The sequence below is a fragment of the Methylobacter sp. sgz302048 genome, assembly GCF_052162025.1.
In the GTDB taxonomy this organism is placed as follows: domain Bacteria; phylum Pseudomonadota; class Gammaproteobacteria; order Methylococcales; family Methylomonadaceae; genus Methylobacter.
This window is the reverse complement of sequence record NZ_CP197401.1, coordinates 2449256-2506926: the sequence shown is the minus strand read 5'-3', so window position 1 is coordinate 2506926 and position 57671 is coordinate 2449256. Positions and strand designations below refer to the sequence as shown.

47 protein-coding genes and 3 pseudogenes (1 of these 50 cut by a window edge) are annotated in these 57671 nt (G+C 50.0%); 27 read left to right on the top strand and 23 right to left on the bottom strand.

Annotated features, from left to right (window positions below):
- The first annotated feature begins 528 nt into the window (after nt 1–528).
- The 7 genes and pseudogenes from ACTNE6_RS11405 to xrtE all read left to right on the top strand — a co-directional run bounded on the left by ACTNE6_RS11405 (nt 529) and on the right by xrtE (nt 7916).
- Nucleotides 529–1158 (top strand): PKD domain-containing protein, encoded by a 630-nt coding sequence (locus ACTNE6_RS11405; protein WP_442496781.1) that lies wholly within the window; start codon nt 529–531, stop codon nt 1156–1158.
- A 4-nt stretch (nt 1159–1162) separates the two neighbouring features.
- A pseudogene (locus tag ACTNE6_RS11400) lies at nt 1163–1592 on the top strand (IS701 family transposase); the annotation flags it as partial.
- An 834-nt stretch (nt 1593–2426) separates the two neighbouring features.
- Nucleotides 2427–3710 (top strand): nucleotide sugar dehydrogenase, encoded by a 1284-nt coding sequence (locus tag ACTNE6_RS11395; protein WP_442496780.1) that lies wholly within the window; start codon nt 2427–2429, stop codon nt 3708–3710.
- A 15-nt stretch (nt 3711–3725) separates the two neighbouring features.
- A pseudogene (locus ACTNE6_RS11390) lies at nt 3726–4288 on the top strand (hypothetical protein); the annotation flags it as partial.
- 81 nt (nt 4289–4369) lie between these two features.
- The gene (locus ACTNE6_RS11385) at nt 4370–5293 is read left to right on the top strand and encodes a glycosyltransferase (protein ID WP_442496779.1); all 924 of its coding nucleotides are present in this window, start codon (nt 4370–4372) and stop codon (nt 5291–5293) included.
- A gap of 476 nt (nt 5294–5769) precedes the next feature.
- Nucleotides 5770–6159, top strand: a complete 390-nt coding sequence (locus ACTNE6_RS11380; protein WP_442496778.1) for a VPEID-CTERM sorting domain-containing protein — start codon at nt 5770–5772, stop codon at nt 6157–6159.
- A 65-nt stretch (nt 6160–6224) separates the two neighbouring features.
- Nucleotides 6225–7916, top strand: coding sequence for an exosortase E/protease, VPEID-CTERM system (xrtE, locus tag ACTNE6_RS11375; RefSeq protein ID WP_442496777.1), 1692 nt, complete (start codon nt 6225–6227; stop codon nt 7914–7916).
- A gap of 158 nt (nt 7917–8074) precedes the next feature.
- Here the strand turns inward: xrtE and ACTNE6_RS11370 are convergent, their stop codons facing one another.
- Complete coding sequence (locus ACTNE6_RS11370) at nt 8075–8359, bottom strand: hypothetical protein (RefSeq protein WP_442496776.1); 285 nt, start codon at nt 8357–8359, stop codon at nt 8075–8077.
- 148 nt (nt 8360–8507) lie between these two features.
- On the opposite strand from ACTNE6_RS11370, the gene ACTNE6_RS11365 reads away from it, so the two are divergent.
- From ACTNE6_RS11365 to ACTNE6_RS11355, 3 genes are all read left to right on the top strand, one after another.
- Entirely contained in the window at nt 8508–9128 is a 621-nt protein-coding gene (locus ACTNE6_RS11365) for a polysaccharide biosynthesis/export family protein (RefSeq protein WP_442496775.1), read from the top strand.
- A gap of 19 nt (nt 9129–9147) precedes the next feature.
- Nucleotides 9148–10422, top strand: a complete 1275-nt coding sequence (locus ACTNE6_RS11360; protein WP_442496774.1) for a hypothetical protein — start codon at nt 9148–9150, stop codon at nt 10420–10422.
- A 471-nt stretch (nt 10423–10893) separates the two neighbouring features.
- Entirely contained in the window at nt 10894–11088 is a 195-nt protein-coding gene (locus tag ACTNE6_RS11355) for a hypothetical protein (protein WP_194970550.1), read from the top strand.
- Nucleotides 11089–11632: 544 nt separating this feature from the next.
- Here the strand turns inward: ACTNE6_RS11355 and ACTNE6_RS11350 are convergent.
- The 11 genes from ACTNE6_RS11350 to ACTNE6_RS11300 all read right to left on the bottom strand — a co-directional run bounded on the left by ACTNE6_RS11350 (nt 11633) and on the right by ACTNE6_RS11300 (nt 25075).
- On the bottom strand, nt 11633–13027 hold the full coding sequence (locus ACTNE6_RS11350) for a sigma-54-dependent transcriptional regulator (RefSeq protein ID WP_442499694.1): 1395 nt from the start codon (nt 13025–13027) through the stop codon (nt 11633–11635).
- Nucleotides 13024–14475: a sensor histidine kinase gene (locus ACTNE6_RS11345; RefSeq protein ID WP_442496773.1), complete on the bottom strand. Its 1452-nt coding sequence runs from the start codon at nt 14473–14475 to the stop codon at nt 13024–13026. The genes ACTNE6_RS11350 and ACTNE6_RS11345 overlap by 4 nt, the downstream gene beginning before the upstream one ends.
- Nucleotides 14476–14534: 59 nt before the next feature.
- Nucleotides 14535–15239 carry a DUF2490 domain-containing protein gene (locus ACTNE6_RS11340; protein WP_442496772.1) on the bottom strand — a complete coding sequence of 235 codons (705 nt, stop codon included), beginning with the start codon at nt 15237–15239 and terminating at the stop codon, nt 14535–14537.
- 175 nt (nt 15240–15414) lie between these two features.
- Nucleotides 15415–15924, bottom strand: a complete 510-nt coding sequence (locus ACTNE6_RS11335; RefSeq protein WP_442496771.1) for an NADH-quinone oxidoreductase subunit B family protein — start codon at nt 15922–15924, stop codon at nt 15415–15417.
- A gap of 9 nt (nt 15925–15933) precedes the next feature.
- Entirely contained in the window at nt 15934–17517 is a 1584-nt protein-coding gene (locus ACTNE6_RS11330) for a hydrogenase large subunit (protein WP_442496770.1), read from the bottom strand.
- Nucleotides 17514–18977 carry a hydrogenase 4 subunit F gene (locus tag ACTNE6_RS11325; protein ID WP_442496769.1) on the bottom strand — a complete coding sequence of 488 codons (1464 nt, stop codon included), beginning with the start codon at nt 18975–18977 and terminating at the stop codon, nt 17514–17516. The genes ACTNE6_RS11330 and ACTNE6_RS11325 overlap by 4 nt, the downstream gene beginning before the upstream one ends.
- Nucleotides 18974–19651 carry a formate hydrogenlyase gene (locus ACTNE6_RS11320; RefSeq protein WP_442496768.1) on the bottom strand — a complete coding sequence of 226 codons (678 nt, stop codon included), beginning with the start codon at nt 19649–19651 and terminating at the stop codon, nt 18974–18976. The genes ACTNE6_RS11325 and ACTNE6_RS11320 overlap by 4 nt, the downstream gene beginning before the upstream one ends.
- On the bottom strand, nt 19651–20595 hold the full coding sequence (locus tag ACTNE6_RS11315) for a respiratory chain complex I subunit 1 family protein (protein ID WP_442496767.1): 945 nt from the start codon (nt 20593–20595) through the stop codon (nt 19651–19653). Before ACTNE6_RS11315 ends, ACTNE6_RS11320 begins: the two co-directional genes overlap by 1 nt.
- Entirely contained in the window at nt 20595–22685 is a 2091-nt protein-coding gene (gene hyfB / locus ACTNE6_RS11310; RefSeq protein ID WP_442496766.1) for a hydrogenase 4 subunit B, read from the bottom strand. The genes ACTNE6_RS11315 and hyfB overlap by 1 nt, the downstream gene beginning before the upstream one ends.
- Nucleotides 22686–22759: 74 nt before the next feature.
- A complete protein-coding gene (locus ACTNE6_RS11305) occupies nt 22760–24415 on the bottom strand; it encodes a SulP family inorganic anion transporter (protein ID WP_442496765.1) in 1656 nt (551 codons plus the stop codon).
- A gap of 498 nt (nt 24416–24913) precedes the next feature.
- Nucleotides 24914–25075 carry a hypothetical protein gene (locus ACTNE6_RS11300; protein WP_442496764.1) on the bottom strand — a complete coding sequence of 54 codons (162 nt, stop codon included), beginning with the start codon at nt 25073–25075 and terminating at the stop codon, nt 24914–24916.
- Nucleotides 25076–25124: 49 nt separating this feature from the next.
- Between ACTNE6_RS11300 and ACTNE6_RS11295 the strand changes: the two genes are divergently transcribed.
- Nucleotides 25125–25730: an isochorismatase family protein gene (locus ACTNE6_RS11295; protein WP_442496763.1), complete on the top strand. Its 606-nt coding sequence runs from the start codon at nt 25125–25127 to the stop codon at nt 25728–25730.
- Nucleotides 25727–27064 carry a nicotinate phosphoribosyltransferase gene (locus ACTNE6_RS11290; RefSeq protein WP_442496762.1) on the top strand — a complete coding sequence of 446 codons (1338 nt, stop codon included), beginning with the start codon at nt 25727–25729 and terminating at the stop codon, nt 27062–27064. The genes ACTNE6_RS11295 and ACTNE6_RS11290 overlap by 4 nt, the downstream gene beginning before the upstream one ends.
- A 40-nt stretch (nt 27065–27104) precedes the next feature.
- Here the strand turns inward: ACTNE6_RS11290 and ACTNE6_RS11285 are convergent, their stop codons facing one another.
- Both ACTNE6_RS11285 and ACTNE6_RS11280 read right to left on the bottom strand, forming a co-directional pair.
- Nucleotides 27105–28298 (bottom strand): MFS transporter, encoded by a 1194-nt coding sequence (locus ACTNE6_RS11285; protein ID WP_442496761.1) that lies wholly within the window; start codon nt 28296–28298, stop codon nt 27105–27107.
- Between the two features lie 18 nt (nt 28299–28316).
- Nucleotides 28317–29579 (bottom strand): MgtC/SapB family protein, encoded by a 1263-nt coding sequence (locus tag ACTNE6_RS11280; RefSeq protein WP_442496760.1) that lies wholly within the window; start codon nt 29577–29579, stop codon nt 28317–28319.
- 415 nt (nt 29580–29994) lie between these two features.
- On the opposite strand from ACTNE6_RS11280, the gene ACTNE6_RS11275 reads away from it, so the two are divergent.
- Nucleotides 29995–30276, top strand: coding sequence for a PA3496 family putative envelope integrity protein (locus ACTNE6_RS11275; protein WP_442496759.1), 282 nt, complete (start codon nt 29995–29997; stop codon nt 30274–30276).
- Nucleotides 30277–30682: 406 nt separating this feature from the next.
- The gene (locus ACTNE6_RS11270) at nt 30683–31384 is read left to right on the top strand and encodes a protein-L-isoaspartate(D-aspartate) O-methyltransferase (RefSeq protein WP_442496758.1); all 702 of its coding nucleotides are present in this window, start codon (nt 30683–30685) and stop codon (nt 31382–31384) included.
- Between the two features lie 60 nt (nt 31385–31444).
- Here ACTNE6_RS11270 and ACTNE6_RS11265 read toward each other — a convergent pair whose 3' ends face one another.
- From ACTNE6_RS11265 to ACTNE6_RS11255, 3 genes are read right to left on the bottom strand one after another with little or no spacing between them, the layout of a single operon-like run.
- Nucleotides 31445–32179 carry a DUF72 domain-containing protein gene (locus ACTNE6_RS11265; RefSeq protein WP_442496757.1) on the bottom strand — a complete coding sequence of 245 codons (735 nt, stop codon included), beginning with the start codon at nt 32177–32179 and terminating at the stop codon, nt 31445–31447.
- A 1-nt stretch (nt 32180) separates the two neighbouring features.
- Nucleotides 32181–33611 carry an RtcB family protein gene (locus ACTNE6_RS11260; protein WP_442496756.1) on the bottom strand — a complete coding sequence of 477 codons (1431 nt, stop codon included), beginning with the start codon at nt 33609–33611 and terminating at the stop codon, nt 32181–32183.
- A gap of 9 nt (nt 33612–33620) precedes the next feature.
- Nucleotides 33621–34040 carry an archease gene (locus ACTNE6_RS11255; RefSeq protein ID WP_442496755.1) on the bottom strand — a complete coding sequence of 140 codons (420 nt, stop codon included), beginning with the start codon at nt 34038–34040 and terminating at the stop codon, nt 33621–33623.
- A gap of 333 nt (nt 34041–34373) precedes the next feature.
- Here ACTNE6_RS11255 and ACTNE6_RS11250 point away from each other — a divergent pair, with 333 nt between their 5' ends.
- The gene (locus ACTNE6_RS11250) at nt 34374–34778 is read left to right on the top strand and encodes an Hsp20/alpha crystallin family protein (protein WP_194970568.1); all 405 of its coding nucleotides are present in this window, start codon (nt 34374–34376) and stop codon (nt 34776–34778) included.
- Between the two features lie 6 nt (nt 34779–34784).
- Nucleotides 34785–37226 (top strand): endopeptidase La, encoded by a 2442-nt coding sequence (lon, locus tag ACTNE6_RS11245; protein WP_442496754.1) that lies wholly within the window; start codon nt 34785–34787, stop codon nt 37224–37226.
- Between the two features lie 98 nt (nt 37227–37324).
- On the opposite strand, the gene cysN is transcribed toward lon, so the two are convergent.
- The 3 genes from cysN to mtgA form a co-directional block, all read right to left on the bottom strand.
- Complete coding sequence (cysN, locus tag ACTNE6_RS11240) at nt 37325–38953, bottom strand: sulfate adenylyltransferase subunit CysN (protein ID WP_442496753.1); 1629 nt, start codon at nt 38951–38953, stop codon at nt 37325–37327.
- A gap of 48 nt (nt 38954–39001) precedes the next feature.
- Nucleotides 39002–39910 carry a sulfate adenylyltransferase subunit CysD gene (cysD, locus tag ACTNE6_RS11235; protein ID WP_442496752.1) on the bottom strand — a complete coding sequence of 303 codons (909 nt, stop codon included), beginning with the start codon at nt 39908–39910 and terminating at the stop codon, nt 39002–39004.
- Between the two features lie 141 nt (nt 39911–40051).
- Nucleotides 40052–40837 (bottom strand): monofunctional biosynthetic peptidoglycan transglycosylase, encoded by a 786-nt coding sequence (gene mtgA, locus ACTNE6_RS11230; protein WP_442496751.1) that lies wholly within the window; start codon nt 40835–40837, stop codon nt 40052–40054.
- Nucleotides 40838–41093: 256 nt separating this feature from the next.
- Between mtgA and bamE the strand changes: the two genes are divergently transcribed.
- Nucleotides 41094–41450: an outer membrane protein assembly factor BamE domain-containing protein gene (bamE, locus tag ACTNE6_RS11225; RefSeq protein WP_442496750.1), complete on the top strand. Its 357-nt coding sequence runs from the start codon at nt 41094–41096 to the stop codon at nt 41448–41450.
- A gap of 50 nt (nt 41451–41500) precedes the next feature.
- Here bamE and ACTNE6_RS11220 read toward each other — a convergent pair whose 3' ends face one another.
- Complete coding sequence (locus tag ACTNE6_RS11220; RefSeq protein ID WP_442496749.1) at nt 41501–43117, bottom strand: NAD(P)/FAD-dependent oxidoreductase; 1617 nt, start codon at nt 43115–43117, stop codon at nt 41501–41503.
- Nucleotides 43118–43327: 210 nt separating this feature from the next.
- Between ACTNE6_RS11220 and ACTNE6_RS11215 the strand changes: the two genes are divergently transcribed.
- The 10 genes and pseudogenes from ACTNE6_RS11215 to ACTNE6_RS11170 all read left to right on the top strand — a co-directional run bounded on the left by ACTNE6_RS11215 (nt 43328) and on the right by ACTNE6_RS11170 (nt 56310).
- Nucleotides 43328–45958 (top strand): ATP-binding protein, encoded by a 2631-nt coding sequence (locus tag ACTNE6_RS11215; RefSeq protein WP_442496748.1) that lies wholly within the window; start codon nt 43328–43330, stop codon nt 45956–45958.
- Nucleotides 45959–46034: 76 nt separating this feature from the next.
- Complete coding sequence (locus tag ACTNE6_RS11210; protein ID WP_442496747.1) at nt 46035–46832, top strand: c-type cytochrome; 798 nt, start codon at nt 46035–46037, stop codon at nt 46830–46832.
- A gap of 174 nt (nt 46833–47006) precedes the next feature.
- A complete protein-coding gene (locus tag ACTNE6_RS11205; protein WP_442496746.1) occupies nt 47007–48722 on the top strand; it encodes a proline--tRNA ligase in 1716 nt (571 codons plus the stop codon).
- Nucleotides 48723–48794: 72 nt separating this feature from the next.
- A complete protein-coding gene (locus ACTNE6_RS11200; protein ID WP_442499693.1) occupies nt 48795–48986 on the top strand; it encodes an IS1 family transposase in 192 nt (63 codons plus the stop codon).
- Between the two features lie 103 nt (nt 48987–49089).
- Nucleotides 49090–49386, top strand: a complete 297-nt coding sequence (locus ACTNE6_RS11195; RefSeq protein ID WP_194970579.1) for a hypothetical protein — start codon at nt 49090–49092, stop codon at nt 49384–49386.
- A gap of 309 nt (nt 49387–49695) precedes the next feature.
- A complete protein-coding gene (locus ACTNE6_RS11190; protein WP_442496745.1) occupies nt 49696–51009 on the top strand; it encodes an APC family permease in 1314 nt (437 codons plus the stop codon).
- 122 nt (nt 51010–51131) lie between these two features.
- Nucleotides 51132–51791 (top strand): annotated as a pseudogene (locus tag ACTNE6_RS11185) (His/Gly/Thr/Pro-type tRNA ligase C-terminal domain-containing protein); the annotation flags it as partial.
- A 444-nt stretch (nt 51792–52235) separates the two neighbouring features.
- A complete protein-coding gene (locus ACTNE6_RS11180) occupies nt 52236–54107 on the top strand; it encodes a P-loop NTPase fold protein (protein ID WP_442496744.1) in 1872 nt (623 codons plus the stop codon).
- Nucleotides 54108–54371: 264 nt separating this feature from the next.
- The gene (locus tag ACTNE6_RS11175; protein ID WP_442496743.1) at nt 54372–55028 is read left to right on the top strand and encodes a nitroreductase family protein; all 657 of its coding nucleotides are present in this window, start codon (nt 54372–54374) and stop codon (nt 55026–55028) included.
- 190 nt (nt 55029–55218) lie between these two features.
- Nucleotides 55219–56310: a Gfo/Idh/MocA family protein gene (locus ACTNE6_RS11170; RefSeq protein WP_442496742.1), complete on the top strand. Its 1092-nt coding sequence runs from the start codon at nt 55219–55221 to the stop codon at nt 56308–56310.
- 99 nt (nt 56311–56409) lie between these two features.
- Here ACTNE6_RS11170 and rlmN read toward each other — a convergent pair whose 3' ends face one another.
- Nucleotides 56410–57450 (bottom strand): 23S rRNA (adenine(2503)-C(2))-methyltransferase RlmN, encoded by a 1041-nt coding sequence (gene rlmN, locus ACTNE6_RS11165; RefSeq protein ID WP_194971940.1) that lies wholly within the window; start codon nt 57448–57450, stop codon nt 56410–56412.
- 215 nt (nt 57451–57665) lie between these two features.
- Nucleotides 57666–57671, bottom strand: partial view of a hypothetical protein gene (locus tag ACTNE6_RS11160; protein ID WP_194971941.1) — the 3' end only. 528 nt of this gene lie beyond the right edge of the window; only the last 6 of its 534 coding nucleotides appear in the window; its start codon lies off the right edge, out of view; it ends in the stop codon at nt 57666–57668.

The following is a 57671-nucleotide window of genomic DNA, read 5'->3' as shown; positions in this document are numbered from 1 at the left end:
TATGCCACTCATCCAACTGACTGTATGATCCCCATGAACCCAACATGTTAAAAGCTTCTAAAAGCGCTAATTGAGTTGAAAAAGATGTAAATATTTTTTCCTCTTTGTAACTAAAGCAGGACTAATAGTAAGCAGCATTAATTAAAACTCTCTTAAATCTACGTAAAATTACTTAAGTAGAAGCACCTAAAAAATAGATTTAATGAGACGGTCAGCCAAGCCAATCCCAAGCCACAAGCGCTGAGGAGGCTTATATTGGGTTGCCAATCCATTCAGGAACTTGTCATGTTAATGAAGTTTCAACCTCAATCAGGGCCGCTGATGCCTAGATTTTTCCAACAGTTTGTTACCGAAGTCTTAAGCGCGGCTATTTTTGGGAAAGATTGGAGGTTACAAAGAATTAACTGTTAAGAAAAGCCGGATTGTTGGATAAGACTTTCAATTTTTGAGGGCTTAATGGATAGGGGCGGGTAGCTTTCGAAATATTGAAAGTCGGATAGTAGACATGTTCAGGAAGAGAAAATTATTATGAACAATTATTTTGTAAACATTTTCTCGCGCGAGCAGTTTCTGCGCTTTGGATTGATCGGATTCACCCTGTTGTTCGGCGGCCAACTTTTCGCAGCCAGCGTGAATCTGGCCTGGGATGCCAGCCAGTCCCCCAATGTCGGCGGTTATATCGTCTCCTACGGCCAGAGCAGCGGCAAGTACAGCTCAAACATTGATGCCGGCAACAAGACCTCGCTCACGGTATGCGGATTGCAAGAAGGTCAAAAGTATTATTTCGCGGTGAAGGCCTATGATTCGGTCCGGAAGACCGAAAGTAATTATGCCAATGAAGTCAGCAAAATAGTTCCTATTAAGGCGGCGCTAATGGCGGATTTCACGACTAGTACAACCAGCGGCGCTCCAGGTTTAGTGGTGAACTTCGCACCTGTCAGCAGCGGGACAGTCATAAGCTGGAAATGGGATTTCCCTGGTTCAATCACTCCTTCCGTAACGAACACGACTGCTGAAGTCGTCACTGCGACTTACCCTAATCCAGGAATGTATAGCGTAAGTCTGACATTGATCGGACCAAGTGAAAGTGTCACCAGAACTAAGAGGAACCTGATCACCGTGGAGGGTACGGGCGGAACTGCAGGGGAAAGCGAGTAGCTGAAAAGCCACGAGGCTGATGATGCTCAACTGGGAAGACCAGAAACAAGGGCGTTTTGTACGGGTAACGTCTCTGGACTCAGCGGATAAACAAGCGGTATGCGGCAGGATTTTACCAGCCAAGACGACAGCACTGGTTTGTTGAATCTGGCGAGCGGTGATTAAACGTGCGATGGCCAGCAGGTCGCAATGATCTGCCGGAAACGGTGGCAAGTCGAAGAATTTCATAAATCACTGAAAGTCAATCCAGATTGGCGAAATCTCCAATTTACACGGTCACCATACAGAATAATTCTGTGTTTATGGTCATCTATGCCGTATTCAAGCTGGCGAGCTTGAAGAAACACAAAGCCAATCTTTCCGCCTTGCGGCCTAAGCTTTTTATTAGGTCCTTACTGGATTCTGAGGAGATATCCAATAAGGGCCTAATGTAAGTGATTTAAATTTCTGAAATTTGAAATCGCCGATAAACAAGCGATAAAAATCTCTTTTGCAAGAAAAAGGCGCAAAAAGTCACGCCTCCAGCGGCTCAGTCGAGAGTAAGGCGTTCATTGATTTATCGACATGCCTATGCGGATGCCAATTTGGTAGCTTATGAATATATTTGGAAGGATGCCGACATAATAAATTTGAGCATTTGGTTTATATCTTTTCCAATCCTGTTTATGGTGCAGATATCAAAGTGCTCTTTTTCACTCATGACAATGTCGATCATCCTGCTTCGCAGTACGTGACGAGTAAAAAAGCGAATGAACTGATGGCTCATATCCGCAGTCATCTTTATAGGCTGCCGACTACGGGTTTGCGTTTTTTATGATAGACGGATTGAGGGGCGGCCAGGTATGTCCTTGTTTATGGTTATTCATAATATTTTTGAGAGAAGGCCGATGGATGTTTTCAATTATGATAATCACCGACGGGACTTTACTTGTAAGGATAACACTACCGAGGGATAGTCAGTGTCATTGATAGACCAGCACAGGAAAATACGGACTGGTCTGGAGATAAACTGGATCCGAGCACAAATCGGATCCTCTTTCGCCTCTATAACAGAGGCAATAACAATCCCGTCAATTTATTGACTTTATTGAAATAGTCAAAAATGTTTGAAAAGGAGGTTATAGCGAATTTTTATCTCTCCGGCCTGGAGATGTTCCCGATGCTTATCCGGATGTTTCTTATCTAGTGTGTAATTACATTAACAGATTTTATGTTTTTCACGATTTTGTTGAATGGTATAGAGATTGTTACGGAATTAGGAGGTAAGTATGCATAACAGAAAAATATCAGTAGTTGGTTTAGGTTATGTCGGATTGCCGGTTGCAGTCGAATTTGGTAAAAGTCAGCAGGTTATCGGATTCGATATCAATTCAATACGCATTGAGGAGCTAAAAAAAGGCATTGAGCGCACCAATGAAATAGATGGGGAAGAATTGGCGAAAGCCAATATTTTATATACCTGTAATGCTGAAGATTTGAAAAAAGCAAATTTTCATATAATTGCGGTGCCTACGCCGGTCAATAAAGCCAAACAGCCGGATCTGAGGCCGGTAATCAAGGCCTCAAGAACTGTGGGTAAACAACTTAAAAAAGGTGATATTGTTGTTTATGAATCAACAGTCTATCCGGGAGCTACAGAGGAAGATTGCATTCCAGTTCTGGAGCAGGAATCGGGGTTGATATGGGGTATCGATTTTAATGTCGGGTACTCGCCTGAGCGAATTAATCCCGGCGATAGGCAGCATACATTTAAGACTATTACTAAAGTAGTGTCAGGAGATACGCCTGAAACGCTGGAAACTGTAGCGTCTGTTTATGAATCCGTGGTTACGGCTGGTGTACATAAAGCAGCTACCATCAAAGTCGCGGAAGCAGCCAAGGTGATTGAGAATACTCAAAGGGACTTAAATATCTCATTAATGAACGAGCTGGCTTTGATTTTCAATAAAATGGATATTGATACAAGAGATGTTTTGGCCGCGGCATCAACAAAATGGAATTTTTTGCCATTCGATCCCGGACTGGTGGGAGGACACTGTATAGGCGTTGACCCTTATTATCTTACTTATAAATCGGCAACTTTAGGCTATACGCCACAAGTCATCCTGTCCGGGCGCAGTATTAATGACAGTATGGGAAACTTCATAGCCGCTCAGACGGTAAAGGAATTAATCAAAGCCGAAAAGTGCGTCAGAGGCAGCGTAGTCACTATTTTAGGCTTTACGTTTAAAGAGAATGTTCCCGATATAAGAAACACACGAGTCATTGATATTTATAGAGAATTGCAAACCTACGGCATTAATGTGCAGGTGTTCGATCCCCTGTCGGATTCAAATGAAATAATGGAAGAATATGGGGTTAAATTATCATCAGAAGATGAACTGAAACCCGCTCATGCCGTGCTGTTAGCTGTACCGCATGATTACTTTTTAGATAAGGATTGGTCTTATTTGTTAGGTTTATTACATGATGAGACAGGCATAGTTATAGATATCAAAGCCAAGCTTGAAAGAGAGAGGGTACCAAAAGGCATTAAACTTTGGAGGTTGTAATATTTCATAGTAGAAATTGTTTTAACTGATGAGCTTGAGTTATGCACCGATTATTTAATCAGCCACACCAGCTATGCGACAGTAATAAGTTTGCCAGCAATGCTGAACGGCGAAGTAAATCATGATTAATTGACGAGGTTTTTATCGGAGCGAGACTATACCTCGAAAGATTTATGGTGGGAGGTCAAATCGATGGTGCGACAGCTTGAGCGCGAGGCCGGCTGTCTGATTTTTGATGATAGGATTCAGGAAAAAGCATAGACGGATGAGGGCGAGATCATGTGCTGGCATGGTTGGCTGATGGGCTTCGAACAAGAAGCGCTTTTTGTGCGGAGGGTCTGCAAATAAAGACGGCAGCACCAGCTTGCTGAATCTGGTGTGCAGTGATTTAAGGTGCGATGGCTAACAGGTCGATCTGCCAGCAACGATGGCAAGTCGAAGAATTTCATAAGTCCCTGAAAGCCAATGCGGGTTGGCAAAATCTCCAACTCGCATGGTGATCATGCAGAACAACCCTGTGTTTGGTCATCTATGCCGTGTTCAAGCTGGAATGCTTGAAGATCAGATATAAGGGCAATTAGAAGGCCTATTTTGAATTGCAAAAATGCAGACTGCATAACATCAGTCGAACAATCAGAAACCTAAAAGAAACCACTATTATGCAAAGTAAAAAATATATTACGGTCATAATTCCTACATTTAATCGTCGTAAGTTTATCGTCGAAGCCGTTACCAGCGTACTAGATCAAAATATTGATGATCTTGAAATTATTGTTGTGGATGACGGATCAACAGATGGCACACAGGATGTGCTTAAGCCGTACATGAATGTTATTCGTTACATATATCAGGAAAATCGTGGCGTCAGTGCTGCACGGAACCGCGGCGTTCGGGAAAGCAGCGGCGAACTGCTTGCCTTCCTGGACAGTGATGACCTTTGGTCTCCCGGCAAACTCAACGCTCAGATAAATAGGGTATTAGGTGATGATATTCTGAGCTTTCAAGAGGTGGAATGGTTTGTTGACCATGAAGAGGACCGGGAATTTCTCAACCAATGCAAAAGTGTAATATGGCCTCGTTGCGATACTTCGGGCTATGTGCTCGACCCCGTCCTCGATGTAGCCGCGGGACGATATTTTCACCTAGGAACTTTGCTTTGCAGGAAGAGTACATTTTTGGAAGTAGGGTTCTTTGATGAGAATTTATGCTTTGGAGAGGATGAAGACTGGTTCAGCAGGGCCTCCATGAAAATGCGCTTTCATTATATTTCTGAACCTTTTTTGAAAAGACGCTTTCATGTAAATCAGACCGGGGCTGAGCGGGAAGAATGTCTTCAAAGTTTAATAACAGTCTTTTCCAATATCAAAGCTCGGACCGAAGAAGTCCATCCGAAAGCTCATGCGATTGCCAACAGGCGATTGGCTGCAAAATGGTCCCATTTGGCAAATATTTTAGCTGATCAGGAACGCTATTTAGAGGCAAGTCGTGCGGCTGGAACAGCTTTTGTCCTAGAGCCATTCGATATAAGAAGGCTAATGAAATCGGTATTGCTATTTTGTAATGTTTCAGTCAAGTCAAAGTAGATGAAAAATATCTCTTCCTGTTTGCGCCCACTAACTGTACCGGGTCATTAAAATTCTAAAGTCAGGCGGAGGCGGACATATATATCGCTGTTGCTTTTTTGCATCGCCGTAAATCAGGTTATTGCGTAAATTACCTAGGTGTTGATACTCATTGTAAGGTTGAGCAGGATAAAGAATAATGAATTTTGAGCGATGTATCATAGTAGTTAGGCGGCTAACTTAGACTGCTAGAAAATAATGGAAAAAATAGTGCATGGTATTGCTCAAAATTTTGAAATGTTGCGGCTCAATTCAGCAGCAGCAATTCAAAAACAAAGGCATGAAATGAAACGCGATCATTAGAAAAGATTTAGAAGTGAAACGACCTGGAGCCGAATGCCCTATCGTTAATTCATTCGATGGTTTGTGGCTTTATCTATAAACGAAAGTAGTTTGGTCTTTTATTAATAAATGAGAAAGCAAGCGAAGGAGTTTATATGAATATTCGACAAATGTTATTAGCGGGTATAGCGGTTATGTTCTTAACTACAGGCAATGTCTGGGCTGACGAAGACAGCAAAACAAACAATGGTAAATCGGATTGGTTCTCTCGATCGACACTTGTACATAAGCTAAACACTTTGCACCGTAAAATACATGCTTGGCGTAATAAGATGTGGCAGGTTGGGAATTATGAGTCAAAGCAATCTTATGGATCTACACCTTCAGGTGGAGTTACAAATGGTTCTACATCTACAGGTAGCGTAGTAAGAGGCGTTGCTCCAGAAATTGATGCCGCATCCGGAACCAGTGCGATCGCTTTGCTAACCGGTGTTTTATTGTTGGCGGGCGAAAGGCCTCGGTCTCGACGGGTTAACATTTCCTGATCTATAGCATTAAAACCGGATCAGCATACTACTTATGCTGATCCGCTCTTTCTCACCTTTGCCGAATGATGACTGAATATGTAACACAATTTTGCACCATAGCAACCTCAAAACGATTAGCAATCCGCTGGTCATTGCTTCTGGCAATTCTGGCATTCGAATTCATGGCGATAACGATCAGGCATGATATGCCGCCACTCCTGGAGACTGAGGTTAGCTGGTCAGTTCGGTTATTCCATTCTTCGAATAAGATTTGGCGGATTGGCCTATGGATCATCTGCGCCAATCTCCTTATCTTTAGCCCGCGGATTAAAGCCGTGCTTGGCAGTTTACGGGAGCAGTCGAGCGAGTATCATTGGTCGATTTGGTTAGCATTCCACATTTTCACTTTTTTTGCGTTCGCAGTTGTTACTGCATTCCTATTTGCAACACCGGTCAATCCCGCTCGGCTCACAGCATTCTGGTTTACAGTTTGGTTTACATTGTTGAGCGCAACTTTGCTGTTATGGCTGCTCGCTCTGGCTCCAGGGCAGTTCTGGCTGCGGCTGATCCGTCAGGAATATACAGCATTGCTAATGGGAGGCATGCTGGGGATAGGCGCTTGGCAGACCATAAGAGTGCTCAATCGAAGAGAAGGATTCTTAGGTCAAGAAGAATTCTGGAACTCTTTGTCCATACCTACCATGCAGCTCGTCCATGCACTGCTCAGCTGGATTTATGACGACCTCGTCTATCAGCCCCTCGTCTATCAGCCGGAAAAATTCTTGCTAGGTACACCCTCTTTTCAGGTTGAAATCTTTTATCCTTGCTCAGGTTTGGAAGGGATTGCCCTAATTACCTTATTTCTTGCTATTTATCTTTGGCTATTCCGTAAGGCACTGCGTTTCCCGCAAGCCTTTTGGCTTTTTCCTCTAGGCATATTATTTATCTGGTTGGCCAATGCCGTACGTATTGCCATGTTGATTGCGATCGGCGCGTCCTTCTCTCCTGAAGTGGCGCTACAAGGCTTTCACGCCCAAGCCGGCTGGATAGCCTTCACTTTAATTGCCATCGGTGCGATTGCTTTGTCTAACAGGATGCAGTTTTTTACCATTGCCAACTCAGGCTTTCCCGTTGTTGGAGCCGACAAATCTCTTGCAGCGGCTCTGCTTGTTCCGTTATTGGCTTTGATGGCTGCTTCAATGGTGTCGTCAGCCTTTTCCAGCGGCTTTGATAGACTATATCCTGTCCGCGTGGCAGCTATCGCGGTGGCGCTTTACTACTTCCGCGATGCCTATAAAGGCCTCGGTTGGAGTTGGTCCTGGCAGGCGCTGTTAATCGGCACTGCAGTGTTCCTGATCTGGATGTTGCTGGAGCCCGACGCTGACAGCAGCAAGACTGCATTATCACAGGGATTGGCGGAACTCACGAGCGGATCGGCTGTGATCTGGCTGGCTTTTCGCGTGATTGGGTCGGCAATCGCGGTGCCCTTGGCTGAGGAGCTTGCCTTCCGCGGTTACTTGATTCGCAAATTAACCGCGAAAGACTTTGAAAATGTACCGCTTGGGCAGTTCTCATGGTTTTCATTCATGGCTACCTCCGTACTTTTCGGATTAATGCATGAACGCTGGGTTGCCGGAATCTTGGCCGGAATGGGTTATGCCCTGGCTCTATATCGTCGCGGGCAGCTTGGTGACGCCGTCATTGCCCATATGACGACCAACGCATTGATTGCCGTTTTTGTCCTGACCCAGGCGAAATGGTCTTTATGGTCATAAAAAATGATGAAACCGGAGGCTGCAAAGCGCTGCCGCAGTCTGAATAATATTGCTGATCAGGATTAGCGTTTCATCAGCAAAATTATAAAAAATCGATGGTATTGAAATGATGTATATGATTGGAAAGGGGAGCAGTTCATTGATAGGGGGAAATCGGCTTACACGCATTTTATTCCTTCTGCGGAGTAAATTTTTCCGTAATAAAACCGTGACTTTTTCAATCTGCCGACTATTTTCATCAGAATTCCGTTTTGCGCCGATTGCGCGCCTTTGGCACTCCGCAGCCCTGCTGCTACAGCTTCAATGGCCAGTTGCCAATTTAAAGAGCCGGGTAGAAATGTCATGAAATATTCATTCAATAAGTCACTGGAAAGAAATAACGCCCCTCCTTTGAAAAATGATAAGCTTATGGCTGAAGTTAGAACTGCAATTAAAATGTACATTGGAAAATACAGGAAGTGCCTCGAGCCCTGGAAGAGAAAAAGTTGTTATGATTGGATGAGAGGCTTAAATGCTGATTTTTCATTGGTTGGTAGTTTGGGGTTTTTCAAATTCAGTTTAGAGGTCAATACATATTGATAAGTTAACGTAGTGTTTTTGGAGAGCGAGCAAATGAATACATTCACCTTGAGAAGTTTGATATTTCCAAATTATAGAGGCAGTCTTTTAGCTTTCTTTTTGGGTTGCATGCTTTGGCTGCCTGGTCAGGCTTTTGCTCAGGCGGATAGCAATTATCGCCTCAATCCGGGCGATAAGCTGCAAATTACCGTCTGGGAAGAGGAAAAGTTAAAACAGGATGTAGTGGTGCTGCCGGACGGCACAATCTCTTTTCCTCTGGTCGGCCATGTCGCCGCTGCCGGTAAAACGACTGAGGAGTTAGTCAGTTTACTACGGGAACGCCTTAAACAATTTATTCCGGACTCCGAAGTAAACGTCAGGTTACTCGCCGCAACGGGCAATATGATTTATGTGACCGGCGAGGTCGCCCATCCGGGGGCATTTGTGATGACAAGGCCTACGGATGTAATGCAAGCCTTGAGCATGGCCGGTGGCCTGACAGAATTTGCCAAGAAAAACAGCATTATCGTATTGAGGCGTGAAGCAGATGGTCGAGCCAAGTCCTTGCCTTTTGAGTACGGCGATGTTGAAGACGGCGAAAATATAGAATCGAATATTTTATTGCAAAGCGGCGATACTATCGTGGCGCCATGAACAATTTTAAAAGGAAAGCATGTACTACAGACGAAAAATGGCCATGCTCGCGCTGGCCTGCATTGGTTTTGGAAAAGACGTAGCCGCCGCCGAATGGGAAGTGAAAGGGGACCTGGGGCAACAGCTTGAGTACAATGACAATATATCATTGAATACTATTCGCAAGGACTCTGTTGCCGGATACGTCTTGAGGCCCAGCCTGCAAGCCAGCCGAAAAACGGAGGTATTGGATATCGCATTTGAAGGGCTGGGTGATATTCGCCGTTATGATGATTCGAACTGGGATTGCGATAACTATAGTCTAAGTCTTAACAATCAATATAAGACCAAGCGCAGCGTTTATGGTTTAAGTGGCGGTTACAGTGTTAGCTGCTCCTATGCCCAGCAAATTACAGACACAGGGTTGCTTGTGCCTAATAGTCAGTCTGAAGAGTATCGGGTAGAACCTTCGTGGGCCTGGCAGTGGACAGAGCGCGACAAGTTGAGCCTGATTGGCTCTTACTCCAAGACAAGCTATAGCAATTCATTTGTCGGCGTTGCCTTCAATAACCAAGGTTCACTGAATTTCAGCGGCAATGAGACTTACGCCGTTAGTCTGGGCGAGAGTCATGAGTGGAGCCGACGCCTTACCCTGACAGGAAATCTCTTTTATTCCAATATCAAATACACTGGATTTGGCATATCGGCTCTAAATGCAACGACTCAAAATCTGTTTGGCTTTGTGCTCGGGGGCAATTACGAAATCGATGAAAATTGGTCATTTAATGTCGGTGGGGGACCTGTATGGGTTGACGGCGTGGGACAGAATTTCGGTGGTGTTTCGCAGGAACAGAATTCCTCAGTATCCCTGGGCAGTAAGGCCAATATTGATGTAACCTATGACGGCAAGCTGACTAAGTTCTCTGCCGGCTATTCCAATTCTATTGATCCTAGCTCCTTGGGGCAAACGTTGCAAAACCACAACGTCTTCGCCAATTATTCTTATCGTTTTACCCAACATCTTTTGCTGGATCTCTCGGGAAATTTCTCAAATAACCAATCAATCGGCGGCGGCCAGTCGACAGGCAGCCAATTTGATCGCACCTACTTCACAACGGTCGCAGGCATTGCCTGGGAGCCCACGAGAAACTGGCAGCTCAAGGGCAGCTATGTTTACAGCTGGCAGGATTACCAGCAGGACCAGAATCTGCAAAATCTCCAGAATTTGCGGAATATCAATGTGGGAACGAGTCATTCCAATGCCGTGATGCTTTTTCTGAATTATTCTTGGGATGGCATTCAGCGTTCCCGTTAGCTTCTTAAGTCAACAAGCAACGGTTATCAAAGCGTTGCACTCATCAGCCGACCTAAGAGAGAGCGAGGTTGGCGTTTACCCGAATGTCCTGCCGTTCATAGAAACGTTATTCGGTGCGTTTCGAGTCGGGTTTGACGCCACTTGCACGAGCAGATCGTTAATCGTGCAACTGCCGTCGATCTGATTAAAAGGCATCCAACGGGGCGTCATACATGCAGCAGGCCAGAAAAGAATCGACAACTGGATGAACAATCATTTTTCGCCATTGAGGCACGTGCCGTTGCCGGGTTTGAAAGTCAACACGATCGTACCGATTCAACTAATAAAATCAGTTACGCTCAATTAATAAGTATTAGTGCCTAAGTATTAGTCCTAATTGAATTAAATTCACAGTAAATCATACTGAAGCTCAGAATAGACCGCTGTAAATACTTGCCCGATCCGGGTTACAACCTTGCAGGAGATTAAGACGTGTCATTGATAACCGTTGAAGTTTTAGACAAGGAAACCGGTAAAGTCAGAGCTGTTCCGGTTGCCGTTAATCCTACGTTTTTAAAAGGGGATAATCAGCCCGATATGCTTGACTATATCCAACGCATAATTGACCCGCGGCACAAGCCTGTCCTCAAACCGTTAAGAATAACACCACGCTATGGACATGGCTAGCTCAAGCGAAGATTAGTCATTAGTTCTGAATTGAACGGCTGCCTTCATTGCAAGGGGGGCAGGTTTTTAGTGCCTAATGAAATCAAAGTTCAGAGTACTCGGCCTTCCAAAATCAGAAAAATATGGAGCAGGATCCAGGAGCTTGAAATTGAGATAATAAAATGGATAAGGCAGCAATTATAAAATTGTTAAAAAAGAATTGGCTCATAGCCGATTCCTGGGAATAACCAGCTCCAATAGTGAACTTAACAACGTTTTAATGAAAGGACATTAATCAATTTCGCAGATAAATTAACCCGCAGGTAGAGTTAGCCCCAGAGAGTTCCTGAGTTTCAGTGGAAATTTTTCTTCGGAGTCGGATCCTCTAAAACAACGTTGCCGATATTGCCTTCTCGTTTCGGATAGTGACCACGAAGCCACAACCGATATCAATTTAGGGTGCGGCGGGAAACAATTTCCCTGGCTTTTGAAAAATAACATTCGCCTCTATATAAATGCTGGTTTTATCGCTCAACAGGAAAGTTATTTTTAGCCAAATCTTAAATCAATCCGTCGTTTTAAGATTATATTTGCGCACCCGGTAGCGCAACGTTTCCCGGGTAGTGCCCAATGCCCGCGTTGCAGCGGCCAGATTGTTGTCGGCCCGTTCCAGGGCGGTCTTGATAATGAAGCGATCCATGTCTTCCAGCGCCATGCTGCCGTCCAATGGTAAACAAATCCTGTCTTTCGATCCGGAAGCCGTGTCTTCCGAAGCCGTGCTTTCCTGGCCGGGTAATTGCAGCCACTGGACCGGAAAAACCGGACCGTCTGCAAACAGCACACAGCGTTCTATGACGTTGCGCAGTTCGCGGACATTGCCGGGCCAGTAATGGGCGCGCAATTTATCCCAGACCTGTTCTGGAATCTCTTTGACATGGCGGCCGGCCTTGGCGTTGTATTCGGCGACAAACAGCGGCACCAGCTCATCCAGATCCTCCTTGGCTTCGCGCAAAGGAGGCAGCATCACGCGGAATACGTTCAGGCGGTGGTAAAGATCGCTGCGGAAATTGCCGTCCCGTATCATTTGCTCGAGATCCTGGTTGCTGGCCGCGATAATCTGGACATCGACCGTAATTTCCTTCTCGCCGCCCAAGCGCCGCACTTTATGGTCTTCAATCGCTTTCAGCAGCTTGGCCTGTAAATCAAGCGGCATTTCGCCGATTTCATCCATGAACAGCGTGCCGCCGTCGGCTTGCTCCAGCAGGCCGCGGTGACGTCCCGAGGCGCCGGTAAAGGCTCCAGGTTCGTGACCGAACAATTCCGATTCCAGCAGCTCACGCGGCAGAGCGGCGCAATTGACTTCGATCATCGGGTGCCGCGCCCTGGCGCCGCCATAATGCAGGATGCGCGCCACCAGTCCTTTGCCGGTACCTGTCTCGCCACCTATGATCAGGGCGCTGAAAGGGACTTTGGTCAGGCGCGTCAGCAATTCCCGGACATTGCGCGCCTGGCGGCTCGATCCGACATAGGCTTCCGGCGAATAGCGCCTATGCTCCTGCCGTGTCTGATCAATAACCCGGCGCTGTATCGCCGCGCTGCGGGCTGCGCTGTTGACGACCAGATCGAGGCGATCCAGATCGCAAGGCTTTTCCAGAAAGTCATAAGCGCCCAAACGCAAGGCCCGGACCGAATCCGGCACGCTGCCGTAGCCAGTCAGAAACAGCCATTCGGCATAGCTGATGTTTTTTTTCATCTTTTCCATGAAATCCAGTGCATTGCCATCCGGTAGATTCATATCGGACAGGATCAGCAAAGGCTCCATCTCATCCCTAAGCAATAATTCCTCGGCTTCGGCCAGCGAGGTCGCCAGCATGACCTCCCAGTCGGATTGCCGATAGTGGCGTGACAGCTCCGAGCCCAACAGTTTTTCGTCCTCGATAATTAGCAGGGTTTCCATCAGGATTGATCTCCGGCAAGGTGACTATTCGGCAGAACGATAGACACACAGGCGCCATGCGGCTGGTAATTGGTGAGTCTGATGCTGCCGCCCATATCTTTGACAAAGCGTTGAACCATAGCCAGTCCCAGTCCGGTTCCGCGCTGGCGACTGGTACGGAACGGGCGAATGCCATAGTTCAGTATATCTTCTGAAAAGCCATGACCGTTGTCTATGACATCGATATGGAGTCCTTGCGCATCCTTGCGCGCTTTGATGCTGACCACGCCCGGTTCGCTTTCCAGCGCCTCGGCCGCATTCAGGATCAGGTTCAGCAGCGCCTGGCGCAGCGCGCTCTCGGGCAACTGCACCGGCAGCGGGCAGGGCGTGTCGATTTCCAGACGCACGGTTTCGGCAATCTGGTAGCGCGTCAACGTGACCAGATCGCGAATCAGCGAGGCCGCATCGAATTCGGTCGCCGGCTCCGGCGAGTGCCGGCTCTGGTCGAGCATCTCGTTGAGCAGCCGGGCCAGACGCTTCAGTTCTTCGCTGATCATATCCAGCCTTTCCTGCTGGTCGGGCGCCTGAATTTCGCGGCGGAGATTACTGAACGCGATCTGAATGCCGGCCAGTGGGTTGCGTATTTCATGCGCCAGTTCCGCCGCCACTTCGCCTATCGCCGCCAGCCGCTCCGCCCGCGCCAGGCTTGATTGCTGTTCCAGCAGGGCCTGCGTGGCCAGTTTGACTTCCTGCTGCAGGGACTGGGCATGCAGGCGTTTGACTTCCTCCAGTTCCGCCAGATGCTTGACCATTTCGTTATAGCTGTTGAATACCGGCAGCAGCAATGGATCAAGGTGATCGGTCGTGATCGGCGTGTAGTTTTCTTCTGTCAGCCGTTGCAGGAGTTGCTTCAAATCATTGAGCGGGTGCAGGATGCGGCTATGTAGAAATAGCACGGCCACTATCAGGGTCCAGGCCAGGATGACCAATGCCAGGTAAAGTTCGGTTTCCGTGGTGCGGCTGATGTTTTCCAGCAAATATTCGCGTTGCAGTGACTCGTTCTCGAGCGTATTGCTCATGACCTTGAGCGCTTTGATCAGACGCGTGTTTTTTTCCAGTTGATCCAGTTCGCCCACATCGATCAGCAGATCTCTGACCGTCCCCAGGCTTTGCCGGGTTTTTTCCGATAAATGACGGTTATCGGTCATTAACGCGTCCATTTCCTCCAGGGTTCTGGACAAGGCTTCGGGCGGCACAACCGGCACTGCTCCGGTCAGGTATTCGATCAGCGACTGCTGCAAGCTTACCGATACATTCTGAATGCGATGAGAATAGGTGACATACGATAAAACGGTTTCAAAACGGTGCAGGTTGCGCCAGATCATGCCGCCTAATATGGCCAGCGCCAGCAAAAGCAGTCCCAGAAACGCCAAGCCGCGCAGTTGGACAGGACGATAAAAGAGTGATTTCATTCGGAATAGGATTCAAGGCGCAAGGTAAGGGAGGAAAGCTTCACCTTGCGCCATTTGCATCAATAATTCAAATACAAATTAACAGACAGGATATGACTCATTCTGTCAGGTCCGACGGCCTTGCGGATATATTGGTTCATGTAACCGATTTCCGTTCGGGTGTTTTTGTCAAAATTGTAGCCGATGCCAGCAAATGCTCGGTTCTGGTCAAAGCCATCGTCGTTCCAGTCGGTTCGGTTGATATTGGCGAAATACTCGTCGGTTGCCACCAGGCTGAAATCGGTCGCGAAAGGCAATGGCGTTGATAGTTTCAACAACTGCCTGAAACGCCAGCCGACATCTTCGCCGTTCTGCACAAAGCGCTGCTCGAGGCGGCTGCGGCTGGTGATCGTACCGAACGAAAATTTCTCGCTCCACAGTAATTGCTGCCAGATACGATGCTCGTCAACCGGCGTGACGACGAAAGGCTCCTCGGTAGGAATGAAGGCGTAGCCTAGCCAGACACTGGTATTGTCGTTCAGTGCATAACCGAGGCCCGTACGCAGCATGCCCTGCGAGAAGCGCGAAGTATCCTCGCCGAAACGTCCCTGGCCTTCGAGCCAGTATTTGAAGCTCTTCAGTTCGGGATTGAGGACGCCCAAACTGCCCGTGGCCGTGATATTGCCCCAGGTTTGAAAATCCTCCGCCGTCTTGGCGGCTATGGGATCAGAAAGCGTCAGGCCAATCATTAGCGGTAAAGCCAGCCTCATCTTTGATATCTTCATTGTTCTTAACTTTATGTTTTATTTTTGTTACAGGCAAAGGAAGCAGTCCAGTTATTGCCGCACTGCATCATGGGGGATTATACCGGCTGATTGGAAACTCATGTAGGGTACGCACCGCGTACCTTTATTGAGCTGGATAATATTTGGAAAATGGTACGCGATGCGTAACCTAATTTTATCTCTGCATCAACCCCAGCAAGCCCTTCATCAATGCCAACGGCGTAGGCGGGCAGCCGGAAATCATCATATCCACCGGGATGACATTAGACACTGCGCCGCAACTGGCGTAGGAAATGCCAAACTCACCGCCGCAGGCGGCACAGTCTCCGGCTGCGATAACCCATTTCGGATCGGGCGTCGCCTCATAAGTACGCAGCAATGCAGTCTGCATGTGCCGTGAAACCGGGCCGGCCACGAGCAGCACATCAGCATGCCGGGGCGAGGCGACGAAATGAATGCCGAAGCGTTCTATGTCGTAGAAAGGATTATTGAGCGCATGGATCTCCAGTTCGCAGCCGTTGCAGGAGCCGACATCGACTTGCCTGATCGCGATACTGCCGGCGAATTTTCGGTCGATATGCCTTTTGATCTCGATGCCGAGCTGTTCGAGCTCATCATCTTTCGGCGCTTTAACCCGTTCGGTGACCACGCCGGTTGTCAGAATTTTTTTAAACAGTCTCAGCATGTGTTTTTCCTACAAATCATGTCCAGAATAGGAACCGTTCACGGATTTGTTGCAGACCGGAAAATCCGGCACGATGTTGTCCAGCACGAGTTTTTCCAGCGCCGGCCAATTCAGCAGGCTAGGGTCGCGCGGATAGAAGCGGGCGACGGTATTGCCGGCGTCAAAACGGACATAAGTGATGATTTCGCCGCGCCAGCCTTCGACGATGCCCAGACCTTCACGACCTTCCGCAGGTGATTGCCATGCGCTGCGCAGTTCGCCCGGCGCCAGCAGATCGATGAATTGCCCTATCAGTTTCAGGGCAACGCTGATCTCCTTGTATCTGACCCAGAAGCGAGAGGCGATATCGCCTTGCGTTTCCACCGGCACCTTGACAGTCAGCCGGTCATAAGGCGCATAAGGCGCATCGCGGCGCACATCGAAATCCTGCCCGCTGGCCCGGCCGACATAGCCCAGCGTGCCGAGAGCGGCGGCGATGTCTTCGGATAGGAAGCCCGCCGTGTAGAGCCTGTCTTCCAGGGATGAATTCAAGTCCAAAGCCGGCAGAATCTCGCTAAATTCGACTTTCAGGTGAGCTATCTCCCGTTTGATCGCGACGCCGGCCTGTTCAGACAGATCACAAGCCACGCCGCTCGGCACAATACGGTCCATCAACAGACGGTGGCCGAACAGTTGCGCATTGGTTCGTAGCCACAGTTCCCGCAGACGCGTGAACTGCATTTGCGCAAAGGCGAAACCGACGTCATTGCAGATAGCGCCCATGTCGCCCAAATGATTGGCGACCCGTTCGCGTTCGGCCAGAATGCCGCGTATTAGGGCCGCACGCGGCGGAATGTCAACACCGGCGGCCTGTTCCATGGCCATGCAGGCCGCCCAGCAATGCCCGACCGTGGTATCACCCGAAATTCGCCCTGCCAGCCGCGCTAGTTGCTCGGGCGTACGACCTTCGGCGATTTTCTCGATGCCCTTGTGCACATAGCCGAGGCGCTCTTCCAGATTCAGGATGGTTTCGCCCACGGCCTGAAAACGGAAATGGCCGGGCTCGATAATGCCGGCATGAACCGGCCCGACCGGAATTTCATAAACGCCCGCACCGTAAGCCTTGACGAACGGATAATCCCGATCGGGCGGCGTGATTGCTTCCGGCTCGCCCTGAACAGGAAAGTCCTTGCGCAACGGATAGCTGTTTTTGGGCCAGGCCTTGTGCCGTATCCAGGGGCGATTGTCGGGATGACCTACGAAATTCAGGCCGAACATATCCTGCGTATGGCGCTCGCTGCGGCTGGCGGTCGGATAAACCGTGGCCTGAGAAGGCAGTTCCGGTTTCGGGTTATGGATCCGGGTCCGGAGCAGGACATGGCGGCCCTGCTTCTCGAAACAGGCATTGATCAGAAACCATTCCTGCTCCTGCTCCGCCCAGCCGGCCGCCCAGCGCAGATTGTGCTGAACGGCCAGCTCCGCAAACCGTTGCCAGTCGCTGCTGATGATCTGCCACAGGCTCAACGGGCCGATGGCGAGCTGTTCAACCGAGAGGCCGGCTTCGTTGGTCTGCTTTAAAAAATCGGTCTTCCAGCTGGAATTTGAATGACTCATAACGGCGCACTCCCTGAGATTAATATCGTCGCCTGTGAAAACCAGTCAGCCAGGAAGCCCGGAATCGCCAGGCCCAGCCAGAGCACCAATCCCAAATGGATCATAACCGGCCACAGATTGGCTTTTATCGGTTGCTGGCCTTCGGGCTTGTCGCCATAGACGATCGGCTGGATATGCCGGAACAGGCCCGCGAAGGCGATACCGATGCCCAGCAACAACAACGGCGCCAGCCACGGATAGCTGTGCATCGTGGCTAGCAACACCAGAAACTCGCTGGTGAAGACGCCGAAAGGCGGGAAGCCGGCAATTGAAACCGTGCCGATCAGCAGGCCCCAGCCGATTTCCGGCTGGGTTTTGATCAGGCCGCGTATTTTTTCCATGCTTTGCGTACCGGCGAGCTGCGATGCATGGCCGACCGTCACGAAAATCGCCGACTTGGTCAGGGAATGCACGGTCATATGCAGCAAAGCCGCAAAAGTCGCCAAGGGGCCGCCGATGCCGAAAGCGAACGTCATCATGCCCATGTGCTCGATCGAGGAATAACTGAACAGCCTTTTGATGTCTTTTTGCCGGTGCAGGAACAAGGAGCCGATCAGGAAAGACAGCAGGCCGAATCCCATCATCAGGAAGCCGGCCATATCGGAATGGCTGGCGCCGTCAACCAGCATTTTGTTGCGCACGACGGCATAGAGCGCATCGTTGAGCAGAAGTCCGGATAAAACCGCCGACATCGGCGTCGGGCCTTCGGAATGGGCGTCGGGCAGCCAGTTATGCAGCGGCACGAGGCCGATCTTGGTGCCGTAGCCGATCAGCAGGAACACGAACGCGATTTTAAGCACTTCGGGGTTCAGCTTGTCGGCGTTTTCATAAAGCACCGACCAGAGCAGGGCGTTTTCTTCGCTGCCTATCTGCTCGGCCGCGTAATAGAGCAAAATCGTGCCGAACAGCGCCTGCGCGATGCCGACGCCGCAGAGGATGAAATATTTCCAGGCCGCCTCCACCGATTCAGGCGTGCGGTAAAGACTGACCAGCAGCACCGTCGCCAGTGTCGCGCCTTCCATCGCGACCCACAAAATGCCCATATTGTTGGTCATCAGCACCAGATACATCGACAGCATGAAGCCCTGGTACATGGCATGGTAAAGCTTCAGGCGCGCATCGTTGAGCCGGCCTATCTCCTTCTCGTGTTCCATATAAGGCGCAGAAAAAATGGCCGTAGTCAGGCCGACGAAAGCGGTCAGCACGATCAGGTAGACGTTGAACGGGTCGATCAGGAACGCCTTGCCGCTTGATAGAATCGTACCTTCGCGCAACACGTTAATGGCCAGCCAGACAGTGGCAACCAGATTGACGGCGTTTAATCGGATATTCAACAGGCCTGAATCGGCTCTGTGCCCAGCCAGTGCAAAAAAGGCCATGCCGAGCAGAGGAATCAAGAGCACCAGATAGGCTGCGATCATTTTTCCACCTCGCTCAAGCGGTTCAGCTTGTCGACATCGAGCGAATCAATACTGGTGCGAATATGAAAGAAAAAGATGCCGAACAGCACGGCCGCGATCAGCACATCGAACGCCACGCCCAGTTCGACTACCATCGGCATACCATGAGTGGCGACAACAGCGGCAAAAAACAAGCCGTTTTCTATCGACATGAAACCGACTACATGAGCGACAGCCTGCCGATGCGAGATCATCAACAGCATGCCGAGTAACATCACGGACAAACTGACGGCCAGCGCATTCAGCATGACCAGAGAAGACGTTTGTACGATAGGGTGCAGTATGTAATAGCTGAATACCATCAGGCTGGCGCCGCCCAGCATCACCGCAGAATTATTTTTCAACGCCTCAACATCGCGGTGCATGTCCATTTGCAACACTAAGCGCCGCAGCATCCACGGGATAAAAAACACTTTGAGGACCAGTGTCAGCGTGGCGGAAATATACAAATGATGGATATTCATACTGTAGGCGGCCACAGCGGTAGTCAAAGCCAGCAGCAAACCCTGTACGGCGAACACGAAAATCAGCCGCAATACTCGCCCCTGGCCCAGCATCAGAAAAGACGTGAGCCCAACCAATGCCGCCAGCGATAAGACGGCCTGCGTATAAAAGTCCAATTGCCCGATATTCATCAGCGAGCTCCCTCCAGAATGATATGGCTCAACATGCCCAGCAAGCCCAGCAAATAAGCAAAACTGAGGTATTCCTGCACGCGAAACAGGCGCATTTTAGCGAACAGTGTTTCCGATAGTGCCAGCAGAACCGCCAGCAAGGCCAATTTGCCCAGGATAGCCAATAATCCGTAGCTCAAATCCACAGGCGCAATTGTCTTGGCAATGCCCCAGGGAAAAAAGATGTTGGCAATCAGTACGCCGTACAGCATCAGTTTCAACTGGCTAGCCCATTCTATCAGCGCCAGATGGCGGCCGCTGTATTCCAGAATCATGGCTTCATGGATCATGGTTAGCTCCAGGTGCGTAGCCGGATTATCGACCGGGATGCGCCCGGTTTCGGCAATCGCGACCAGCATCAGCGAAAGCAGCGCGAAGATGAATGAAGGGCGCAAGACCAGTCCTTCATCGAGCACATGACCGATAGCGAACGATAGATTAGTCGTAGAGGCGGACATGGTCAGCGCAAAAATACTCATCAGCATGGCGGGCTCCGCCATCGATGATATCGTCATTTCGCGCGATGAGCCCATGCCTCCGAAGGCTGTGCCGATGTCCAGGCCGGCCAATGCCAGAAAAAAACGGGCAAAGGAAAAAAAACCGATCAGCACGATGACATCGGCGTTGGCCGAGGTGGGCAGATCGACGGCGATCAGCGGCACGATGCTGGCGGCCAGCACCATGGCCGAGAATATGATGTACGGGGAGGTCGTGAAGATCCAGGAGGCCTGATCCGAGACCACCGGCTGCTTGCGCGTCAGCTTGAGCAAGTCCCGGTAAGGCTGGAGCAAGGACGGCGCCTTGCGGTTTTGCAAGCGGCATTTGCACTTTTTGATCCAGCCGGCCAGCAGGGGCGCCAGCGCAACAAATAAAATGGTTTGTGAAATTGCCAATAACCAATTCATTAACTGATGATCCATAACATAATGATTAAGGTAACGAACGAATAGCCCAGATAAGTCCTGATATTGCCGGTCTGAATACGCCCGACCAGCCTGGCCGTCCTGTTGACGGCGCGCTCGATCGGCTGATACAGATGCGGCCAGCTGTGATCGTGAATTTGCAGGGAATAATGGATGGCCGCGACGTCCTGATTCATTGCTCCCTGGCTGTCTTTCCTGATCTGTTCATCGATAATCCAGACTTTGGCGAAAATACGCCTGAACGGCATAGTAAAGGCGCTGGAACTGTACTGCATGCGCGGGGTCAGGCCGCCGAAGCCGCAGTCCCAGGTTTCAGCCCGGCGCATGACCGTTGCAGGGCTGCGGCGCAGATACCGGAAACAGATGCCGGCTGCGATCAGGGCTCCGACCAGAACCAAAGGCGCCGAATAGGATGCCTGCTCAGCAGAGACCGGGGCCAGATGCAGCCAGCTCAGTTTGGCGCCGTCCGGCAAAGACGCTCCCAGCACTTGCCCGGCAATGTTATTGATCAGACCGATCATCAGGCCTGGAAAGATGCCGAACAGAAAGCACAGGCTGGCCAGCAGGGCAGGTCCTATCAGCATGCCTTTATCAGTAATTTCCTGTGCTTTAACGGAATGCCGCGAGCGGGGCAGCCCCAGAAACATGATGCCGAAGACATTGACGAAGCAGGCCGCCGCCAGGGCTGCGGTCAGTGCCAAAGCGGCGGCTGCGACCGGAATCAGGCTGCGCAAAATGCCATTATCGATGACATCGACCTGCAGTGCCGTCTGGAAAGCCAGCCATTCCGATACGAAGCCGTTAAATAGCGGCAACGACGAAATGCTCATGAAGCCGATCAGAAACAGCATGCTGGTTTTCGGCATGCGTTTGATCAGGCCGCCCATCAGGTCGATATTCAATTCATGCGTTTGATGATGAATAATGCCTGCGCTCAGGAACAGCAGGTTCTTGAATAACGCATGGTTGAAAGCGTGAAACAGCGCCGCCAGAAAACCCAGCGCCGCCAGTTGAGGATGATGCTGTGCCATGAAAATCATCGACAGGCCCAGCACCATAAAGATAATGCCGATATTCTCAACCGAACTGTAAGCCAGCAGCCGCTTTAAATTGGTCTGCATCATGGCGTACAAAATGCCGCCGAGGGCCGATAATGTGCCCACTATCATCAGCACCAGCCCCCATTGCCAGTGTACCTCGCCGATCAGGTCAAAGCAGAACCGGATCAGGCCGTACAATGCCACTTTCAGCATCACGCCGCTCATCAGGCCGGAAATATGCGACGGCGCCACCGGATGCGCTTCCGGCAGCCAGACGTGCACGGGCACGAGCCCCGCTTTCATGCCAAAGCCCAGCAATGCCAGCACAAACGCGATACTGGCCCAGGCGGTTGACAGCCGGGCCTCGCGCAAGGCATCGAATGTGAAGCCGTCGGCAAAGCTGGCCAGCACGCCGAAGCCCAGAATAATGGCCAGCGCTCCGATTTCCGCCATCAGCAGGTAAAGAAAAGCCGCGCGCCGGTTGGCCGGGTTGTCATGCTGAAACGCCACCAGAAAGTAGCTGGCGACCGACATCAGTTCCCAGGCGATCATGAAAAAGAAGGCGTCATCGGCCAACAGCACCAGCAACATGCCGGCAATGAAAAGGCTGCTGAACAAACTCAGGACGGCAAATGGATGTTTGTCTTCTTCGAAGGCCGAGACATAGCCGGGGCCGTAAATGCTGACGGCACTAACGGCAATGCCGATGATTAAAAAGAAGAAGCCTGAAAGATTGTCGAACCGCACTTGCCAGGGCAGCCAGGGCAGGCCGAGACCAATCTTGTCAGTGAATACTTCATTGCTGATCAGCGCGCCCAAACCGGCCAGTACGGCGAAAAATCCCGACAGGCCCAGCAAGCCGAATACAGCTTGTCGCACCAGAATTGGAATACGCGGATCTTCCAGATCATCAATTCCCCAACGCCGACTAAGCGCCAGGAGATTGATATTGCGGCGCTGATGGATCAGCAACGCCGGCAGGCAGGAGACGAAACTGAACAGGATGGAGCAGTAAACCAGTACAAGAATCATTCAATTCTCCGTAAAGCGATTCAGGGCAGGGCGATCGGTTGATCGCCCATTCTTTGGTGCTAAAAGGCTAAGGCTTAGCTTTTCCTTTCGTCGGCTGTCATTAATCGCGCGGCCAGCGCGTGATCCGAGAATTTTTCCGAAGCCCTGCCTATTTGCCGGCAATGGCCGCCGTGCGCTTCGTAGTTGTGCATGTAGTCATGAATGAATTCCATGACGGTATGATCGATCAGATAGCCGTCCGATAGATCAAAGACAACGGTTTTGCCCGGTTCCAGCGTAGCCAGCGCTTTTTTCAGCGGCAGGAAGTTAGAAAAAATCGCCGAACCCGTCAGTTTGACCACAACGGTATCATTATTCGGCCGGTCAATGTCAAAATGAATTTTAAACAGGTTCCTGAGCCAGACCCCGCGCAAAACATGAATGGTCAGTTTGACCAAAATACCGATGGCAACGCCGATCAATAAATCGGTTGCCAGAACTCCGATTATTGTGACCATAAAAATAAAGAACTGTTCTTTTCCGATGCCCATGACTTTGGCGAATTCCTTGGGCGAGGCCAGGCGAAAACCGGTATAGACCAGCAATGCCGCCAATGCCGCTAAGGGAATGCTGTGGATCAGGCGCGGGAAAAGCACGACGAACAGCAACAGCAAGGCGCCATGAAAGAAATTGGCCCAGCCGGTTTTGGCGCCGTTGTTGACGTTGGCGGAGCTACGTACGATCTCGGCGATCATCGGCATGCCGCCTATCAGGCCGGCGATCAGATTGCCAATGCCCACTGCCGTCAAGTCGCGGTCCAGATCGGAATGGCGTTTATAAGGGTCTAATTTGTCTACTGCGACAGCACTCAGCAGGCTTTCAAGGCTGCCTACCAGGCTGATACTGACCACGGCCTCCCAGAATTCGGCTGTCATAAGCTTGGAAAAATCGGGAAAGTAAAAGCTGGACATAAAATTGTCGGATATCGCCACCAGAAACCTCGGACCGACCGTTGCTTCGTGATGGCTTATGAAAGGCGCATCCGGCAAAAACAGATACATATGCTCGTGATTCAAGTCGAAATAACGGCCCAGACCCATGCCGGCCAGCACGACGAGAATGGGCGCCGGAATCATTTTCAGCGTAGGATTTTTCAGCAGCGACCAGATGACCAGAATGATCAGCCCAGTCAAGCCGATCAGGGCAATTTCCGGATTAGGGTGCAGCAAGCTATGCGGAATCTGCGCCATGGTCGAAAACAGACTGCCATCCTCAGGCGTCACGCCGAGCATGACGTGGATCTGTTTGGTCATGATAATGATGCCGATCGCGGCCAGCATGCCGTGCACGACCGATGCCGGAAAAAAAGAACTGAGGCGGCCGGCCTTAAAGACACCCATCAGAATCTGCAGCACGCTGGCAACGACGATCGCCGCCAGCGTATAGCGGTAGCCGGCCATCGCATCGCCTTCTCCCAGCGTCTGCACCGCGCCCAGAACTACGACGATCAAGCCGGCGGCCGGTCCGTTGATTGTCACGTATGAACCGTTGATGCGTGAAACCAGTATGCCGCCGATAATGGCTGTAATAATCCCGGCCGAAGGCGGGAACCCGGATGCCATCGAGATGCCCAGGCATAATGGCAAGGCAATAAGAAATACCAGAAACCCGGACAGCAAATCGCTGCGCCAGTGCTCTTTCAAGCCAGCCAGTCCGGTTTTAGGTAATGCCGATAGCGAAGTCTTGATCATGGTTAAGTCCTCACAATGCTAAAAATTTGTGTATTCAGAACACTGAGAAAGCACTTATCATGCCAATTATATGGTTAAACTTAACCTTATGATTTATTGTAAAAAATATTGATTTATTAATTCATCCGACGGTGGCGTGATTAAAAAAGCGAAGGTGCAAAACCACCATCATCGGTTTATTTGCACCGATGAGCTGGAAAGCACCCAATGCACTTTTCAAATTGATTAAAGCTAGCGAACCCGTTTCAATATCCGCAACAAGTCAACCCATATAAGTTTTTGTACTGATTTACCGGATAAATGCTTTTCGATATAAATTCAGCATAAATGAAAATGAGTTTTCAGGATTCTAATCTCACCCAGGGACAGAACAGTGACGGGCGTTATCATGGCTAGAAAAATTCATTGGCATTTTTACTTTGTTAACTCTACTGATAAAGCCACAAACCAAATCGATCGATTATGAATATAAAAAAAATCGTCTTATCCGTTCTGCTGTTATTTGGGGGAATCCTGACTGTCAAATTTGGTGTTGACGCCTTTAGTGTCGACGCGCCTGAAGCCGTTACGCAAGCCCGGACGAACATGCCTCAAAATGTTAATCTGATTGACGATAGAACTTTTGATATGCCCGGTTCGGGTAATTGCGATGGTTGCCATGCCCAACCTAATCGCTCTGCTGAGGCCATGGTGTCGCCCCCGGTGATTTATGACCAGCACATACAGCGGATATGAAAAAATCAGTTTGGCTGAAGGCGATGCCCTGGTCATAGTGGATCTGCAAAACGATTTTTTGCCTGGCGGCAGCCTGCCGGTGCCTGGCGGGGAGCAGGTGATATCGGCGCTGAACGGTTACATTGAGCGATTTGCCCGGCGTGGGCTGCCCATATTCGCAACGCGCGATTGGCATCCGAAAAATCACAGTTCCTTTATTGAACAGGGCGGACCGTGGCCTGAGCACTGCGTTATCGGCACTAAGGGCGCGGAATTCTCGGCCGCCCTGCATCTTCCGGCGTCCGTACAGATTATCTCGGCAGGAACTGAAGTTGAGCGCGACGGCTATTCGGCCTTCGAAACGCCTGTCTGCAAACAGCAGCTCGACAGTGTCGGCGCCAGACGTTTGTTCGTCGGCGGGCTTGCTACCGATTATTGCGTTTTGAATACAGTGCGCGATGCGCTGGCTCTGAACTATCCAGTTTTCTTGCTGACCGATGCCGTGCGGGCCATTAATGTTCAGCCCCAGGATGGTCAAAAGGCCATCGACGAAATGATTCAAAAGGGCGCTAAACTCATTACCTTGTCCATGATTCCATGATCTCCGGCAGTGCATTGCTGACTGATCTCTATCAGTTGACCATGCTGCAGGGTTATTATGAACAGAACAGGGAAGAGCCTGCGGTCTTCGAGTTTTTTATCCGGAAACTGCCCAAGTCCCGCGGCTATATGGTCGCGGCGGGGCTTGCCCAGGCTTTGATTTATCTCCAGGAACTGCAATTCTCCTCGAATGAAATTGATTGGCTCGCCAGTACAGGACAGTTCAAGCCGGCTGTGCTCGATCGGTTCGCCGCCTTCAGATTTACCGGCGATGTGCATGCAATGTCCGAAGGCACCGTATTTTTTCCACATGAGCCGATTTTGCGCATTACCGCGCCGCTGCCGGAAGCGCAGCTGGTCGAAAGCAGGCTCATCAATCTGCTGCATTTCCAGACCCTGATCGCTTCCAAGGCCGCGCGCTCGGTATTGATCGCGCCGGACAAACTGCTCGTTGATTTCGGCATGCGCCGCGCTCATGGTGGCGAGGCTGCGCTGCTGGCGGCACGGGCCAGTTATCTGGCCGGCTTCGACGGTACCGCGACGGTGAACGCTGGCATGTATTTCGATATTCCGACTTACGGCACGATGGCGCACTCCTTCGTACAGACATACGACAGCGAAAGCGAGGCCTTTATCGATTTCGCAAAAGCCAATCCGGATAATGTCGTGTTGTTGATCGACACCTACGATACCGAGGCGGCCGCGCAGAAAGTCGTCGATCTGGCCAATACGCTGCAATCGCAAGGCATAAAAATTAAAGGCGTGCGCATCGATAGCGGCGATCTGGCCGAACACGCCAAAAAGGTCAGAAGGATTCTCGACCAAGGCGGTCTTCAGCAGGCCACCATTTTTGCCAGCGGCAGTGTTGATGAATACAAGCTTGAAGCATTGACGGCGCAGCAGGCGCCGATAGACGGTTTCGGCATCGGCACGCATCTGGACACCTCGGCCGATGCGCCTTATTTCGACTGCGCCTATAAATTGCAGGAATATGCAGGCATCACCCGACGCAAACGCTCGGAAGGCAAGGCAACCTGGCCCGGGCGTAAACAGGTTTATCGTAATTATGATGACAATGGCTTCATGTGCGGCGATACCGTGACGGTTGAAAACGTTCCATGCACGGGAGAGCCGTTACTGCAACCGGTCATGCAGGCCGGACGAATCGTGACGCCGCAACCTTTGCTGACGGCATCCAGGGAATATGCCAAAAGACAGTTAAGCCGGTTGCCAGAGGCATTACGCCGGCTTTCTGACATGTCCGAGTATCCGGTGATTATTTCTGCCGAGCTGCACGCGCTGGCGAAAAGCGTGGATGAACAGACCCTCTTTTAATTCACCTTCCTATACGATAAAGCGGAACATTGTTTCGGGCTTAAGGTGTTGCTCGCTTATAGCTTTTATGAAACATCAGCAGCAACAATGCCAGCATCGAAAACGCTGCACCGGCATAGAATGTCATATCCGCGCCATAACGGTCCCATAACCAGCCGGCAATGACGCTGGCCAGCAGCATAAACAGGCCGGTTACGAAATTGAATAGCCCGAATGCCGTGCCTTTCAAATCCTGGGGCGTGGCAGCAGCAATCATGGTCGCCAGAATGCCTTGCGTAAATCCCATGTGCAGTCCCCATAAAGCGACGCCGCACATGACGACCAGAGCCGAATGGGCCCGGGCTAGCGCTAAATCAGCCAAAGCCAGCAAAACGAGACCCGCGGCCAGCAAGACCTTCTTGTTCACATGGTCCGATAAGACCCCGGCAGGATAAGCCGACACGGCATAGAACAGGCTCATCACGACCATGACCATGGGAATCCAGGTGACGGACAGGCCTGTTTGCTCGGCCCGCAATATCAGAAAAGCCTCGCTGAACCGGGCCAGCGTAAAGACGGTGCCTATGGCGACAACCCACCAGTAGTGTCTGGAGAAATCCTTAAGAAAAGCCAGCTTTAAGGGCGAACGGAATGGGTGCGGCCTGGTTTTTGCGACGGGTTCCTTGACGCCGGCCATAATTAAAACAATCGTGATTGCCGCGGGCACAACGGCAAACCACAATGGCGCCTTCATATCGCCGTGGTAAAGATACAGCAACACTATGGCAGCAAGAGGACCGAAAAACGCGCCCACTGTATCCATGGATTGGCGAAGGCCAAAACAGGCGCCACGAATGTCTGAAGGGGCCACATCGGCAATCAGGGCATCGCGCGGAGCGCCCCGAACGCCCTTGCCGATTCTGTCCAGGAAGCGCGCCGTAAAGACCGTTTCCACAGAACTTGCGAGAGGAAACAAGGGTTTGGTAAGCGCCGCCATGCCATAACCGGCCAGGATAAGCCATTTCCGGCGGCCGAAAAAATCACTTAATGCGCCTGAAAATATTTTGACGATCAGCGCAGTCGCCTCGGCAATGCCTTCGATAAATCCGACGGTCAATGCATTTGCGCCCAGCACAGTAACCAGAAACACCGGCAATATGCTGTGTACCAGTTCCGAAGACACATCCATGAACAGGCTGACATAACCCAGCGTCCAGACGGTGCGCGGGATTTTTGATGATTTTCTTATAAACACAAATCTATCCTTGTCCCATCAGGCATTGATCTTAAACGCATATAAAATCGATGCCGCGAATAAAAATACCAACCAAGCCGCCGCTGCCGTAACCGAGCGGTTGCGGGCAAGCACGACAGCATAAATCGCCTTCAGCAGATTATTGCTGCCGCTGGCCAGTATCACGGCGGAAACAATGGCCGAAGCGGATACGGTGAATTCGCCGCTCAGCAGCGACAGGATAAAAGGATCGATATCGGTAAAACCGACAACGATAGCCAGAAAATTCAGCCCGCGGCCGCCATAGTTGCTAGTTACGTATTGCGTGATGGCGGCAAATATCATAAACGACAATGCGAACACAATGGCGGTCGATAACTCCAGCGGATGCTCAATAGTGCCCGCAGCGGAGGGCTGCGATAAATCATCCTTGAAGCGGAACAAGGTGAAAACTGTGCAGATAGACAACAGAATGGCTGCAAGAAACGGAGCCAGCAGGCGCTGGCCGGCAGCAGGGGCAAAAAGAAAAATAATGGCCAGCAGCCGGATATACATCATGGCCGTTGCCATAATCAGCGCTGATGAGACAAAAGGAGCGGCCTCCGCCAGATGATGAGCGCGGCGTCCGATAACAACGGTGGCGACGGTGCTGGAATAAAGACCGCTCAAAATGCCGGTTATCATCAGGCTGCGGCTCTTGAAAAAATAAGTATTGATCAGGTAGCTTAAATAAGAGAATCCGGACACGATGATTACCGCCAGCCAGACCTTGTCATAAGTAACGGGCATCATCGGCCCGATGGGCTCGTTGGGCAGCAGCGGCAGAATGACGCCGGAAATGATCAGGAATTTGGCCAGCGTTACGATTTCCTCATTGGCCAGTTTATCGGAAATACGATGGATTAACGGCTTCTCGCCGAGCATTAAAATCAGCAAAACGATAAAAAGTATCAGAAACCAGCTGGGGAAAAGACTGACGATAGGCCCTGTCAGATAAATCAGCAGCGCAAGCAAAGCACTGAACAGCGACAGCATCCCTTTCAAGGATAAGCGCCAGTAATAAATCAGCAGCATGCTTCCGAGCAGAAGCAGGCCGTAGCCGAACAAAACATGCGTGGCATCGATGGTATACAGAATGAATCCCAACAAGCCGATCAGAACAAAAGTCCGCGTGCTGCCAAAATGGAATTTATACTGATTCATGCGCTGATAACGGCGAAATTCCAGGCCGACTACAAAAGAGAATGCCACAGTCAGGGCAAACTTAATCAAGAGGGGAGGAATGGCATCTGGAAATTCCATGATCTGATCCTTGAGCAGCTATTGCGGTCAAGATGGTACCGGGTCTTGAAATATTGGACTCCGATTGACAGGCATCTATCACCGGACATTTTTTTATTTCCATATTGCTCTTTATGAGATTTAATAACGCATCTGTTCATTTGCGCCTTGAAGATAAAGAGAAGGGTATTGACTTAAGTACATTTACTAATTATGTTGCGCGCACAAATGCGATATAAGTACCGCCACTCGAACGTAAGTACCTCAGAGTCTTCAGTTACGTTATGTTTATATCGCATTGAGTCATTGCCTCAGACTGCAATGATCGGCTCCTGGTCGAGTAACATTTTTAACATGATGTTTGTATAATTTTGCGTTTCAAGCATTGTTGCAGACACTGAATAACAATTTTTTTATGGTCGATTGAAAAATGAATATGAAAGCATCTCAAGCTGAATCAGATAAAGCTCTTTTAGAGGACGCCGCCCAGGATCAATCTGCGCCGGAACCCGAGGCTAGTAGCGACACCAAAGGTGAAATTGACCTTGATATCGAAGATTTCGATTTAAGCGAAGATTACATCATGATGCCGGCAGAAAATGACAAGGTAGCCAAGAAGATGGCCGCGCGGAGAAAAATTGAAATGTATTGGGAGAAAAAAAGATTGAAAGAACAGCTAGGCGAGTTTGATGATTTTGACCTTGATTTCGATTTTTAACCGTTACTGCATAAAGCAAATTAACTTAGTCTGCCCCTGAACATTAAAAACGAAATTTTCGATGCCTTGCAAATTTCCCTGATCAAGGGAAATTACTTTCCATAATCAAGTCACCTTGAAATTGCATTTCTCATCAGCCGGTTTTTTGAATTGTTTCTCTCCATCAAAATCTATTGAATCTAAGATAACCGCATAAGTAGTCATTCGAATTATGTGGCTTTCAATAATGCGGTATAAGCGTCTTTGTTATTTCAGATTTAGATAGCCGGTACATAAGCCGCGCCATTCTTGTCAAGATACAGCTTAAAATGACCTGGATGGCGCGATATTCCCTCTCAACAGGGCTGCTGGCAGGACGCTATGAACCGACATCAGCGATTGCATTGATGAGTAAAATAGCGAGGGCATGACAATGAGAGAGATGCAGCAAATGCTGTCGGATATTGAATGGGAGGTCAAGTTAACCCGCAATATGATCGGCAAGGCAGCATTGAGCGATCGTGTTATGGCCGCCATAAGGCATGTGCCAAGGCACAAATTCATACCCGATGCTTTGCGCGAGTACGCCTACCAGAATGGCCCCGTACCGATAGGTTTTGGGCAGACGATATCACAGCCCTACATTGTCGCCTTGATGAGCGATTTGTTGAATACCAAGCCCTCCGATGTTGTGCTGGAGATTGGTACAGGCTCGGGCTATCAGGCCGCCATTCTTTCCGAATTGGTCAGGCAGGTCTACAGCATTGAAGTCATTGATGATCTGGCGACAATGGCGCGCGCCCATCTGCGTGAGCTGGGCTACGATAATGTAGAGATCCGGACCGGCGACGGAAATCTGGGCTGGTCGGAGCATGCGCCTTATGACGGCATCATAGTCACCGCCGCGGCGCCGCATATCCCTCAAGCCCTGATTGATCAATTGCGCACAGGCGCCCGTTTGGTCATCCCTTTGGGCCAGCCTTACAGCGCTCAGGAGCTGATGGTCGTGGAGAAAAAACCGGATGGGAAAATCGAAACTCAGGAAATTCTTGACGTCGCTTTCGTACCGTTAGTCGAAGTGCCGCGCTCTGGCACGTCTCATGAATCAGACAGGCAAAATCCAATGTAGGGTACGCATCGCGTACCCGCAATAGGAATTGCGTTTCGAAAATGGTACGCGGTGCGTACCCTACATCCTATTCTGAAGCAATTTCTGCAACTCAAGCGCATTGTGGGGCGCGGCGCCCTGAGCCGTATTGTCGAAATAAACATGCACCTGCTTGTCCTGCTTCAGCCACTGCTCTATGCGCTCGGCCCATTGCGCCAATTCAGGCTCGCTGTAACTGGACACGTAGGTTTGCGTATGGCCATGCAGGCGAATGTAAACCAGATCCGTAGTAACGCGATCCCACATAGGCCAAGCTTCGGCATCGGATAGGCAAACGGCAATGCCGGCTTCAGCCAGATAGTGCGCTGTTTCGTCATCGAACCAGGAGGCGTGCCTGAACTCCACAGTATGGCGAACATTCTTCCATTGCAGCAGAGCGGCGATAAACCGCTGCAGCTTGACCAGGTCTTTTTTGACCAGGCCGGGCAGCTGCCATAGTACGACGGCCAGTTTTTCTTTCAGTGCTTCGGCGTGATTTTTTTCAATCAATACCGATGCGGCCGGATCCATTAGTTTCTTGTGATGAGTCAGATAGCGGTTGGCTTTGATAGCAAACCTGAAGTTTGCCGGCGTTTCCTGGGCCCATTTTTGGAAAGTGTCGGGGCTTTGCAAACGATAAAAAGTCCCGTTGATTTCCACGGCAGGGAATTGTTGCGCATAGAACTTTAACCGATCCCTGCGAATAATGCCCGCATAGAAACCATCCTGCCAGTCCGGATAATTCCAGCCGCTGGTGCCGATATAAAACTGCGACACGTCAACCCTTCACGCAAATGACGGGCTCCAGCCTGGCTACTTTTTTCGCCAGGCCGGCCCTGTCAGCCACATCGATCACTGCATGGACGTCCTTATAAGCCAGAGGCGCTTCTTCGGCAACGCCGCGCATCGAGGCGCTGCGGATAATGATGCCCTGGTTTGCCAGTTCATCAACCAATGCCCGGCCGTGCCATTGATGGGTCGCCTGGTGACGGCTCATGGCCCGGCCTGCGCCGTGACAGGCCGAACTGAATGAGCGCTGTTCGCTGTCTTTTGTGCCGCAGAGTACATAAGAGCTGGTTCCCATCGAGCCGCCGATCAGCACCGGCTGTCCGACATGACGGTATTCCGGCGGCAAGTCGGGGTGACCGGGGCCGAAAGCCCGAGTGGCGCCTTTGCGATGAACGAACAGATTTCTTTTCTGCCCATTGATGGTATGGGGCTCCAGTTTGCAGGTGTTGTGCGAGACATCGTATAACAAATCGATATGGAGGCCGGGAAATACCGACTCCACGGCTTTGCGGGTCAAGTGCGTGATGATCTGGCGATTGGCCAGGGCGCAGTTGATGCCGGCGCGCATGGCTCCCAGATAGTGTTTTCCCAGCGGAGAATCCAGCGGCGCACAGGCCAGTTCGCGGTCAGGCAAAGTAATATGGTATTGGGAGGCCGCCATGGCCATATCTTTCAGAAACTCGGTGCCGATTTGATGACCCAATCCTCTGGAGCCGCAATGAATGGTGATGACGATGGCATCGGGTTTCAGGCGAAAAACATTGGCTAGAGATTGATCGTAAATATCAACGACCCGTTGCACTTCGAGATAATGATTGCCGGAGCCTAATGTGCCCATCTCGTCTTTTTGCCGTTCCCGCGCTTTGGTAGACACATATTGGGGCTCGGCACCGGCCATGCAGCCGCGTTCCTCGATGAAGTCCAGATCCCGGGAGACGCCGAATCCCCGCTCAACGGCCCATAAGGCGCCGCCTTTCAGCATGGCGATCATTTCGTCATGATTCAGGTGGATGCGCCCTGTGCTGCCGACGCCTGCCGGGACGGTGCGATACAGCTCATCCGCCAACTGCTGCTTGTGTGGCTGTAGATCGGCCATATCAAGGCCGGTCAGCAAAGTGCGCACGCCGCAGGAAATATCAAAGCCAACGCCGCCGGCGGAAACCACGCCGCCCAGTGCCGGGTCGAAGGCGGCGACGCCGCCGATAGGGAAGCCGTAGCCCCAGTGCGCATCAGGCATTGCATAGGCCGCTTCGACGATGCCAGGCAATGAGGCCACGTTGGCGATTTGTTCATGGACTTTCTGGTCCATGTCGCGCAGCAGCTTTTCATCGGCATAAATAATGGCCGGAACGCGCATGGGGCCTTGAGCCGGAATTTCCCAGCAGGTTTCATCGCGTTGTATGAATTGAGAAGTATCCATGAGTATCCTTTAAACGTCGACGACGCATTGGGTAACCCATAGGCCGTCCGGTTGCTGATAAACATGCAGTTCGGTCAGTGTTGCGCCTTTGATTTCCACGGCAGGCTGGTGTTTTCCCCGATCAACGGCTTCCCCGAAGGCCGTCGCCGTCAATTCTCCGTTATTGATGGACACCTGAAACCGGCTGAACAACAGGCCGCGAACGGCCATGGCGTAAATCAGTTCGTTGATCCAGTCCAGAAACAGATATTCGCTGTCGGGCTCTTGGCAGTGAATCGGGATCGCTTCGGAAGGCAGAACCTCAGCGGGATCGGTGATGACTGCCGTCATGGCCAGCGCCGCCTGTTCAAATGCCTGTTCGAGCGTCGGCGCGATGCCGCGTATGCCCATATCGGCTTCGTGTGCAAAATGTTCCCAATAAGGCGCCATGGATTTCTTTTGCTTTCGTCGGTAATTGTCGAAAATATTAATGTTACGACGAAAAATAATGTCCGGATATACAGAGGCTTACCTAAGTATTGATACTGATTACCATCCTGTTATATATCAGATATAACTGAAAACAATTTGGTTCAAGCGCTTCAAAGTATACGAATGCCTTGAGTCAAATCTACAATCTTGAAAATTGATGTCAGCAGGGGAATAGATTATTTTTCAGATTGAGCTTCTGAGCCAGTCCTTCTGTCATATCTTAAGTGAAACATGCCAGTATCACGCTGTTTGGCTTCACGATGCCTATAACCGACAATCTGATAAGACATTATGCCATTACGCAATTTTGAACTTTCCATGTGGGCCGAAGCCTGCGAAGTGCTGGAACGAGCTGAACGACTGCACCGGCAGTTTTTCAGGCCCGCCGCGTTGCGCGCCAGACGTCCGGCCTGGGAGCCGCCGATTGATATTTATGAAACCCTGGATGAATTCACAATTATAGTCGCGTTGCCGGGGGTGCAGCCGGAGCATATCAGTGTATCGCTTGAGGATGGTCAATTAATCGTGAGCGGACGGCGCTATTTGCCTGTAGACGTCGGGGCAGAGATTCAGCGGCTGGAGATTCCATACGGTCGGTTTGAGCGGAGCATTGAACTTCCGGAAGGGCGCTTTAATCTAGGTGGGCATGAATTCCTGAACGGTTGTCTGTTGATTATACTGCGGAAAATAGGATGACTTCTTATGCGGATCAAGGACCTTAAAGATTTAATTCTGGGCTCGAAGGGAGAATCTGAAGAGGATTCTTCGGCAACAATCCAACAGGCTCAGGGTGATTCGTCCAACATATCCGTTCCGAGTGATGCTCTGGTTATCGTGCCCATGCTCGGCACCGTACTTTTCCCTCAGGTCGTCCTGCCGTTAGTGATCGGTCGTAAACAATCGATTGCCGCCGTGCAGTATGCGGTTCGTTCCGAGAGGCCGATCGGATTGCTGCTGCGCCGCGACGACAAGGATGAAGATCCTGCGCCCGAAGACCTTTACACAGTCGGTACTGTGGCGGAGATACTGCGCTATCTGACTGCGCCTGACGGCAACCATCATATCGTCTGCCAGGGCATTCAGCGTTTTCGGGTGAAGGAATTCCTGCCGGGCTATCCTTTCCTTGTGGCGCGCTGGGAGGCTCATCAGGAATCTGATGAAACCACTAAAGATATCGATGCGCGCGTCGTAACCCTTAAACACAAAGCACTGGAAGTGCTTAATTTGTCAAAACAAGTACCCGATGAACTGGTCAGCGCCATTCAATTGATCAATTCGGCTCCTATGCTGGCGGATCTGATTTCCAGTTATCTGATCACGAAATCCGACGAGAAACAGCAGATATTGGGACTGTTCGACGTGCAGAAACGCATCGATAAAATCCTGGAGATGCTCAATTACCGGATTGAAGTATTAAAACTTTCCCATCAAATCAACGAGCAGACTCAGGAAACAATGGGGCAGCGCCAACGCGAGTTTGTCCTGAGAGAGCAACTGAAAGCCATACAGAAGGAGTTGGGCGAGGGTGAGGAAGGCGCGGTCGAGGTTGAAGAGATCAGCAACGCCATCGCAGCAGCGAAAATGCCTGAAGAAGTGGAAAAACATGCCCGCAAGGAGTTGAATCGCCTGAAGCAAATGCCGGAAGCCGCCGGCGAGTATTCAATGCTGCGTACCTATCTGGATTGGCTGGTGGAAATACCCTGGTCGGTTTCCAGCGCAGGGGATATCGATATCAACAGGGCTCGCGAAATTCTGAATGAAGATCATTATGGTCTGGAAAAGATCAAGCAGCGCATTCTGGAATATTTGGCCGTGCGCAAGCTGAATCCTGAAGGCAAGAGCCCTATCCTTTGTTTTGTAGGGCCTCCGGGCGTCGGCAAAACTTCTCTAGGGCGCAGTATTGCCCGCGCTACCGGGCGCGAATTCGTACGCACCAGTTTAGGCGGCCTGCATGATGAAGCCGAGATCAGAGGGCACCGGCGGACTTATCTGGGGGCGCTGCCGGGCATTATCATTCAGTCGATCCGTAAAGCAGGCATCAACAATCCGGTGTTTATGCTCGATGAAATGGATAAGATCGGCGCGGGCTTTCAGGGTGATCCTTCCGCAGCATTGCTGGAAGTGCTGGACCCGGAACAAAATTCGACTTTCCGCGATAATTACCTGGCGGTCCCGTTTGACCTGAGCCATGTCATGTTTATCGGAACGGCCAATGTCCTGGACAGTATACCCATTCCCTTGCGCGATCGCATGGAAGTGATAGAGCTGTCGGGTTATACGGCTGATGAAAAGGAGCAGATCGCCAAGCGTTATCTGGTCGGCAGGCAGCTGGAAGCGAACGGCTTAAAGCCCGAGCAATGCGCCATTACCGATCAGGCCATACGGACTATCATCCAGGACTACACGCGCGAAGCCGGCTGCCGGAATCTGGAACGCGAAATAGGCGCCGTGTTCCGTCATGTCGCCATGGATATTGCCGAAGGCAAGGTGGCTCAGGAAGTGATCGATGCCGAGCAGATTCCGGCCATTTTGGGGCCGAGAAAATTTGAAAGCGATGTGGCCATGCGCATCAGCGTGCCGGGCGTTGCGACAGGACTTGCCTGGACGCCGGTAGGCGGCGACATCCTTTTTATCGAAGCGACCCGCATTCCCGGCACCGGAAAACTGATTCTGACCGGACAACTGGGCGAGGTGATGAAAGAAAGCGCCCAGGCCGCATTGAGTCTGGTCAAATTCCGGGCGGCTGAATTTGGTTTGGGCGAGGAGCTGTTTAAAAAGACCGATATTCATGTGCATGTGCCCGCAGGCGCCATTCCTAAGGATGGGCCCAGCGCCGGCGTGGCCATATTCGTGGCGTTGTACTCGGCATTTTCCGAACAAATCGTGCAAAAGGACGTGGCGATGACCGGTGAAATCAGTTTGCGCGGGTTGGTTCTGCCAGTCGGCGGCATCAAGGAAAAAGTCATTGCCGCAGCGCGCGCCGGCATCAAAACGGTCATGCTGCCGGCGCGCAATAAAAGAGATTTTGAGGAAATACCGCAAGCGGTCAGGGATCAGCTTGAGTTTGTCTGGCTGGAGACAGTGGATGATGCGCTGGAGGTTGCGGTTGAAAAGACGGGCCGGAATAATCCTGAACCTACATGATAGGCAGCTGTAGGGTACGCATTGCGTACCTTCTCAAAGTTCTGATGAGACGGTAGCAGAAGAATGGTACGCGGTGCGTACCCTACAGTTGTGCATGATCAATAAATGATTTTCTGAGCTTTTAATGAGGCGTAAATATCATCAATAGACGCTTTATCGCTGTCGAAAGCCATATCCGACAGTTCTGCTTTGCTGTTCACGCATAAACAGATCAATCCGGCATTTTTGACGGCCTGAATGAGCGGTGCAGCCTCCTCGTTTTCCAGAATGGTCGTGGCATGCCCGGTATCGAATAGCCTTCTTTCCAGTTGATAAGCCGCTTCCTTGCCATTGGCGCCAGTCAAGGCGATAGCCGTTGCCGTCTGGCTGAACCGGGCCGCCCGTTCCGCCGCGCTGACCGGCTGTTGAACTTCATCTTCCGTATGGCCGGTGATCATGCCGGCACCCACCGTGCCGTTGGTCAGCCGGTCGATGATAATGAACGAGCCGCTGCCTTTAACGCGTTTGTAGGGATCGAATACTACGGGCGCGTTGACTGAAACCGTGCAGGAGCCGATCTCGTTGAGTTTCAATTCGTTGGCGTCATGGTGTTCCAGCGTATTGACATCGATGCGGTGGTGAATCATCGAGATGGAGCCGGGCACGTTGCGCGTGGCCAGCTTGATGATGTACTGGCGGCCCGGTGTCATGGCCTGCTCGGCCATCCAGACGATGCTCGCCTTGAATTTATCCGCAACCGTGGCAGGCGTTTTTTCAGCGCCGACAATCATGTCGCCGCGGCTGATGTCGATTTCGTCTTCCAGCGTCAGGGTTACGGCCATTGGCGGAAAAGCCTGATCAAGCTCGCCATCATAAGTCACGATGGCCTTGATTTTGCTGCTTTTACCTGACGGCAAGGCAGTAATGCGGTCGCCCTTGCGGAAAATGCCTGATGCTACCGTGCCGCAGAAACCGCGGAAGTCGAGGTTGGGGCGGTTGACATACTGCACGGGGAAGCGCGCGTCGTCGAAATTGCGGTCGTTGGCGATTTCAATGGTGTTCAGCGCTTCCATCATCGGTACGCCGGTAAACCAGGGCATATTGTCGCTGCGGTTGACCACGTTGTCGCCGTCCAGCGCCGACAGCGGGATAAAGGTAATATCGTGCAGATCCAGCGATTGGGTAAACGCCAGATAGTCGGCCTTGATTTTATTGAAGGTTTCTTCGCTGTAGTCCACCAGGTCCATTTTGTTGACTGCGACGATGATATGCCTGATGCCCAGCAGGGAAGCGATAAAGCTGTGGCGCTTGGTCTGGGTCTGCACGCCGTAACGCGCGTCGATCAGGATGACGGCCAGATCGCAGGTCGAGGCGCCTGTGGCCATATTGCGCGTATATTGCTCATGCCCCGGGGTGTCGGCAATGATGAACTTGCGCGTGGCGGTGGAAAAATAGCGATAAGCGACATCGATGGTAATGCCCTGTTCGCGTTCCGCCTGCAAGCCGTCAACCAGTAAGGCCAGATCGATCTTGCCGGCGCCCGTGGTGCCGGATTTGGCGCTGTCGGCCTGAACCGCGGCCAGCTGATCTTCATAGATCATCTTGGAGTCATGCAGCAGGCGGCCGATCAATGTGCTTTTGCCGTCGTCGACATTGCCGCAAGTCAGGAAGCGCAGCAATTCCTTGCGCTCATGCTGCGCCAGATAAGCATTGATATCGGTACTGATTAAATCTGATTGGTGTGACATAGTATTGTTTCTCTGAATTCCTGTTATTGGTTGCAGTGGCGGGCAATATTAAAAATACCCTTCGCGCTTTTTCTGCTCCATGGAACCGGCCTGGTCGTGATCGATCAGTCGTCCCTGGCGTTCAGAGGTTGTGGTCAATAGCATTTCCTGAATGATTTCAGGCAGCGTAGTGGCGGTCGATTCGACTGCGCCTGTCAATGGGTAGCAGCCCAAGGTGCGGAAGCGCACCATTTTCATTTCCACTTTGTCGTCCGGGCCGATCGGCATACGGTCGTCGTCGACCATGATCAGCATGCCGTCCTTATTGACAACGGGGCGTTCCTTAGCGAAATACAAGGGCACGATCGGGATGTTTTCCAGATGAATATATTGCCAGATATCCAGTTCGGTCCAGTTGGAAAGCGGGAAGACGCGGATGCTTTCGCCTTTATCGATTCTGCCGTTATAGATGTTCCATAATTCCGGACGCTGGTTTTTAGGGTCCCAGCGATGATTTTTATCCCGGAAAGAATAAACGCGTTCTTTCGCACGGGATTTTTCTTCGTCGCGCCGGGCGCCGCCAAAGGCGGCATCAAAGCGGTATTTGTTCAGCGCTTGCTTGAGTCCTTCGGTTTTCATGACGTCGGTGTGCTTTTTACTGCCATGAGTAAATGGCCCGATACCTTGGTCGACACCGTCCTGGTTGACATGGACCAGCAATTCAAGACCGAGTTCTTTAACCATACGGTCGCGAAATTCAATCATTTCCTTGAATTTCCAGGTCGTATCGACATGCATCAAAGGGAAAGGGGGCTTGCCGGGATAAAAAGCCTTCATGGTCAGATGCAACATGACGGCGGAATCCTTGCCGATAGAATACAACATCACCGGGCGTTCAAATTCGGCGGCTACTTCACGAATAATATGAATACTTTCAGCTTCCAGCTGTTTGAGATGGGTCAGTTTATAATCAGTCATTAATAATCCGTCAGGAATGGGAATACCACGGTATAGTTATTGAGACAACTCAATAAGAAACCTTCTATTCTAATTTGATCAGGCAGTTAATGCCAGAATTGCTTGAAATTTATTGTATTGCGCCAGCTAGGGTTAATATCACTACCGGTTCTTGATAGGGCGGTAACCAAGATTTTGCATTTGCCGAAGAATCCAGTGTTGCCGCTTGAGTACATAGTTAGAAGGGCGGTTGGCATGCAGTATGATCGGATTGGGCAGCGTGGCCGCCAGGAGCGCGGCCTGAGCACGGCTGAGCTGTTTCGCAGGGATGTCGAAATAGTAGCGGCTGGCGGCCTCTATGCCGAACAAATGATCGCCGAATTCAGCTATGTTCAAATACATGACCAATATCCGCTCCTTAGTCCACATTATTTCGATCAATATCGTGAACCAGACTTCCAGTCCTTTGCGCAAAAAGCTTTTTGAGGGAGTCAGGAATAAATTTTTGGCCACCTGCTGGGAGATGGTGCTTGCCCCTCTCAGTTTGCCGCCATCCATATAGACATCAATTGAAGACTGTATGGAATCCAGATCAAATCCGGAATGCTGGAAAAACCGCTGGTCTTCGGAGGCAATCACGGCCGCCGAAGCATTGGAAGAAATTTTTTCCGAACTGACCCAAGTGTAGTCAATGGATTTAAACGTTTGATCGTCGACCAAATCTTCAAAATGCCGGTAGAGCATGAATGCCGATGTGGGAGCAGGGCACCAGCGCAATAATGCGCAGAGTGCGATAGACGTAACCAGAAAAGTCAGCAGCAGATAAAGCGCCGTATTTCGCAGTACGAGCCTTAGCGGCAATGACCGGAAGCCTCTGTTTCGCAGGTGTCGGGATTTTTTGGTCAAGTTGCTGAAAATTTTTATGTCTGATAGGGGCCTAATAGCCATTTAAAATGATTTGGAGACTGTCTGGTTAAATGGAAAATTTCAGGTTAAGGCGCGTTCTTCCGCGACAATTTTTTCCGTGGGTGAGCAATTTATTGGCAAAGTTTAAATTAAAACCAAGCTTACGCAATAAACTTATATATTTTTATAACGCCAGAATATATCAAAAACATGCATTTATTCGCATAAATAAACAGCAAATTTGACAGATATTTATTTTAATATCAGGATAATGGATTTTAAGATTAATAAAATAATAATGAAAATTGACGTCTTGTATGCAGCGGTTTCTTCCGGATCATTGAGGAAAATAGCCAGAGGTCTGGTTATGGCCCTGTTCCTTTCATCTGTTTCGGGGTGCGCCACAGTCGGCCATGAGTTTCCTGCCGGTCAGGTTTCAACTATTAAAATTGGCGAAACCACTCAGAATGATGTGCGCGCCACTTTCGGCAATCCCTGGAGAACCGGCATAGAGGATGGCTTGAGAACCTGGACTTACGGAATTTACCACTACAGCCTGTTCGAGGATGCCAGCACGGAAGATCTGCTTATTCGGTTTGACAAGCGCGGTATCGTTACCTCATTTGTATTTAATACTACCAAACGGTCAAAATAGTCCAAACAGGGTACATCATGTATTGCTCGCACCCTGTCTCTGACCGTTTTTTAAGCGACCCCCTCCGGGTTGCGGACCATCTCCAAGGCTAGCGCTTCGGCTACCTTGATGCCATCTACGGCCGCGGAAAGAATGCCGCCCGCATAGCCCGCACCTTCCCCTGCTGGATACAGTCCTCTGGTATTCAGGCTTTGATAGTCGGCGTTGCGCTTGATGCGCACAGGGGATGATGTTCGCGTTTCAACGCCGGTCAGTACGGCATCGTGCATAGCAAACCCTTTTATTTTTTTATCAAATGCCGGAATGGCTTCGCGTATCGCTTCTATCGCGTAATCGGGCAGGGCAGAACTCAGATCGCATAAGTGCACGCCCGGCGTATAGGAGGGCTGCACGGAACCCAGCGCAACCGAGGGACGCTTGGCCAGGAAGTCGCCTACCAGTTGCCCCGGCGCTTCATAGGTTTTGCCGCCCAGATCAAAGGCATGAGCTTCCAAGCGGCGCTGGAACTCGATGCCGGCTAAAGGGTGGCCCGGATAATCATCCGGTGTAATACCGACGACAATGCCGCTGTTGGCATTGCGCTCGTTGCGCGAATATTGGCTCATGCCGTTGGTCACGACATGGCCTGTCTCGGATGTGGCCGCCACCACCGTGCCGCCGGGACACATGCAGAAGCTGTAGACAGAGCGCCCGTTGCGGCAATGATGGACCAGTTTGTAATCGGCAGCACCCAGTAGCGGATGGCCCGCATTTTTGCCGAAACGGCAGGTATCGATCAACGATTGAGGATGTTCTATGCGAAAGCCGATGGAAAAGGGCTTGGCTTCAACGTAAACGCCGCGATCATAAAGCATTTTGAAGGTATCCCGTGCGCTGTGGCCGACGGCCAGCACGACGTGATCGCAGCGAATCGTTTCGCCATTGGCGAGTACGACGCCGCGCACCTGACCGTTGTCGATGTCGATGTCATCCACGCGGCTTTGGAAGCGTATCTCGCCGCCCAATGACTCGATGGTTGCGCGTATCTGTTCCACCATCGACACCAGCTTGAACGTACCGATGTGCGGCTTGCTGAGGTAGAGAATTTCAGCAGGCGCGCCGGCTTTGACAAACTCGGTCAGCACCTTGCGGCCGTAATGATTGGGGTCTTTGATTTGGGTGTGGAGTTTGCCGTCGGAAAAAGTGCCGGCGCCGCCTTCTCCGAATTGTACGTTCGACTCGGGATTGAATACGCTTTTGCGCCAAAGGCCGAAAGTATCTTTAGTACGCTCGCGCACCTCTTTGCCGCGCTCCAGCATGATGGGCCGAAAACCCATCTGGGCCAGAATTAAAGCCGCAAACAGTCCGCAGGGCCCGGTGCCGATCACGACGGGGCGAGACGGCAGATCCTTGGGCGCATGGGCAACAAAGCGATAAGTTGTGTCCGGCGTTAAGGCGATATGCGGATCGTCGCGCAGGCGCTTCAGTAAGGCTTGCTCATTGTCGGCTTCAACATCGATGGTATAAATAAGAAAAATCGAATCCCGATTGCGAGCATCAATACCGCGGCGAAATATTCTATAATTGATCAAATGTTCTGCGCTGAGGCCAAGTCGATCGAGAATAGCGGTTTTGATCATGCTTTCCGGATGATCGAGAGGGAGTTTAAGTTCAGTGATTCTCAACATGTAGTTTATTCCAGGATGCCTCTGTAAGAGGTCCTTGTATATTGCGGGTCAATGTGATGGGATAGGACTATTTTACCTTAATGGCCGTTTTCTTGTTAGTAGCTATTTAGGCGCTTTTTATTCAGTTATGCTTTTTAAAAAAATAAGGCATAGTGCAAACAAAACCATATTTACGTTGATAATAACCAGAACATGACCTTCGGTTTTGCAATGATCCGTCTATCAAAATATCTGTTATTAATCGGGCTTATTGCCGGCGCCTACTTTGCCTCTGGCTTACTGGGCCAAATGCTTAAAGTTCCGCCCAGTAATGCCGGCGCGCTGTGGCCGCCTTCCGGCATTTCTCTGGCGGCAATGCTCCTGCTGGGCAAGCGGATTTGGCCTGGTATATTTATAGGCAATTTCTGCATCAGCGCCTGGGCTTTCGGTTTCAGGGAAGAATCGCTGCTTATTTATGCGGTAACCGGCTTAGGGGCAGTGTCCTGCGCCGTTGCCGGCACTTATCTGATAAAACGTTTTATCGGTTTTCCAAATCTGCTGGTTGAAGATAAAAGCATTCTGCTTTTCATGTTGCTTGGCGGCCCCTTAAGTTGTCTGTTACCGTCAACCATAGCCATGATCGCCATGAGCCTGGCGGGCATCATTTCGGCATCTGAAATTCCCATCAATTGGGTCAGTTGGTGGGTCGGCGATACCATGGGGGTATTGGTATTCACGCCGTTGACGCTGATTGTTTTCGCCCAGCCTGAACATATATGGCGCAAGCGCCTGGTTTCAGTAGGCGTACCGCTTGTTATTGCGATCACTTTAGTCGTTGTATTCTTTTCGTATGTGCGAGAGGTCGATCAGCAGCAGCTTCAGGTAAATTTCAAAAATCAGGTCATTACCTTATCGCAAGCCTTAAAAAAACGTATTCATGGCGATCTGCATGCCATTAACAGTGTCCGGAGCTTTTTTGCGGGTTCCGATAATGTTGAAAATCAGGAATTCGCAATGTTTACCAAGCAGGCATTGTCTCCTTTTAAAGAGATAGAATCGCTGACATGGATAAGCCATATATCGGCAGGCGTCGGCAATATTGAATTCACTTCCATACTTAACAAGCGAATAACCGGCTTTCCAAACACTGATTCGGTATTTCCGGCAAATCCCAGCCACCTGCTAAAAGGTGATTTTACCTCGTCCGAATTTGGATACCTCTTGGTCGATGGTGATAAGGTTAAACTGGTGACGCCTGTTTTTAACAAAGCAAAAGACAATGAAAAGCTGCTGCGGGGAGCCATTGTAACCAGTATTTCGATTGATGAACTGGTGCGTGAATCGTTCAATGAATTGAATACAACAGGCAGTTTCTTGACTATCAGTACTTCTAAAGGCGCAGAGAACCAGAAAAAGATCATTTATTCCAATGCTGGAGAGCAGCAGGTCAAAGCTTCCGAACAATACGCATTCTCAGTCGCTGATCAACAATGGCGATTGAGTTTTTACCATGATTTGGTTTTGGAAAATTCCCGCATTTGCTGGCCGATATGGTGGGTTTTATTCAGTGGCTTGCTGTTTGCCAGCTTACTCGGCATCGGCCTTTTGATGCTGACGGGGCGTTATTTTCGGACGGAATCCATTATCGAGGAACGGACAGCGGCGCTACTGCAGGCAAAAAATGCCGCCGAAACGGCCAATAATGCCAAAAATCAGTTTCTGGCCAATATCAGTCATGAGTTGCGCACGCCGTTGAACGGCATACTGGGTTTTACGCAACTGTTGCAGAAGAGATCCTCACTCCCTGAGGACGTTAAAAAGCACGTCAATATCATCAAGCAATGCAGCGATAATCTTCTGACGCTGATTACCGATATTCTCGATATTTCAGCGATTGAGTCCAATAAAATTAAAATCGATATCGGGAATTTTGACTTCGAACACCTGCTGTCCAATCTGGTTGAAGTTTTCAAATTGCAAGCCGATGAAAAAAATCTGGTTTTAATTGTCAACAATGAAGTCACGCACCGGTATTTGAAAGGGGATGAAACGCGCATCCGGCAAATCCTTGTCAATTTGCTCAGCAATGCCATCAAATATACTGATTACGGCAGCGTGAGCATCACGTCAAGCTACTATAACGGCAATTTGATCGTTTCCGTTGGCGATACAGGCTGCGGAATTGCTCAAAAGGATCTGGAACAGATTTTTTCACCTTTTGTGCAGATCAATGCCTCTGATTTTGTCAGGGACGGGGTGGGCCTCGGCTTGGCCATTACCCGCGAACTGGTCGATTTTATGGGAGGCGATATCACCGTCACCAGTCAGCTCGGCAAAGGCAGTATTTTTTCAGTTTCACTGCCGCTGCCGATCAGCGCCAGAAATCAGTATGACGCAATCCCTCAGAAACAGGTCTCAGCCGAGAGAAATACTGCCACACGCGTATTGATTGCCGATGACAGCGAGATTAATTTGCTATTGCTGGCCAATATGCTTGAGCAGTATGGCTGTGTCGTCGATTCAGCCATAAACGGCCAGGATGCGTTGCAATTAATCAGCGAACGAGACTATCAGGTGGCGCTTATAGATATTAATATGCCGGTCATGACCGGTCTGGAATTGGTGAAAATTATAAGAAGCCAGCACAATCCGCTAAAAATCGCCGCTATCAGCGCCTATGCCGATGACCATAAGATAATGGAAGCATTGAATGCCGGGTTTGATTTTTATTTAACCAAGCCGCTTGATGAAAGCAAATTGATAAGAATATTAATGAGCGTGCGCCAAGAAGAAAAAATCACTGCTGGTGATCCTAAGCCGGTTAAGAAAAACTCGGTTTTGCCTGGTATAGGGAAAACATAAAAAGCCTGCGATAAGATTTAACAACCAGGTCATTTGCCAGAAAAACTTGTTAATAAAGACAGAAAGAGACCCTAACATGACACGCATAAGACAATTGCTCAGTTTGGCAGTGCTGCTATTACTGCCCCAATTAAGCCCGGCTGCGGACTGGCCGAATTTCAATCTGCTCAAGGCCGATCCCGCACAGTTGCCCAAACCGGAAACGGTAAAAATCGATCATGATCCTGTCTATAAATCAGCTAAGGAATACGAGGCTTATCCGCTCTCGGAAATCCTGAAAAAAATTCCCGCACCGCCTTCTTTGAAAGCAGATGAACTGGTGGTCGTATTTACAGCCGCCGATGGCTATAACGTGTCCATGGCTTATCAGGATGCGATGGCCGAGCAGGGATTTATTGCTTTCAAGGACAACGCCGCCGAGCCCCAAAAATGGCAGGAATTTAAATTCGGCAAGCAAACTGTCACGCCGGCGCCATTTTATCTGGTTTGGCCGAAAAAAGGACTGGATGAGTGGCGCTATCCCTGGCCATTTCAACTGGTTTCGCTGTCATTGCAACCTGCAATGACCTATTTCGGTGCCGCTGCGCCCGCCAAGGCTGATGACCGGATCAACAACGGCTTTAAATTGTTCAGCCGCTACTGCATTCGCTGCCATTCGGTGAATCTTGCCGGGGGCGAGGTCGGTCCGGAACTGAATGTGCCGAAAAACGTTACCGAGTATTTTAAGGAGCAGGAGCTGCCTGGATTCATACGCAATGCGACTGCCTATAGGGCCGGCACGAAAATGCCTTCGTTTGAGAGCCTTATCACGCCAGATGAGGCCCAGGATATCGTGCAGTACCTGAAACAAATGAGGCTGGAAAAAACGCAGTAAATGATGGGGTGTACAAGAAATGCCATCCTCTTGCTATGCTGGCAGGGGATGGCCATTTCAGCAGCATATCCGTTTTTTATGATCAGGCAGGCAAGCGCCGAGATAACGGGATGACTAAACCCGTATTAACTCTGTAAAATAGCAGTTTTCAATTTTTCATCGTTCAAGAACAGAATGCGTACTACTCAATTTCCACTCAATACCATTAAAGAAACCCCGGCCGATGCCGAAATCGCCAGCCATCAACTGATGATACGCGCCGGACTTATCCGCAAACTGGCCGCCGGGCTTTATACCTGGCTGCCGTTGGGGTTGCGGGTATTACGCAAAGTGGAAAGAATCACGCGTGAGGAAATGGAAAAAGCCGGCGCGCTGGAGGTTCTGATGCCGGCACTGCAACCGGCCGAATTATGGCAGGAGACCGGCCGCTGGGAGCAGTACGGCCCGGAACTGGCGCGCATGAAAGACCGCCACGACCGCGATTTCTGCCTGGGACCTACGCATGAGGAAATCATCACCGATCTGGCGCGCAACGAAATCAAAAGCTACAAGCAATTGCCCATTACTTATTACCAGGTGCAAACCAAATTCCGCGACGAAATCCGCCCGCGCTTCGGCGTTATGCGTTCGCGCGAATTCGTCATGAAGGATGCTTACTCATTCCATCTCGACCAGGCTTCGCTGCAGGAAACCTACGATGTCATGTATAAGGCTTACACCAATATCTTCAATCGTTTCGGCTTGAAGTTCCGCGCTGTGATTGCCGATTCCGGCTCTATCGGCGGCGCCGTTTCGCATGAATTCCACGTGCTGGCCGATTCCGGCGAAGACGCCATCGCCTTCTCGACCGAGAGCGATTACGCGGCCAATGTCGAAAAGGCCGAAGCCGTCATGCCGGCAGGATCGCGCGCCCAGCCGGCCGCCGCATTGACGCTGGTTGATACGCCCGATCAGCACAGCATTGAAGAAGTCAGCCGCTTTTTAAACATTTCGCCGCAGCAGTGCCTGAAAACCTTGATAGTGAGAGGCGAAGAAGAGGGTACACTGGTTGCCTTGCTGTTAAGAGGCGATCACGAACTGAACGTGATCAAGGCCGAAAAAATTGATGGCATTGCCGCACCGCTGAGCTTTGCCAGCGATGAGGAAGTCAGCAGTGCCTGCCGATGCAAGCCCGGCTCCATCGGCCCGATCGGGCTGGATATAAAAATTATCGCCGACCGCAGCGCGGCCTTGATGTCTGATTTCGTCTGCGGCGCCAACCAGGACGGCAAACATTATCAAGGCGTCAACTGGGAACGCGATCTGCCGTTGCCTGCGCAAATCGAAGATCTTCGCACGGTCGTTGAAGGCGATCCCAGCCCGGATGGCAAGGGTACGATCACGCTGGCGCGCGGCATTGAAGTCGGCCATATCTTCCAGTTGGGCATCAAATACAGCGCTGCAATGAAAGCCGACATCATCAATGAGGCCGGCAAAAACCAGACCATGATCATGGGCTGCTACGGTATCGGCATTTCCCGCGTGGTGGCGGCGGCCATTGAGCAAAATCACGACGACAAGGGCATTATCTGGTCGGACAGCCTGGCGCCGTTCCAGGTTGCGCTCTGTCCCATGAACATGCACAAATCCGAGCGTCTGAAGGAAACCTCCGAAAAGCTGTATCAGGACCTGCAGGCGGCCGGCATCGAGGTGTTGTTCGATGATCGAAAAGTCCGCGCCGGTTTTATGTTTTCGGACATGGAGCTGATCGGTATCCCGCACCGCATCGTCGTCGGCGACCGCGGCCTGGATACGGGTACGGTCGAGTACAAGGCCAGAACGGAGCAGGACAGCCAGGAAATTCCGTTTACGGAAATTATCGACTTTTTAAAAGCCAAGCTGAATAGATAGGATTGGGTTAAAAATAACTTTTCGATTTGTCGATGAATCATGTAAGGGCGAATTCATTCGCCCTTACACACTATTGCACCCGAAAACCGGGAAATTATTTACGGCCAAATCTATAGTTGGGTAATTAAAAATTTGAATTTCAGAACGTGGGTTAAGCGACTGGCACGAAAAACCATCGGCTTTTCGAAGTTGGAAGTCCTGCATGATACGGTTATCGGATTGCTGATTAACAAGGTTGAGTTTGGCGTGGATATTCATGCCTAATTACAGATTTAACCCATCACCGATTTTTTCAATAGGCAAAATTTTATATTTCCTGCTGCCCTTTCCTGTCGCCTTGCTATCTCTAAGTCTCATGAGCATGTATATGAAATACTACGACATCGGAGTTAATATGGCGGCCAATAATAGTTTTTTGGTTTTCTTTGTAGCACCCATACTACTCATTGTCCTTTACATCACAGCAGCAACCAGCCTGTATTTAGTGAATCGATATTTTAAATCTCAATGGCTGGGGATTTTGCTTGGTAGTGCATTAATATTTATCGTGGGAATTGGCTCATTCTTAATCGAAGTTCAATCTGATTTGGATTATCCAACTGAAAAGCCCAAAAATATGACACTGTTTTTGAAATACTATGTCAGTGAAATGGTTGAACGATAATTAATAAAATGATCTGTCAATACGATAATATGAGCTTACAATCAATTGAAGGCAGACACCCTTGATGTTTAAAAAAACCGTCTAATCGGATAACCGGGGATATCTAGCCCCAGCGGGTAGGATGCGGTGAGATACGAACCTCATTGTTCGCGATTGATGCGCATCCCTGCGTTCAGCGCATCCTACGAGCTCTTTATGGTTCCAAGAAATACCCGGGCTATGGCACTATTTTGAACATTAGACAAAAAAGATAATCCTTTAAACTGCTTCAACTGCGGAACTCAGGTTTACAGTAGGAACCATGAAAAAATGGCAACCCATAAAGCGAGCTTAAAAAAACATATTACTTTGTGGCCGCTCGTTCTTTATGGAGTGGGCGATATTTTGGGGGCGGGCATATATGGATTGGTCGGGAAAGCCGCAGGCCTCATGGGCAACGCAATCTGGGTGGCCTTTATGGTGAGCATGATCGCCGCCTCGCTTACTGGACTTTCTTATGCATCGTTAAGCTCGCGCTACCCGCGTGCCGGGGGCGCCGCTTACATTACGCATAAAGCTTTCGGGAGTCATTTCTTGGCTTATGTCGTGGGCCTTGCGGTACTTGCGTCCGGTCTTACTTCGATGGCTACCGCGTGCCGAGTTTTTGCCGGCTATTTTTCAGGACTTTTCCCTCTATTTTCAGAGCCCGTTATTATTATTGGATTAGCGCTCTCTTTAGCCATTATTATTTTTATGGGTATTCGGGAAACGATTTGGACCAATAGTTTTCTAGCCGCAATTGAAATCTGCGGTCTCCTTTTTATTATTTTAATGGGGTTAAGTTTCGTTGGCAGCGTCAATTATCTCGATGCGACTACGGTGCAAAATCCAATCGGCGATCTCTCGATTCCTATTCTTCTAGGCGGAGCCGTTCTTACCTTTTACTCTTTTGTGGGCTTTGAGGATATGCTGAACGTGAGTGAGGAAGTTGTCGAACCCGAGCGGACATTGCCAAAGGGCCTACTTCTGTCGGTGGCAATTTCGTCCCTCATCTACATGTCGATCAGCATTGTCGCTGTTTCGGTCATCCCTGCAACGGAGCTGGCGGCATCGAAACAGCCGCTCGTTGACGTGATCGGCAAGGCAGCCCCTTGGTTTCCGCCGGTGGTTTTTAGTCTGATTGCGCTCATCGCAGTATCGAACACCGCACTTTTAAACTACGTGATGGGTTCGCGCCTTCTTTATGGCATGTCATCCCAAGGGCTTCTACCAAAATTTTTGGCGGATATTCATCCGAAACGGTTAACTCCGCATCGAGCAATTCTAATCTTGCTCGTGGTGCTTCTGATTTTAGCCTTGAGCGGAGACATTTCGGATTTAGCGCGGGCGACCAGTGTTTTACTCCTTAGTTGTTTTTCGCTCGTGAACCTCGCCCTCATTCTCTTACAGAGGAAAGACAAAGTGAAGAGCCGTTTCGAAGTGCCGGCGTTTGTTCCGGCGGCTGGTTTAGTGGTGTGTATAGCGATGTTGACGCAAGCCAAGTCAGAAGAACTTTTAATCGCGGGCGGAATCATTGCCTTTATCGGATTGCTTTATTTCTTCGTTAAACCTTCAGCCGAAGCGATTGCAAAGATGGATCTTTAGCTTGCAGGGTGCAATAGCTCGTAGCTCGTAGCTCGTAGGGCGGAATAGCGTAGCGTATTCCGCAGCATGTTAGCTTTTTTTCATTCGGTGCATCACGCTATCGCTAATGCGCCCTACGCGGGCTGATGTCTGATTTCGTCTGCGGCGCCAACCAGGACGGCAAGCATTATCAAGGCGTCAACTGGGAGCGCGATCTGCCGTTGCCTGCGCAAATCGAAGACCTTCGCACGGTCGTCGAAGGCGATCCCAGCCCGGACGGCAAGGGTACGATCACGCTGGCGCGCGGCATTGAAGTCGGGCACATTTTCCAGTTGGGCGCCAAATACAGCGCTGCAATGAAAGCCGACATCATCAATGAGGCCGGCAAAAACCAGACCATGATCATGGGCTGCTACGGCATCGGCATTTCACGCGTGGTGGCGGCGGCCATCGAGCAAAATCACGACGACAAAGGCATTATCTGGTCGGACAGCCTGGCGCCGTTCCAGGTTGCGCTTTGCCCCATGAACATGCATAAATCCGAGCGCCTGAAGGAAGCCTCCGAAAAGCTGTATCAGGACCTGCAGGCGGCCGGTATCGAGGTGTTGTTCGATGACCGTAAGGTTCGCGCCGGCTTCATGTTCTCGGACATGGAACTGATCGGCATCCCGCACCGAATCGTCGTCGGCGATCGCGGCCTGGATACGGGCACGGTCGAGTACAAGGCCAGAACGGAGCAGGACAGCCAGGAAATTCCGTTTACGGAAATTATCGACTTTTTGAAAGCCAGGCTGAATAGATAGTTGATTAACCATGAAGGACTCATGGATGAGTGAGGCCGGTCGAAAACTGCTTCTGCGTCGTCTAGCGCGCCTACTGTTGGTGCGCTACTATATGCTATCCATGACGTTAATGCGTTTTCGATATTCGCTACATCCATATATGGCTTAGCAACGAGGGAGCAGTTGCCAAGGACACGAGGAGCATGACGTTCTTTTGACTTTTCTTCGTGCCCTTCGTGTTTTTGTAAAAATCTGGGTTTGACCGGACAGTTGCCAAAATTAGTCTCAATTGTATAAGGCCATGAATGGTTCAAATCGACCCTTAAGAGTCTCTCATGGCAATTTCTGAAATGTTTTATTTAAGCCGAATACCGGACGGCTGTTAAGCTAGGAGAAAATAAGTCATCCCCAAAGGTTGAAATACTGGAGCTTTCTAATACTTTGTTATGAATCAGTGTCAATGTTATGAGTTTTAATTCGGATATGACATCGGATATCTTGGATGCAATCCGCGCATACATCGCTGCGGACAGAACTCCTTACGCCATCGCGATAGACGGTGAATGGGGCGTAGGGAAAACATATTTGGTTCAGAACGCCATTGGAGACATCATCGATGATTCCAACTTTTTGTACGTGTCGCTCTATGGTCTAAGCAGTATAGACGGCATTGAATCTGCTATATTCACATCTGCATCTAGACTGGGAGAGGATGACGCAGGAATTTTTTCAGGTTTATTGAATACGGCGAGTTCTGAATTAACGGACGGAGTACGGATAGGTGGGTTGGGATATGCCGTTCAATACGGTCTCCGGAAGTGGAAAAAACGAGCACTTGATCAAGCAAAAAAGCTTACTCTGTGTTTCGATGACATCGAGCGCTGGCAAGGAGACATCGGCGTCTGTTTGGGGTACATCAACGGCTTGGCTGAACATGACGGTACAAAGTGTATTTTGGTCGGCGACCTGTCGAAAATACCAGAGAGCCAACGTACTGAATTTCAACGTGCCCGTACAAAGACTGTGCGCTATGTCTACACCCTAGCGCATAGTCCAACACGACTGCTGTCGATTTCCTTAGACATCGCATCAATTGGGAGCCTTGAAGCTAAGGAAATATTAGCAAAGCTCATCAGCGAAAATACTCCACGCATGATTCAGTTCTTGGAGCACATAAAGTGCCAGAACATTCGACTGCTCGCTGATGCTTTCCAGTTGTGTGGTGATGTAGCAATGCACAACTTGGATGCTTTTCATACCTCCCCAACTAAAGCGCTCGCGTTCTTTGAGATCACGCTTGCAGCAACAAAGCTAGTTCAAATGAAGGCGGCGGACGGATTGTTTCTGTCTTCCATCCTGAAATACGATGACCGAGATGCTTTAGATCTCATGAAAAAACTGGGCTATGATCCCAGTCAGGATGAGGACAATAGTGCGTCGCCCATCCCGAAAGCTTTACTGGAAGCTATCTTCTATTCGTCAGAAGGTGTGCGGGTATCTTCAATAATAAATCTAGTGACCGGCGGATTCTATCGTCCATCAGCCTTCGTAGATTTTTTTGACAACTGGAAGGCTCCAGAGCCTTTCGAGTACTACATTGACACTTTCAAGTTCTGGTACTTACCAGATGACGAAAGTAAGAAAGTGTTTGAGGCAGTAATTTCAAGCGTATTTGACGAAAAATCAATTACTCATCCCGGGAACTTGTTACGTATTGCTGACCGTTTGACCTCAGACATAAAGCGCGGAGTGGTCGACTTGGATTTTGAGCAGGCAAAGAAGGGGCTTATTAAGCTAATTGACGAGCTCTATGATCACAAAAAGATGGAGTATGTAGTAACCGTCGGTGAGCGACTTTGGTCAGATAACTATTTATATAGTCTGGACATCCTGGAGCACGTGAGAGAAAGAAACACGCGATACTTGTCTGAAAGAGACCTATCAATGAGCGCATCAGTCTGGTCAAGGATAAAGGAAACACCAGACGAATACTTGGAGATCCTAGATTCAGAAGAGAACACTCCTTTGTTTGCGGCTTATATACAGCCTCACGATATTGTATCCGCATTGGAGGCGCTATCGAACTCACAGTTGTTTGAGCTTACTCGCTGGATGGGTTCCCGCGTCACATCGGCCCGAGCGAAATCTGCAGTTGATGAGGAACACGAGAAAGCACTAAATATTGCATCATTTCTCGAAGAAAAGTACGGAGCGATATTCTCGGTACGTGCTGGTCATATGAAGCAAATTGCCCGCATCCTAAGAAATCGAGTTACAGATTTCGATCCAGACTATCTCGCTAATACGATTCAACCGGCTGGAGAGGATGTCAGATAATTATATAGTAAGTCCTAAACGACTGCTTTCTGGAAATACATGCCATAAACCTGAAATTATCCATTGACCGCTCTTGGCACATAGCAGCTATTCATTTTTTAATCTCGAGATAATATCGGCACGGGAAAAAGCTGATATTGGTGATCACGCAGCCAAAGGTCTTGAGCAAAAAACCAAGCGTTGATGCAATTTTTAAGGCCCACTTCACTCAAAAAGCATAAACGATTCCGCGCTTCTGACTTCAACAAATCCGGAGAAACCACCGTGAAAACGTTGACTAAATTGGTCTTGGGAATGATGGGACAATTGCGCCCCGGTCCCGTTCGGGGGAAATCGGCCGAATCGATCGCGCTGCCCCCGCCTCAGAAAGCGGGTGGACTTCCGCTTATGGAGGCGCTGCTCAAACGCTGCTCGTCGCGTGAATTTGCGCCTGATGCTTTGCCATTACAGCTACTTTCCGACTTGCTTTGGGCGGCTTATGGCGTTAACAGACCCGATGGCGGGCGTACCGCACCTTCGGCCTTAAATGCGCAGGAGATAGATGTTTATGTGGCACTTCCTGAGGGAGCTTATTGGTACGACGCTCGCAGGCAAGCGCTCGACCTTATGGTGAAGCAGGATCTGAGGCGAATAACGGGTTATCAGGACTTTGTCGATGAAGCGCCGTTAGATTTGGTTTATGTGGCCGATCATAGGCGCATGGCGATGGTTCCGGTCACTCAACGCGAATCCTACGCTTCTGCGGCGGCAGGCGCCATTGCACAGAATGTCTATTTATTCTCCGCGAGCACAGGCCTGTCTACGGTCATTCGCGCATGGATCGACCGTGCCGCCATTGCTGACGCGCTGGAATTGTCCCATGATCAACAAGTGCTGTTGTCGCAGACAGTCGGTTTTCCCAAGCGTGGCGCTGGGGATTAAAGCGCAGCAAGTTCTATTTGCGGATCTGTCGCAAAATTGACAAGCTGCCACTTTTTTCATACTTTTCACTTAACAAAAAAGCTATTGATGCTTCTGACGGGAGCGGAGTTGCTCCCTTTCAATCGTTATTCGTAGTTCCTTAGGAAAAATCTACAGGTATGTGTGCCGCTTCATTTTTCGAGGACTCTCTATGAAACAACAACTTCCTGCCCGCCGAAGATTCATTAAGCAAGTGATTTTGGGCGCCAGTGCTTTGGCGCTTCCTCCATTCAATATCCTGGCCCGGCCTGCCAAGGAGCGCCTGGGCGTTGCCCTGGTGGGGCTGGGCCGCTACAGTACCAACCTTCTGGCCCCGGCCTTGCAGCGAACGAAGTACTGTTATCTTGCCGGCATTGTCACCGGGACACCGGCCAAAGCCGAGCAGTGGAAACGGCGCTATGGCATTCCTGACCGGAATATTTATGACTATCAAGCGATGGATAAGATCGCCAACAACCCGGACATCGATATCGTCTATATCGTGCTGCCCAATGCCATGCATGCGGAGTACGCCATCCGCGCTGCCAACGCCGGAAAGCATGTCTGGTGTGAAAAGCCCATGGCCATGACGGTCAAGGAGTGCGAAGCGATGCTCAAGGCCTGTTGGGATAACAGGGTCAAGCTGGCGATCGGCTATCGCATGCAGCATGAGCCCAATACCCAGGCCGTGATCCGCTTCGGCAAAGAGAGAGCCTATGGGCCGGTAAAATCGATATCGGCCGCCGCCGGCTTCTACCATGATCGAACCGATCACTGGCGGCAGAAAAAGAGCATGGGGGGAGGCGCCATGTACGACATGGGGGTTTATTCGCTACAGGCCGCGCGCTATTGCAGTGGGGAGGAGCCGATCGCAGTGACTGCCCAACAGTCGACGAATCGCCCGGAAGTTTTCAAGGATGTGGACGAAACGATGACCTTCGATCTCGAGTTTCCAAGCGGCATCAAGGCGCATTGCAAGACAAGCTTCGCTATGAGCATGAATTCCCTGCACGTGGACTGCGAAAAAGGCTGGTATAAACTGGAACCCTTCCAGAAGTATAGCGGTATCCGTGGATCAACCAGCGATGGCAAAACATTAGACGCCTTCCTGGACAGCCAGCAAGCCAGGCAGATGGATGACGATGCCTTCGCTATTTTACATAATCAGCCTCTGCTGGTGCCTGGCGAGGAAGGGCTGCGCGATATTCGGGTCGTGGAGACGATATTCTCATCAGCGAAGACCGGTCGGAGAATAGTGATCTAAAAAGCGATGGAATACCAGCAACCTATCGGTACGCCAACCACAGTAGATAGTGCGGTAGGATGCGGTGAGGTACGAACCGCATCGTTCGCGATCCGTATCCTACTGATTATTGGAATTGAGTTGTCCGCATGCTGCTAATACGTCATCACCTTTAGCACCTCTTATTAAAGTCGGGATCTTAAAAGCATCCAAAACTTCCTTAAACTTTTCAACCTTATCCAAATCCGGACGCGTGTAACGTGATCCCGGGAATGAATTAAAAGGAATCAGGTTTATATAAGCGCTTTTTCCAGCCAGCATCATCCCCAGTTTTTCAGCATCATCCGGAGCGTCATTAAAATCCTTTATCAGAATATATTCATAAGTAATAAATTGCTTTTTATTTAAAGGTATCTTGTCAATATAGGCCAACACCTCATCCAGCGGATATTTTTTGTTAATGGGTATAAGTTCATTTCTCTTTTCTTCAAACGGTGAATGAAGGGATAGCGCAAGGTTCACGCCAGGAACTTCCTGGCTCCATCTTTTAAGCCCAGGAATATAACCAGCCGTTGAGACAGTAATTTTTTGAACGCCAATTGAAGTTCCGTGTTGAGATAAAAAAATTTCACACGCTTTTTTAACGGCATCAAAATTATGTAAAGGCTCGCCTTGTCCCATAAAAACAATATTTAAAATCCTCTCTTCTCCAGGCCTGTTTGTTGCCAACCAGCGCCAAGCCTTTAGAAATTGCCCAACAATTTCACTCGTAGTCAAATTTCTTTTAAGCCCTTGCTCTCCGGTAAAACAAAAAGAACAATTCATTGCGCAGCCGACCTGCGATGAGAGGCAAATAGAATATTTATTGTTAAACGGGATAAGGACGGTTTCAACCTTATGATTGTCTTGAAGCCTAAAAAGAAATTTTACTGATCGATCTCTTTGTGACTCATAAACGGTATCGATTTCGGGTAGAGAGAAATCAAAATTTTGTTCAAAAAAGGCCAACGAGGATTTAGAAATTTTATTATGGCACTGAGTGTTTTCTTTTTTCTTGTAATACCAGTTAAAAAGAACTGTCGCCACTGAGGGGTTTAAGTTATTTTGATTTACAACCGCCTCTAAATCAGAATAATTTAGATCATAAAAAGACTGTTTCAAAAGTTTCTCCAGGCAATATCAGCCTTTTGCCGATATCGATTAGCTTTAATGTAGGGCGAGTCAAATTTTGTTCCAACCCGGCTTAATTTCCATGCAACAATCATCCCTCGGGCAGTCAGGGCTTAGATAATCAGTTTATTGGTGACGGCACATCAAGTTCGGGGTTTTACACTTTATGGATGCATATACAGACCGTCAGGTGAGCCTGTAAGTATTCACTG

Excerpts from the sequence above, each read along its gene's own strand:
- ACTNE6_RS11405 (WP_442496781.1), top strand. The coding sequence starts at position 529 with ATGAACAATTATTTTGTAAACATTTTCTCGCGCGAGCAGTTTCTGCGC.
- ACTNE6_RS11395 (WP_442496780.1), top strand. The coding sequence starts at position 2,427 with ATGCATAACAGAAAAATATCAGTAGTTGGTTTAGGTTATGTCGGATTG.
- ACTNE6_RS11385 (WP_442496779.1), top strand. The coding sequence starts at position 4,370 with ATGCAAAGTAAAAAATATATTACGGTCATAATTCCTACATTTAATCGT.
- ACTNE6_RS11380 (WP_442496778.1), top strand. The coding sequence starts at position 5,770 with ATGAATATTCGACAAATGTTATTAGCGGGTATAGCGGTTATGTTCTTA.
- xrtE (WP_442496777.1), top strand. The coding sequence starts at position 6,225 with ATGATGACTGAATATGTAACACAATTTTGCACCATAGCAACCTCAAAA.
- ACTNE6_RS11370 (WP_442496776.1), bottom strand. The coding sequence starts at position 8,359 with ATGTACATTTTAATTGCAGTTCTAACTTCAGCCATAAGCTTATCATTT.
- ACTNE6_RS11360 (WP_442496774.1), top strand. The coding sequence starts at position 9,148 with ATGTACTACAGACGAAAAATGGCCATGCTCGCGCTGGCCTGCATTGGT.
- ACTNE6_RS11345 (WP_442496773.1), bottom strand. The coding sequence starts at position 14,475 with ATGAAATCACTCTTTTATCGTCCTGTCCAACTGCGCGGCTTGGCGTTT.
- ACTNE6_RS11340 (WP_442496772.1), bottom strand. The coding sequence starts at position 15,239 with ATGAAGATATCAAAGATGAGGCTGGCTTTACCGCTAATGATTGGCCTG.
- ACTNE6_RS11335 (WP_442496771.1), bottom strand. The coding sequence starts at position 15,924 with ATGCTGAGACTGTTTAAAAAAATTCTGACAACCGGCGTGGTCACCGAA.
- ACTNE6_RS11330 (WP_442496770.1), bottom strand. The coding sequence starts at position 17,517 with ATGAGTCATTCAAATTCCAGCTGGAAGACCGATTTTTTAAAGCAGACC.
- ACTNE6_RS11325 (WP_442496769.1), bottom strand. The coding sequence starts at position 18,977 with ATGATCGCAGCCTATCTGGTGCTCTTGATTCCTCTGCTCGGCATGGCC.
- ACTNE6_RS11320 (WP_442496768.1), bottom strand. The coding sequence starts at position 19,651 with ATGAATATCGGGCAATTGGACTTTTATACGCAGGCCGTCTTATCGCTG.
- ACTNE6_RS11315 (WP_442496767.1), bottom strand. The coding sequence starts at position 20,595 with ATGAATTGGTTATTGGCAATTTCACAAACCATTTTATTTGTTGCGCTG.
- hyfB (WP_442496766.1), bottom strand. The coding sequence starts at position 22,685 with ATGATTCTTGTACTGGTTTACTGCTCCATCCTGTTCAGTTTCGTCTCC.
- ACTNE6_RS11305 (WP_442496765.1), bottom strand. The coding sequence starts at position 24,415 with ATGATCAAGACTTCGCTATCGGCATTACCTAAAACCGGACTGGCTGGC.
- ACTNE6_RS11300 (WP_442496764.1), bottom strand. The coding sequence starts at position 25,075 with ATGGCAACCATCGCAATTACCCGAACCGGGCATATCAAAAGTTCTATC.
- ACTNE6_RS11295 (WP_442496763.1), top strand. The coding sequence starts at position 25,125 with ATGACCAGCACATACAGCGGATATGAAAAAATCAGTTTGGCTGAAGGC.
- ACTNE6_RS11290 (WP_442496762.1), top strand. The coding sequence starts at position 25,727 with ATGATCTCCGGCAGTGCATTGCTGACTGATCTCTATCAGTTGACCATG.
- ACTNE6_RS11280 (WP_442496760.1), bottom strand. The coding sequence starts at position 29,579 with ATGGAATTTCCAGATGCCATTCCTCCCCTCTTGATTAAGTTTGCCCTG.
- ACTNE6_RS11275 (WP_442496759.1), top strand. The coding sequence starts at position 29,995 with ATGAAAGCATCTCAAGCTGAATCAGATAAAGCTCTTTTAGAGGACGCC.
- ACTNE6_RS11270 (WP_442496758.1), top strand. The coding sequence starts at position 30,683 with ATGACAATGAGAGAGATGCAGCAAATGCTGTCGGATATTGAATGGGAG.
- ACTNE6_RS11260 (WP_442496756.1), bottom strand. The coding sequence starts at position 33,611 with ATGGATACTTCTCAATTCATACAACGCGATGAAACCTGCTGGGAAATT.
- ACTNE6_RS11255 (WP_442496755.1), bottom strand. The coding sequence starts at position 34,040 with ATGGCGCCTTATTGGGAACATTTTGCACACGAAGCCGATATGGGCATA.
- ACTNE6_RS11250 (WP_194970568.1), top strand. The coding sequence starts at position 34,374 with ATGCCATTACGCAATTTTGAACTTTCCATGTGGGCCGAAGCCTGCGAA.
- lon (WP_442496754.1), top strand. The coding sequence starts at position 34,785 with ATGCGGATCAAGGACCTTAAAGATTTAATTCTGGGCTCGAAGGGAGAA.
- cysN (WP_442496753.1), bottom strand. The coding sequence starts at position 38,953 with ATGTCACACCAATCAGATTTAATCAGTACCGATATCAATGCTTATCTG.
- cysD (WP_442496752.1), bottom strand. The coding sequence starts at position 39,910 with ATGACTGATTATAAACTGACCCATCTCAAACAGCTGGAAGCTGAAAGT.
- mtgA (WP_442496751.1), bottom strand. The coding sequence starts at position 40,837 with ATGGCTATTAGGCCCCTATCAGACATAAAAATTTTCAGCAACTTGACC.
- bamE (WP_442496750.1), top strand. The coding sequence starts at position 41,094 with ATGAAAATTGACGTCTTGTATGCAGCGGTTTCTTCCGGATCATTGAGG.
- ACTNE6_RS11220 (WP_442496749.1), bottom strand. The coding sequence starts at position 43,117 with ATGTTGAGAATCACTGAACTTAAACTCCCTCTCGATCATCCGGAAAGC.
- ACTNE6_RS11215 (WP_442496748.1), top strand. The coding sequence starts at position 43,328 with ATGATCCGTCTATCAAAATATCTGTTATTAATCGGGCTTATTGCCGGC.
- ACTNE6_RS11210 (WP_442496747.1), top strand. The coding sequence starts at position 46,035 with ATGACACGCATAAGACAATTGCTCAGTTTGGCAGTGCTGCTATTACTG.
- ACTNE6_RS11205 (WP_442496746.1), top strand. The coding sequence starts at position 47,007 with ATGCGTACTACTCAATTTCCACTCAATACCATTAAAGAAACCCCGGCC.
- ACTNE6_RS11195 (WP_194970579.1), top strand. The coding sequence starts at position 49,090 with ATGAAATACTACGACATCGGAGTTAATATGGCGGCCAATAATAGTTTT.
- ACTNE6_RS11190 (WP_442496745.1), top strand. The coding sequence starts at position 49,696 with ATGGCAACCCATAAAGCGAGCTTAAAAAAACATATTACTTTGTGGCCG.
- ACTNE6_RS11180 (WP_442496744.1), top strand. The coding sequence starts at position 52,236 with ATGAGTTTTAATTCGGATATGACATCGGATATCTTGGATGCAATCCGC.
- ACTNE6_RS11170 (WP_442496742.1), top strand. The coding sequence starts at position 55,219 with ATGAAACAACAACTTCCTGCCCGCCGAAGATTCATTAAGCAAGTGATT.